We start from the raw sequence: 57671 nt of genomic DNA, 5'->3' as shown, positions 1-57671 counted from the left end.
TAGTGATAACTATGAAGGAGTCTGGAGAGTAGAAAAGCTTACAGCTAACTATGAAGTCGGAGTTGGAGTGGATCTTTATTTTGAATACTTTAAATTCTCACCTTCTATTAGAGGGGTATTCGGAATTAATGATGAGTTAATCAGAGATAAAAATGCACAAAGTCCATGGACAGGAAATATAGAATCAATGAAATCTAGAGGAATATTCGTCAACTTTACCTTTCATTAAAAACAGATATAAAAAAGGGAACTTACTTAAGTTCCCTTTTTTTATGCTATTAAAAATTATGTCTTCTAAATTCGCTTAGTACGATAGAGGCTGCCATGGCTACATTTAAACTTTCGGTCTGTTGTAAATTTCCATAACGCGGAATAGCTATTCTATCAGTCACTAAATCTTCTATGGCATTACTAATACCGTTAGCTTCATTTCCCATGATGATAATACCCTTATTCGCTACAGTCTTAGGATAGATATTCTCACCATCCATAAACGTTCCATAAATAGGTAGCTCTCCTCCTGCTCTTATTAATTCTGTTAAATCTCCATAAACAATATTTACACGGGCAATAGATCCCATCGTAGCTTGTACTACTTTAGGATTATAAACATCTACTGTCTCACTGGTACAAATAATATGCTTAATCCCGAACCAATCACATAATCGTATAATAGTCCCTAGATTACCTGGATCTCTAATATCATCTAAAGCAACGATAAGATCACTATAATCTACAGTCTCTTGTTCCGTACAATGAAATACAGCCAAACAATTAGAAGTAGTACTCAGAGCAGACATTTTCTTTAAATCGTCTTTACTAACAATAGAAACCTTTGACTGTGGAACATTAAAATGAAGCTCCTCAGTGCAATATATATGTTCTAAAACAAGAGAAGATTTAACTAATTCGCCTATCACCTTAACTCCTTCTGCAATAAAAAGTTGGTGTTCTTTTCTATATTTTTTCTGATGTAAACTCTTAATTAATTTGATTTGGTTTTTCGTAACCATAAAAAACTGTATTTTTGACTGAAAATTGACTATACTACTTTGAGCAGATTTTTACCAAAAATACTACTATTTCTATTAATGAGCATAAGTTTTTTTGCATGCTCTATCACTGAGCAGGTTCCAAACGACCGTGCTCTATTAATGGATAATACCATTCTCGAAAATGGTAAAAAAATATCTAAAGAAGAGGTTATAGCACAGCTATACCAACACCCGAACAGTACTTTTCCCATGACTAATATGAGGTTAAGACTATATCTGTATAACCTAGCGAAGCCAAATGCTGATTCGCTATATCAAGTATGGCTAAAAGAGAATCCTAGTAAAGAAAGAGTCATGGAAAGTGTTCTTTCTAAAAAACAAGTTGACCGCTTAGGGGAGTCTTTTATTATATCTGGGATTAATAACTTCCTTCTAAAAACAGGAGAAGCTCCTGCTTTATACGACAGTCTTAGAACAAATAAATCTAAGATTCGTTTAAAAAACTACTATTTCAACAAAGGTTTTTTTGATACAAAAATTACAACTCAACTAGATACTACTGGGGTAAAGAAAGTAAAAAACACATATAGCATTACTACAGGAGAGCCGTATGTTATAGATAGTATTAACGCTAATATCAGTACGAAAGCTTTAGAAGATTTATATATTAAGTCTCTATCTAAGTCTAAAATTAAGAGCAATACTGTATTCGATGTTAAAAACTTCGAAGAAGAGCGAAAAAGATTAGCGACAGACTTTAGAGATAATGGTGCGTATTACTTTCAAGAATTAAATATTCGCTATGAAGTAGATACTATCATCAATAAAAAAAACAGAGCGAATATAGAATTGATCATTGATCCCAGAACAGTAAAGTCAGGGGATTCATTAAAAGAAGTTCCGTTTAAAATATATACGATTAGTGACGTAAATATCTTCACAGATAATAGTTCTAAAAACAAAGAATACGTCTTAGATAGTATTCACTATAACAACTTTAATATTTATAGTTCTACAAAACTTCAGTATAAGCCAAAGGCTCTTACAGATGCTATATTTATCACGAAAGGAAGTACTTTTAGTGACTTCAGAAGGGTATTAACATCTCGTTCTATCAGTAATTTGCGTACTTTCAACTACCCTGTTATAGAATATATAGAAGATAAAAGAGATACTACTGGTCAGTCACTAATCAGTAATATCTATCTTACTTCTCGTAAAAAAATGACTTTCAATCCATCATTTGATGTTACTCACTCGAATATCCAAGATTTCGGTATAGGTGGTAGTATGGGGTTACTGTTCAGAAATGTCTTTAGAGGTGCTGAGATATTAGAAATAAACTTAAAAGGGTCATTAGGATCTTCTCGCCAAATGAGCAACCCTAATGATGTATTCTTCAATGTCACTGAATATGGTGGAGACATTAAATTAACCTTTCCTCGTTTATTATTCCCTTTAAATACAGATAGGTTAATCCCTAAGAGTATGTTACCTACGACTTCTATGAGTTTTGGTCATACAAAACAGAAAAACATAGGTCTTGATAAAAATAGCTTAACTGCTATAGTAAACTATACGTGGTTACCATCTAGAAGAAACAGCTTCAGTGTTGATTTAGCTAATATACAATACATTAGAAATACCAATCCGAGTAATTACTTCAGTGTTTATAAATCTTCTTATGACAGATTAAATGATTTATCTAAACACTATACGACTATTAACCCAGACTACTATGATCAAAATGGCAACCTAACGATAGCTGAGGGAGGAAGTAATCTATTTATAAAAGATGCTCTAGATTCAAGTAACCCTCTAGGTATCTCAGCTCAAGATCATCAAGAAATAAGAAGTATAGAAGAAAGACGTGTGCGTCTATCTGAAAACAACTTAATTATCGCAAGTAATATTACATTCACGAATACAACTAGAACTAATCTATTAGACAACAGCTTCTATACTCTAAAAGCTAAAGTAGAGTCTGCAGGTGGTCTTATGAACTTATTAATGCAAAATACAAGTTCTAAAATAGGTCCTACAGGGAAAAAGACAATAATGGATGTGGAGTTTTCTCAATATGTAAAAACAGAGGTAGACTTCGTTAAATACTTTGATCTAGGAAAAAAACGTGTTGTTGCAATGCGTGCTTTCGCTGGACTAGCAATTCCTTATAGTAATTCTAATTCTATTCCTTTCTCAAGAAGTTACTATTCTGGTGGATCAAATGATAACAGAGGATGGCAATCTTATCGATTAGGGCCTGGGCAAAGTGGCGGTATCAATGACTTCAACGAAGCGAATATGAAATTGTTCTTCAGTACTGAGTACCGTTTCAACATTGGTGGTAAGTGGTATGGAGCGCTTTTCGTAGATGCCTCAAATATTTGGAATGTATTTGACGATATTAAAGATAATACCTATACCTTTAACGGCGTTTCTTCATTAAAAGATATGGCAGTAGCATCGGGACTAGGATTGAGATATGATTTTAGTTTCTTTGTATTCAGGTTAGATATGGGATTCAAAACATATAATCCAGCACAAGATAAAGGACAAAAATGGTTCAAAGAGTTTAGCTTAAAAGAATCAGTCTTAAACGTTGGGATTAATTATCCATTCTAATTCAAATAATAATTAGTATTTTTGTACAAAATTTAAACACACAACTATGGCTCATAATATTAAACCAGGAGTTGCTTTTGGCGACCAAGTTCAAGAGATTTTTAGATATGCAAAAGAAAAAGGTTTTGCACTACCAGCAGTAAATGTAACTAGCTCAAGTACTATCAATGCGGTATTAGAGACTGCTGCTAAATTAAATTCTCCAGTGATTATTCAGTTTTCAAATGGAGGTGCTTCTTTTATGGCAGGAAAAGGATTGTCTAATGACAATCAAAAATCAGCTATCATAGGAGCTATTGCAGGAGCAAAACACGTGCATGCATTAGCAGAAGCTTATGGAGTAGCTGTTATTCTACATACAGACCACTGTGCAAAAAAACTATTACCTTGGATCGATGGATTATTAGATGCTGGTGAAGAACATATGAAACAATATGGTAAACCTCTATTTAGTTCACATATGATTGACCTATCAGAGGAGCCTATTAAAGAAAATATTGAGATTTCTAAACAATACTTAGAGCGTATGGACAAACTAGGTATGACGTTAGAAATAGAATTAGGAATCACTGGAGGAGAAGAAGATGGTGTAGATAATACAGATGTAGATTCATCAAGATTATACACTCAACCAGACGAAGTAGACTACGCTTATGAAGAGTTATCTAAAGTAAGCCCTAGATTTACTATCGCTGCTTCTTTCGGAAACGTACACGGTGTTTACAAACCAGGTAACGTAAAATTAACTCCTATCATTCTTAAAAATTCTCAAGAATATGTAGCGAAGAAACACAACTTAGGACACAATCCTGTTGATTTCGTATTCCATGGTGGATCAGGTTCTTCATTAGAAGAAATCAGAGAAGCTATCAGCTACGGTGTAATCAAGATGAATATCGATACAGATACACAATTTGCATACACAGAGGGAATCAGAGACTATATGTCTTCAAAAATAGACTATTTAAAAACTCAAATAGGTAACCCTGACGGTTCAGATATTCCAAATAAGAAATATTATGATCCAAGAGCATGGGTTAGACAAGGAGAATTAACTTTAATCGCTCGCTTAGAACAAGCTTTTGAAGATTTAAATAACGTAAATACGTTATAATTCCCCCCTTGCTTTCAAATTAGTATAAACAAAAGAAACATTTTATGGCTTGGTTTAAAAGGAAAGAAAAAGGTATTCAGACGCCAACAGAAGACAAAAAAGATATTCCAAAAGGATTATGGTATAAATCTCCGACTGGAAAGATAATTGATCAAGATCAGTTAGAACAAAATTTATGGGTGAGTCCAGAAGATGGATATCACGTTCGTATTGGTAGTAAAGAATATTTTGAAATTCTTTTTGACAACAACGACTACAAAGAAATAGCCAAAAGCCTTTCTTCAAAAGATATTTTAAAATTTGAAGATACTAAAAAGTATGTAGATCGTTTAAAAGAAGCAATGACTAAAACACAATTAAAAGATGCTGTTAAAGTCGCTGTTGGTCAATCAAAAGGAGAAAAATTAGTAGTTGCTGCAATGGACTTTGCTTTTATTGGAGGTTCTATGGGATCTGTAGTAGGAGAAAAAATCGCACGTGGTATAGACTACTCATTAAAAAATAAGATACCGTTCTTAATGATTTCAAAATCAGGAGGAGCTCGTATGATGGAAGCAGGTTTTTCATTAATGCAAATGGCAAAAACATCTGCTAAATTAGCAATGCTAAGCGATGCTAAAATTCCATATATTTCATTATGTACAGACCCTACAACAGGTGGTATATCAGCTTCTTTCGCTATGTTAGGTGATATCAATATAGCTGAACCAGGTGCATTAATCGGTTTCGCAGGTCCTCGAATTGTAAAAGATACAACAGGTAAAGATTTACCTGAAGGATTTCAAACTTCTGAATTTTTATTAGAACACGGATTCCTTGATTTCATTACACACAGAAGAGATCTGAAAAAGAATGTAAATCAATACTTAGATTTGATCTTAAATAGACCTATGAGATAATCTCTTAAGGTTAGAGCATAAAAAAAGGATACTAGTTATATAATTAGTATCCTTTTTTATTTCTAGTTATTATCCTCCCATTCTAATGGCTTCTACAGGATCTAACTTCGCAGCTGATCTAGCTGGTAAATATCCTGATAATACTCCAATAAAACCTGATAACATCAATCCTATAAAAATATTAGAAAGACTCAATACAAAAGTAAAGTCTAGTAAACTAGTCACTAATAGACCTATCCCCCACACCATCACAATACCAACTAGCCCTCCAATAAGCGCAAGTATCACCGCTTCAAACAAAAACTGAAATAAGATAAAATGGCTCTTAGCTCCAATCGCTTTTTGAATTCCGATAAGATGAGTACGTTCTTTCACTGATACAAACATAATATTAGCAATACCGAAACCACCTACCAATAAAGAAAAGCCACTAATAATCCACCCCACGACATTCATTTGCCCAATAATCTTCTCAATCATATCTAGCATTCCCCCAAACACATTAATAAAGAAATTATCATCCTCTCCTTCTTTCAATCCTCTATACAATCTTAATTTCGCTGCTATTTCATCTTCAAACTGCTTAATGTCTACATCTTTACTAGGTTTAAGAATCACTACTGTAGTAGATGCTAAACTATTATCACCAAACATCTGTCTCATTATATTCACAGGCATATAAACACTCTCATCTTGACTCCCTCCAACACTTATAGACCCTTGTTTCTCAATAACTCCTATAACTGTAAAACGCTTACCATAGAGCCGAACATACTGACCTACTGGATCAAAATCCTCAAATAGTGTATTAGCAACTTCATGGCCAATAACAACAACAGGTACTCCATTAGCTGCTTCTGATTCATTAAAAAAACGTCCATTAATTACTTTTACATTATCGAGAAACTGCATATCAGAAGAACTAGGTCTCATAATAACTTCAGCATAGTTCGCTCCAAACTTCATCTGTTCAGACTTAGTAAAATAATTAAACGATGCATACTCTACATTGGTTAGATTTCGTTTAAGATAATCGTACTCATCGTACTTCATCTTTGGAAACTGCTCATACTTCCATTTAGGTACTTCTGTTGGACCAAAAGAGCGATCAAAAACATAAATCATATTTCTATCAAAGCCGCTTAATTCAGTTCTAATATTCCTATCCATAGAATCTACCGCAGCCAATACGGCTATGATAGAAAAAATACCAATAGTAACCCCTAAAAAAGAAAGGGCTGTACGCAGTTTATTAATTCGCAACGCATTAATTGCAAAACCAAAACTAGTTGATAAAAGTCTTAAATACAATCTCATAAGGGAATTCCATTAACTTTTTAACCATTACACAACCTCGCTAATCTTATGAACAACTCAAAAAACAAGGAGATATTTTTCTAAATTAATCATTATTAGAAATAAAATAAAAAGAAAGCTAAAAAACTTCTACATTAAACTTTATAAATACATAGACAATAGTTACTTTTGCGCATTGACAAAAAACACAACATGAACACAACTAAAAAAATTCAATCAGCACTAATTTCAGTTTTTGATAAAAACGGATTAGAGCCAATCGTAAAAGAGTTACACAAGCACAATGTAACTATCTATTCAACTGGTGGTACAGAAACATTCATCAAAGAATTAAACATTCCTGTTGTACCTGTAGAAGATGTAACTTCTTATCCATCTATTCTAGGAGGACGAGTAAAAACATTACACCCAAAAATTTTCGGAGGTATTCTTAATAGACAAGATCACGAAGGAGATGTTGCTCAAATGAAAGAATACGAAATCCCACAAATTGATTTAGTCATTGTAGATTTATACCCTTTCGAAAATACTGTAGCATCTGGAGCACCTGAAGCTGATATTATTGAAAAAATAGATATCGGAGGTATTTCTTTAATCAGAGCTGCTGCTAAAAACTTTAAAGATACAGTAATCGTGGCTTCTGTTAACGAATACGAATTATTCTTACAGATGATTCAAGAGAATAATGGAGCAACTACTTTAGAAAACAGAAGATTATTAGCGACTAAGGCTTTCCATGTTTCTTCTCATTATGATGGAGCTATTTTTAACTATTTCAATACAGATGAAACAGTGCTTAAAATTAGCCAAGCTGATGGAAATGAACTTAGATATGGAGAGAACCCTCATCAAAAAGGTCACTTCTTCGGAAACTTTGATGCCCTTTTTGATAAGTTAAACGGAAAGGAATTATCTTACAATAACTTACTAGATGTAGACGCAGCTGTAAACTTAATGAATGAGTTTAAAAATGAAGCTCCTACATTCGCTATTTTAAAACACAATAACGCTTGTGGTGTAGCTCAAAGAAGCACAATGAAAGCAGCTTACCTAGATGCTTTAGCTGGAGATCCTACTTCTGCATTTGGAGGTGTTTTAATTGCAAACAACACTATTGATGTAGCAACTGCTGAAGAAATCAACAAATTATTCTGCGAAGTTGTAATCGCTCCAGCATACGACGAAGCTGCTATTGAGATTTTAAAAGAAAAGAAAAACAGAATTATTTTAGTAATAAAAGAAACTGAACTTCCTAAGAAACAAGTACGTACTTGCTTAAACGGAATTTTAGTTCAAGATAAAGACAATATTACAGACAATAAAGAGCTATTAACAAACGTTACAAAATTATCACCTTCTGACAGGGAGATAGAAGATTTGTTATTTGCTTCTAAAATCTGTAAACACACCAAGTCAAATACAATTGTATTAGTAAAAGATGGTCAACTGTGCTCTTCTGGTACAGGACAAACCTCTCGTGTAGATGCTTTACGTCAAGCAATCGAAAAAGCTAATTCATTTAATATAGAGCTTAAAGGTGCTGTTATGGCTAGTGATGCATTCTTCCCATTCCCTGACTGTGTAGAAATAGCTCACAACGCTGGAATTACAGCTGTAATCCAACCTGGAGGGTCTATCAAAGACAATCTAAGTATCAATTATTGTGATGAAAATAATATCGCGATGGTTTGTACAGGAATTCGTCATTTTAAACATTAATTTACTACTTTTGTAAAGCATTAAAATATTAACTATAAAAGCCTTTTAATTATATGGGATTTTTTGATTTTATGACTGAGGATATCGCTATAGACCTTGGAACAGCGAATACCCTAATCATCCATGGAGGAAAAGTTGTTGTAGACAACCCTTCTATTGTTGCCCGAGATAGGACCACGGGTAAAATTATTGCTGTCGGAAAAGAAGCAAGCTTGATGCAGGGAAAAACGCATGGTAATATCAAAACAATTCGCCCATTAAAAGACGGAGTTATTGCTGATTTCGATGCTTCAGAAAAAATGATAAGCCTCTTTATCAAGAGCATTCCTGCATTAAGAAAAAAAATGTTTACACCTGCATTACGTATGATCGTATGTATACCTTCTGGAATCACAGAAGTAGAAATGCGTGCTGTAAAAGAATCTTGTGAACGTGTGAATGGTAAAGAGGTTTACCTTATACATGAGCCTATGTCTGCTGCAATTGGTATTGGAGTAGATATTATGCAACCTAAAGGTAATATGATTGTAGATATCGGAGGTGGTACTACTGAAATTGCTGTAATTGCCTTAGGAGGTATTGTATGTGACAAATCTGTAAAAATTGCAGGTGATGTATTCACTAATGATATCATCTATTATATGCGTACACAACACAACTTATTCGTTGGAGAAAGTACAGCAGAAAAAATCAAAATTCAAATCGGAGCAGCTACTGAAGATTTAGAAACTCCTCCAGAAGATATGCTAGTTCAAGGGCGTGACCTATTAACTGGTAAACCAAAACAAGTAACTGTATCTTACAGAGAGATTGCTAAAGCTTTAGATAAATCTATCCAACGTGTAGAGGATGCTGTAATGGAAACATTATCTCAAACTCCACCAGAACTTGCTGCTGATATCTATAATACTGGTATTTATTTAGCAGGTGGAGGTTCTATGCTTAGAGGTTTAGACAAACGTATTTCTCAGAAAACTGACCTTCCTGTATATATTGCAGAAGATCCTTTAAGAGCAGTTGTAAGAGGTACTGGTCTAGCAATCAAGAACATTGACAAATACAAAAGTGTATTGATCAAATAAGAATAACTTATGCAGCAGATAATCAATTTCTTTATAAAAAACAGTACTAAGCTACTGTTTTTGCTGCTTTTAATCATATCATTCGGGCTAATAATACAAACGCATACTTTTCACCAAAGTTCGTTTATTAGCTCAGCGAATGGTGTGACTGGTTATGTCTATGAAAATGTAAACAATTTCAAGGAGTATATGCATCTAAAAACAGAGAATGACGCTCTAGTTTTAGAAAATGCACACCTAAAGTCCATCGCTTTTAACAATACTACGGCACAAGATTCTATAGAAATTAGAAACTTAATGCCAGAGGAAAGACAAGAGTACTCTATTATAGTCGCTAAAGTAATCCGTAATACCTTCAATACAAAAGAAAACTACCTTACTATAAAAGGTGGTTCTAAGCAAGGTATTGAAAAAGATATGGGAGTGATTAATAGTAATGGAGTGATCGGAGTTATAGAAAAAACATCTAAAAACTACTCTACTGTACAAAGCATCTTAAACGTAAAGTCTAAGATCAATGCTAAAATTAAAGGTACTAATCACTTCGGTCCTCTAGAATGGGATGGTAAAAACACTGGATATGTTAACTTATCTGACATACCAAGGCTAGCTGAGATTTACAAAGGAGATACTATTGTAACAGGAGGTATATCTACTATATTCCCTGAGAATATTCCTATTGGTGTAATCGAGAAAGCATATACTAATGAAACTTCAAATTACTTTACTATTTCTGTTCGCTTGTTTAATGACATGACGAACCTTGGTTATATATATGTAATTAAGAATAAAGATATTGAAGAAATTAACCAACTAGAAGCTGAAACAAAAAATGAATAGTGTTGCATTTTCAAATATTGCTCGTTTTATTGCGTTATTAATCGCACAGATTCTTATTTTCAATAATATAGATCTTTTTGGTTTTATAAACCCATTTCCATATATTCTTTTTATCATTTTATATCCAACAGACAACAATAAAGCTGTTTTTTACTTAACAAGCTTTTTTCTTGGTCTTATCGTAGATATGTTTGAGAACTCTGGTGGAATGCACGCAGCTGCTAGTTTAATTCTAGCCTTTGCTAGACCATCTATACTAAAGTTCTCCTTCGGGATCAGCTATCAATATCACAATTTAAATATCATCAAAAAAATCACTAAAGATATTTTTAAATCTCTAGAGGTTTTTGGTTATATTTCTATATCCGTTGTTATACATCACATTATTCTCTTTGGATTAGAATTCTTTAGATTTAATTTTATCTGGGAGATTCTTTTAAGAACTGTACTAACAACTATAACTACACTACTAGCGTGTATTTTGATATTATTTCTGATTAAACCATCGAAAAAATGAGAAAGCTTTTATTACCATTAATTATTATCGTAGTTACTATTGTAGTACTAGCTAGATTATTTTTTTTACAAATAGTAGATGACACTTATATTAAGAAGTCAGAAAATAACGCATTAAAAATTGTCTATGAATATCCTGAAAGAGGATATGTCTTTGACAGAAACAATAAATTACTTATAGCGAACCAACCTTCTTATGATATTATGGTTGTTCCTAGAGAAGTTAAGAATATTGATACATTAGCTCTATGTAGTTTATTGGATGTTACCTATGACCAATTCGTTTCTAAATTAGAAAAAGCAAAAGTATATAGTCCTAGACTACCTTCTATTTTCTTACCACAATTAAGCAAAGCAGAATACGCTGCTTTTCAAGAAAAAATAAGACACTTCAACGGATTCTATATTCAAAAAAGATCACTAAGAGACTACCAAGTATCAGCTGGGGCAAACCTATTCGGATACATACGTCAGGTGAATGAACAGAATATAAAATCTAATTCATATTATAAATCTGGAGATTTGATCGGTATACAAGGTATCGAACAAGAATATGAAGAAACACTTAGAGGTACTAAAGGGGTTAAATATATCCAGAGAGACCGTTTTAATAGAGAAATTGGTTCATTTAAAAATGGTATATACGACACTTTAGCTGTAAAAGGAGATGATATTATTCTAACAATAGACAGTGAATTACAGGCTTATGGAGAGCTATTAATGCAGAATAAAAGAGGAGGAATAGTTGCAATCGAACCTAAAACTGGTGAAATACTAGCTTTAGTTAATGCACCTAGTTATGACCCTGCTTTGCTAGTAGGTAGAGAGCGCTCTAAAAATTATACTGCACTATATAATGATTCACTAGCTAAACCATTATACAACCGTGTACTTTCTGGAGAATATTCTCCAGGATCACCATTCAAAATTCTTACTGGATTAATAGGTTTACAGGAAGGAGTAATTAATGAACATACTACTTTTGCTTGTAACAGAGGATTCTATTACGGTAAAGGCGCATGGATGGGGTGTCACGACTCTGGACATTGGAACTTAAACATTGCTATCGCAAAATCTTGTAATACATACTTTGCTAATACTTATAAAAGAGTAATAGAAAAATATAAATCTCCTGCTGAAGGAATCAATAAATGGAGTGAGCACTTACATTCATTTGGATTAGGTCAATTCTTAGGATATGATTTACCTGAAGGAAGAAAAGGACATATCCCTGATGCTGATTATTACAACAGATGGTATCCGAATGGAGGATGGAAAAGCACGACTACTATTTCTAATTCTATTGGCCAAGGAGAGGTTATAATGACCCCAATGCAATTAGCCAATGTAATGGCAGCTGTAGCAAATAAAGGTTATTACTATACTCCTCATATCATTAAGAATATAGAACACCACGATATAGATAAAAAATTCACTACTAAACATATCACAACAATAGATCAACGTCATTTCGAACCTATTATAAAAGGGATGAATGATGTGTTTAACATTGGTACCGGACGTTCTGTAAGAGTAGAAGGACTAGAAATGTGTGGTAAAACAGGTACTGTAGAAAACTTTACTAGAATAAATGGTAAGCGCTACCAATTAACTGACCACTCAGTATTCGTAGCATTCGCCCCTAAAGATGATCCTAAAATAGCTATTGCTGTATTTATTGAAAATGGTTATTGGGGAGGTAGATGGGCTGCTCCTATTACTAGCTTAATGGTTCAGAAATATCTTTTACCTGAAATAGTAAGAACTGACTTAGAGAAGAGAATGCTTGAAGGAAGTTTAAAAAATGAATACGACAAGGTACTTCATCTTTATGACAAGTCAGACAAGCCTAAAAAAACACACAGAATTAATATATAGCTTTAGATTACATTAAAAATGAAAAACGTTAGTGTTCAAAAAAATATAGATTGGATATCGATACTCCTGTATATGCTTTTAGTCATAGCTGGGTGGATTAATATCTATTCGGCTTCTCTACCTGCAGAAACCACATCTATTTTTGACTTAAGCCAAATCTATGGTAGACAGCTAATGTTTATTATTTTTTGTATTCCACTTATTATATTGATTGTATCTATAGACACTAAGTTCTATGAGAAGTATGCTATGGTATTTTATATCATTGGACTACTATCCATACTTGGTTTATTTGTATTTGGTAAATCTGTAAAAGGTCAAACGAACTGGTATCAGATAGCTGGTTTTGGTATACAGCCCTCAGAGTTTGTAAAGACAACTACTGCCCTACTACTTGCTAAATTCTTATCAGATAGCCAAGCACACCTAAGTTCGTTTAAAGAGCAAATTATAGCTTTAGTTATTATTGGTGTTCCTACCCTATTTATCTTAAAGCATGATACTGGTAGTGCCATGTTATTCGTTTCTCTTGTTTTTGTTTTGTATAGAGAAGGACTACCTAGCTGGTACCTATGGACTGGATTTATAACCATTATTCTCTTCGTAGCTGCACTTGTAGTAAAACCAGGTATCATTATAGCATCTATTGTTATAATAGCGGCATTACACTTCTATTTAAACAAGAAGATAACCCGTAATCCATTAATATATATTATACTGGTTGTAATCATGTCTGCTTTCGTATTCTCTGTAGATTACGTTTATGACAAAGTATTAGAACCACACCAAAAAGACAGAATCAATGTATTAATAGGAGAAGACGTTAACTTACAAGCTGAAGGATATAACCTTAATCAATCCAAAATCGCCATTGGATCAGGAGGCTGGACAGGGACAGGATTCTTAGAAGGGACGCAAACTAAAGGAGGTTTCGTTCCAGAACAACACACAGACTATATCTTCACTACAGTAGGAGAAGAATGGGGGTTTGCTGGAGCTTCTTTTGTAATCATTCTATTTGTCTGCCTATTTTTCAGATTAATACATTTAGCAGAAAGACAGAAAAAAATATTTAACCGTGTTTATGGTTATTGTGTTATCTGCTTTCTATTCATCCACTTTGCCTTTAATATTACAATGCTTATTGGACTATTCCCTACCATAGGTGTACCCCTACCATTCTTTTCGTATGGAGGATCTAGTTTAATGGCATTTACTGTTTTATTATTTATCTTTCTTAAGCTCGATGCTAACAGAATTAATGAATGGTAAACAATACTCACGAAACAAATTTTTAATACAATTCACACAAACAAAACAATGAAAAACAAAATGCTATGTGCTGCTGCATTATTTGTAGCAACAACATCTATGGTTAAAGCTCAAGAAATTAAAACCTCTGGTGTAAAAGAAATAACAACAGAACAAACTTCATTAGAGTCTCTAATTGACGAACAAAAAGTAGTTGAAGAAAACTTAAAACTTGAAGAAATTAAACTTCAAAATGAAAAGGATGCAGCTAAAAGGTTAGAACAAGAAAGAAAAATAGCTAAAGAGCAACAAAAAGAAGAATTAAGAGCACAGAAACAACTAGAAAAAGAGCATAAAGCTGAGCTAAAAAAACAAAAAGAAATAATCAAAAGCCAAAAAAGAGTTAGCAAACAAACCTTGAAACTTCAAAAAGCAGAAGATAAATACAACGCTAGAAATAGCAAATACGTACAAAAAAAGGCTTCTGGTAAACTTACTCCTATTGAAGATTTAAAGTTCAAAAAACAATTACTTGACTTACAAACGAATATCAAAACCCATGAATTAGAACTAAAAAAACTAACAATGGAGTTTAAGGCAATCAACAAATAATACATAAAGCTCACTTCTATGAAGTGGGCTTTTTATTTTCTTCCTATCCTCTCTTCAATCACCAACACAAAGACACACAAGCCCCCTTAAGAACGCTCTTTGGACACTTACACATAATTATTCAATGATTAAATACTTTCCTTAAAACGCTTTATTTTACCAGTGAGCATTATTTTGAAATGTACTTTACTTTTTAGATTAACTAAACTTTTTGCGTAGTCCCCAACTTTTGTCACTGATCCCTTTTGTCACTGATCCCTACTATTGACACTGATCCATTTTTACATCAGGGCAGAAAATAAAAAAGCCACTACTGATGAGTAGTGGTTTTTTCGTGGTGCCTCCAGGAATCGAACCAGGGACACATGGATTTTCAGTCCATTGCTCTACCAACTGAGCTAAGGCACCTTATTGTTTCGCTTAAGTTTAATTAGTGGTGCCTCCAGGAATCGAACCAGGGACACATGGATTTTCAGTCCATTGCTCTACCAACTGAGCTAAGGCACCTTTTTTTAAACTATAACAACTAAAAGCTAAATTAGTGGTGCCTCCAGGAATCGAACCAGGGACACATGGATTTTCAGTCCATTGCTCTACCAACTGAGCTAAGGCACCTTTTTTTAAACTATAACAACTAAAAGCTAAATTAGTGGTGCCTCCAGGAATCGAACCAGGGACACATGGATTTTCAGTCCATTGCTCTACCAACTGAGCTAAGGCACCAATTGGCTTTTAGTATTGAACAATCTTGTTCTGTTAAGCGGTTGCAAATATAGAACAGATTTTCGTTCTTCCAAAACTTTTTAGAAAAAAAATCATTTACTACCTTTGTCTCACACAAGAAACACACTATGATTCTAGCAATTGATATAGGTAACACGAGAACCAAATTAGCTATCTTTGAAAAAGATACGCTTTTAGAGACACAATTTTTCGATCTGAATTTATTAGAAAAAAAAATAAAAAATATTTTAAAAAAAAATCAGTCTAAACCTAAAGTTATACTCTCTTCGGTAGGAAAATTAGAATCTACGACTTACAATTGGTTACTAGAAAACACAGAAGTAATAGAAATTAGCCATAAAAGCCCCTTCCCTTTTATGAATAAATACGCAACCCCTACTACACTTGGTATAGATAGAATGGTACTCGCAGCAGGAGCAACTATACTATATCCAAACTCTAATCGTTTAGTTATTGATACAGGTACTTGTATAACCTACGAATTCATTAATGACAAAGACGAATATCTAGGTGGAGCTATCTCACCAGGTTTAAGTATGCGCTATAAAGCTTTAAATCATTATACCGCAAAGCTTCCATTATTAGAACCAACTGATATAGATTATTTAATCGGAAATCAAACCGATCAGTCTATTCACTCTGGCGTAATTAATGGGATAACCCTTGAAATAGATGGCATCATTAATCAATACAAATCCTTATATCCTGATTTAAAAATAATTTTAACTGGTGGAGATACACTTTTTTTGGTCAAAAGATTAAAAAATGTCATATTTGCTAATTCAAACTTTCTACTAGAGAGTCTGAACAATTTATATCAATACACAATTGAAAATGATAAAAAAAATCTTCTTTAGCCTGAGTTTATTATGCGGTACAGCTGCTCTAGCTCAACAAGGCAATGCGTCTCCTTACTCTTATTATGGCGTAGGTAATATTAATTACAACGGTACGAATGAATACAAAGCTATGGGGGGAACAAATGTTTACGCAGATAGTATTCATATAAATTTAAAAAACCCAGCTTCATTTGGAAAGCTTAAGCTTACTACTTTTTCATTAGGAGCGACAGGTACTTCTTATAATTTTAAAACTGATGCTGGTTCAGAAAACGCAAATAGACAAACGATAGACTACGTAGCTGTAGGATTACCTATTGCGAAGAACTTTGGTGTTGTGTTTGGGTTATTACCTTACTCTAATGTTGGTTATAAAATCAATGGAGAAAGAACAAATCCTCAAGGACAAAAGATTAACTCTAGATATGAAGGTGATGGTGGAGTAAACAGAGTATTCTTAGGAGCTGGATATGAAATCAACAAGAACTTTGCTGTTGGAGTTGATGCTGGATACCACTTTGGTCATACTAATAATGATTTGTATGAGAACATCACTGATATCGGAGATGGAACATCACTTCAGAATATTACTAGAGAATTGAGAAGATTAGACTACAAAGGATTCTCTTTTAATTTCTCAGCACAATATACCGGTAAATTTAAAGGGTACGATTGGCAAGCTAACGTAACTTATAGTCCTGAAACAAAATGGACAAATGACAACCTTACGAAACTACAAGTCTTAAAAGGAAATCAAATAGCTGATCAAAAAACTGTTATTGATGAATCTAGAAATATTACTAACCCACAAGCTCTTTCTATGGGACTAGGTTTTGGTAAAGAATTTAAGTGGTTCATTGGTGGTCAATATACATTTACACAAACAAGTAAATTAACTGACTCTTGGAATAAAACGAGTATCTCTAACTTTGAAAACTCTAATCGTTTCTCTCTTGGAGGATTCTATATCCCTAAGTATAACTCATTTAGTAGTTACCTAGATCGCGTTGTATATAGAGCAGGTTTCAGATATGAAAACACTGGGCTTATCTTAAATGACAAAGCTATCAACGATATGGCTGTTAATCTTGGTGTGGGTTTACCTATTGGAGAGCGTCGTAAATTCACTAACTTAAATATTGGTTTTGAATACGGTAGCAGAGGAACTAAAAATAATGGATTAGTTAAAGAGAACTATTTCAGTGTTTATGTAGGATTCTCATTAAATGACCTTTGGTTCCAAAAACGTCGTTTTGATTAATTTGTAGTACGCTAACAAATGAAATTACTTTCTAAATTCTTAAGCATACTATTCTTTTTCACAATCGCTGTAAGTTTATTTTCTTGTGAAAGCAACTTTAAAGAAATTCAAAAATTCAACAAAGTAAGTTTCTTTCCAGCCAGTGAAGTAGAAAATATGCGCGGTCAATACATAGATTCAGGGAGAGTCAAAGCTATTTTAGTAAGTCCAAAAATGCTCGATTACAGCAATGTCAAATATCCATTTACCGAATTTCCAGACGGAATTCACTTAACGATATATGACAAGGATAAAAATAAAAATACTGTAATAGCTGATTATGCTATCCGTTATACTAAGACAGACCTAATAGACCTACAAGGAAATGTTGTAATAACAACACATGATGGTAAGAAGCTTGTTTCTGATCAACTTTACTATGATCAAAAAAACGAATGGTTCTTTACAGAAGGCAAATACAGAGCCTCTACTGATAGCGAAAACTTCACTAGAGGAATAGGAATAGACTTTGACAGTAAAATGAGCAAGGTAAAAGCAACTAACAGTTACGCCGAAAGCGTAAAAAACAACGAATAAAATGAAAGCATTACGCATAATACCTTTCTTCTACTTATTTATCGCAGTACTATTTATATACGATGGTGTATCAAAAATAGTAGCTGGTGAGACAGGATCTTGGTTGAGTTTCTTGATAGCAGCAGTAGCGATATTCATGTTCTTCTTCCGAAGAAAATTCTTAAAAAAGATGGATGGGTATAACAAAAAATAATATACTAGTAAAGGCGAGATTATAAACATCTCGCCTTTCTTTTTTTATTAAACCTACACTAATATTCCTCTCTTATCTGCTCTATTTCAACAATAATTATAAAAAAACAAATTAATTATTCTGAAATCTAAATAAAAACTTAACGAAAGCACTAAAATAATAGCACTACCCCTTTTATTATTAAATAGATAATTGTATTTTCGCTCACTGAAAAAAATTACACATAATAAAAAAGCATGGCAGTTTTATCAAAAATTAGACAAAAATCCGCTCTGTTAATTGCCGTAATTGGTATTGCATTATTAGCATTCGTTATTGGCGACGTAGTAAGAAGCACGGGAGGTGGACTATCTAGAAACATTGGTAGTGTAGATGGTGAAGAAATTAATACCCAAGAATTCCTACATAAAGTAGCTCAAGCTGAGAAACAAGGGCAGATGAGTAATACTCAAGCAGGAGTAATGGTGTGGAACAGCGAAGTAAATAATATTTTACTTACTAACGAATTTGAAAAGTTAGGTTTAAGACTTGGTAAAGACCAATTAGTAAACGTTGTTAAAAACAACCCTACATTCGCTAACAATCCAGAATTCCAAAATGAAGTAGGACAATTCGACATCAACAAATTCAACCAATTTGTTGCTATGATGAAAGGTGCTGGTCAAGAGCAATGGAACCAATGGTTAGCTTATGAAAAAGAATTAGAGAAAGTTGGTTTAGAGCAAATGTATTTTTCATTAGTTCAAGGTGGTATTTATACTACTAATCTTGATGCTAAAGCTGCATACTCTAACGAGAATGACAAAGTTTCTTTTGACTATGTTACTGTTCCTTATTCTACTGTGAATAATGAAGAAGCTGCTGTTTCTAATACAGAGATATTAGATTACATGAAAAAACATGCTAACAGATTTAAATCTGAGCCTACTCGTGTATTACAATATGCTTTCCTTCCTAGTCAGCCATCTGCTGCTGATAAAGAAGCTGTAAAAGAAGTTATAGAAGGTTACTTAAAACCTACTGTACAATACAACGCTACAACTAAAAAGAATGATACTATTCCTGGTTTTAAAACAGTGAAAGATATCGAAACGTTTGTAAATACAAATTCAGATATCAAATTTGACAGTTTATACTACGCGAAGAAAGATCTTCCTTTAGAATACCAAGAAGAATTATTCAACTTACAACCTGGTCAAACTTTCGGTCCATACATTATGGGAGACTACTACTGTATCTCAAGAATGATTGATAAAAAAGCAGGTCAGAGAGTTGATGCTTCTCATATCCTAATCGGTTTTGCAGGTTCTGCAGCACCAGGTGCTACTAGAACTAAAGAAGAAGCTAAAGAAAAAGCTGAAGAAATCTTAGCTAAAGTAAAAGCTAATCCTTCTTCATTCGCTATGGAAGCGATGATGCAAACAGAAGATCCAGGTTCTAAAAACAACGGTGGTAAATACGAAGATATTCCAAGAGGACAAATGGTTAAACCTTTTGACAACTTTATCTTTAACAATGCTGCTGGAACTATCGGTTTAGTAGAAACTGACTTTGGATACCACATTATCCAAGTAAACGAAAAGAAAGAAGGTGCTAAATTAGCAACTGTAGCTCGTAAAATAGAAGTATCTGATGTAACTGCTGATGACTTATTCACTAAAGCTACTCAATTAGAACAAGATGCTCCTACAGCTAAAGACTTTATCGCTACTGCTGAAGGATTAGGTTTCAATGCTCAGAAAGAAGTAACTATTCGTCCATTCGAAGAATTCTTACCTGGAGTAGGTAACCAAAGAAGTATTATCTCTTGGGCTTTCAACAAAGAGACTAAAGAGAGTGCTATTAAGAGATTTGACAATGCTGACGGACATATCATCGTGAAAGTAACTTCTAAAAATGACACAGGTCTTGCACCAGTAGAAGAAGTGAAATCAATCGTTGAGCCAATCTTAATGAACGAGAAAAAAGCAGTTGTAATTAGAAAGAAAATGACTGGAAATACTATTCAAGAAGTATCTAACAGTTCTAAAGCTTCTATCGCATCTGTAACTGATGTGACTACAGGAGCTCCACTTATCACTAATATTGGTAATGAACCATTAGTAGTAGGAACAGCTTTTGCAACAGCAGTAAACAAAGATTCTAAGTTAATCGACGGTTTACAAGGTGTGTATATGATCCAAACTAAAAATGTAGCTAAAGCACCTGAATTACCTGCTGGTTACGCTAGTTATAAAGCTAGAGTAGAAAACAGCGTTAGAGGTATGGCACAAATGCAAGTACTGAAAGTATTAAAAGACAATGCTAAGATTAAAGATAATCGTGTAGGTGTTATCCAATAATACAAAAACATATCATAACTAAGCCATCTGTATATCAGATGGCTTTTTTTATGTCTATATGGTTTACTAATAAAAATACCTTATTTTTGCCTTACAAAATTTAAAACTAAACTTATGAAAGCATACGTATTTCCAGGTCAAGGAGCTCAATTCACAGGAATGGGGAAAGACTTATACGAAAACTCACCTATAGCTAAAGAGATGTTCGAGAAAGCAAATGAAATCCTTGGATTTAGAATTACAGATATCATGTTCGAAGGTACTGCTGAAGAACTAAAAGAAACTAAAGTAACTCAACCAGCAGTATTCTTACATTCAGTTGTATTAGCTAAAACATTAGAGAACTTTACACCTGAGATGGTAGCTGGACACTCACTAGGAGAATTTTCAGCATTAGTAGCTAATGGTACTTTAGCTTTTGAAGATGCACTTAAACTAGTTTCTCAAAGAGCGATGGCTATGCAAAAAGCATGTGAAATCACACCTTCTACTATGGCTGCTGTACTAGGTTTAGAAGATAGCATCGTAGAACAAGTATGTGCTGGTATAGATGGTGTAGTAGTAGCTGCTAACTATAACTGCCCTGGACAATTAGTAATCTCTGGTGAAACTACAGCTGTAGAAAAAGCGTGTGAAGCACTAAAAGAAGCTGGAGCGAAGAGAGCATTATTACTTCCTGTAGGTGGAGCATTCCACTCGCCTATGATGGAACCTGCTAGAGAAGAACTAGCTGCTGCTATCGAAGCAACTACTTTTAACACTCCTATCTGTCCAGTGTATCAAAACGTAACTGCTAGTGCAGTGAGCAATCCTGAAGAGATTAAGAAGAACCTTATCCTACAGTTAACTGCTCCTGTAAAATGGACTCAGTCTGTTGAACAAATGATCGCAGATGGAGCTTCTTTATTTACAGAAGTTGGACCAGGTAAAGTATTAGTTGGACTAATCAAAAAAATCAATAAAGAGGCAGAAACTCACTCTGCATAACACATTGGTAAAACATACAACAATTATATAATAACAAAAATCCTTGGTTGTACACTTCCAAGGATTTTTTTTTAAAACCTATATAGTGGATAAACTTTCAGCACAAGAATGGATCCTTATTTTCACTCTAGTGAGCCTTACTGCATTAGGCCCTTTAGCTATAGATATGTACCTTCCTGCATTCCCGAAGATAGCACACGATCTAAATACTGAGATCAATAGAGTTCAGATATCACTTTCTACATTCTTAGGAGGATTAGCAATCGGGCAACTCTTTTGGGGACCTATATCAGATAAGTATGGTAGTAAAAAACCAATCATACTATGTCTGTCTATTTTTATACTTTCATCTCTAGCTGTAGTATTTGTAAAAAACATCGAGGTCATGTGGCTATATCGTTTTTTACAGGCCTTCGGTAGTAGTGGAGGAGTAGTTATCGCAAGAGCCATTGTCAATAAAAGGTTTGATAAAGATCAGACACTTAAGATATTTAGTATACTAGCCGTGATCGGAGGAATAGCTCCCATCATCGCTCCTATATTAGGTAATATAGTCTTAAAGTATCTAGATTGGACTCACGTATTTACAACTATGGCCTTGTTTGCTACACTGAGTATCGGTATGACTGTATTCTGTCTAAAAGAAGACTATACTAATAGAATACCTACTCTAAATGTAGGAGGAATACTAACGAATTATCTTAAACTCTTTAAGAACAAACTGTTTATAAGATATACTATTATCGGAAGTATAGCCTATAGCTGTCTAATGATCTATATCTCTAACTCTCCTGTTCTAGTAATGGAAGTAGGAGGATTATCGAGTACACACTTTAGCTTTGTATTCATGGCTAACTCATGTGGTCTAATGTTAGGGTCGTTCTTAACCTCTTCAATTTTGAGAAAAAGACTCTCTCCTAAAAATATTATTAAGTTAGGAGCGAGTACACAGTTTATAGCTGCTTCACTACTATGGTTATTCATACAGTTAGATTTGAGCATATATATACAGTTAGTACCTCTTTTCTTCTTTGTGATGCCATTAGGACTACTATTCCCTACTACGACTACTTTAGCATTAGCACCCTATAAAGCAGAGTCAGGTATAGCGTCAGCTCTTTTTGGAGCTTCTCAACTAGCCTTTACCTTCATGACCTCTATCTTATTAAATAGTTTGAATAATGGCTCTATGAGTATCGTAGCACTCTCATTAGTAGCATGTGCACTTGTTTCGTTCACACTAATATCTACAACAAAAGAATAACATCAATACATAAAAAAAGCAGACCTTATCGGGTCTGCTTTTGTTTTATAGTACTATAAGACTATCCTAAGAATGCCTTAATCTCATCTGTTATAAACTTGATTTGCTCTTCGTCTAACTCAGTGTGCATAGGTAAAGAAAGAACCTCTTGTACCAACTGATTAGTCACTGGGAAATCAGCCTCATTATAACGAGGATCTAAATATGCTTTCTGATTGTGTAACGGAATTGGGTAATAGATAGCACATGGGATACCTTTACCTTGTAAGTGTGCTAATAATGCATTTCTATCAGCATTCACGATACGCAATGTATACTGGTGGAACACGTGGCTATTCTCATCTCCTACTACTACAGGAGTAACGATATTAGGATGATTAGCTAAAGCAGCAGAATACATCTGAGCAGCAGTACGTCTAGCTACATTATAAGCATCTAGATTAGGTAACTTAGCATTTAATACAGCAGCTTGGATACTATCTAGACGAGAGTTCACTCCTACTACATCGTGGTGGTAACGCTCATACATACCGTGATTCACTATTCCTCTTAACGTATGTGCTAATGCATCATCGTTAGTGAAGATAGCTCCACCATCACCATAACATCCTAAGTTTTTAGATGGGAAGAATGAAGTAGCAGCTACATGTCCGATAGCCCCTGTTTTTACCACTTTACCATCAGGATAAGTATAATCTGCTCCGATACCTTGTGCGTTATCTTCGATCACATATAAGTTATGTTTCTCAGCTAACTTCATGATAGCGTCCATATCAGCAGACTGTCCGAATAAGTGTACTGGTACGATAGCTTTAGTTTTAGGAGTAATCGCTTTTTCGATTGCTTCTATAGAAATATTGAATGTATCAGGACACACATCTACTAATACAGGAGTTAATTGTAATAAAGCGATTACCTCTACAGTAGCTGCAAAAGTAAAGTCAGCCGTGATTACTTCATCACCTGGTTTTAAACCTAATCCCATCATAGCGATCTGAAGAGCATCAGTTCCGTTAGCACATGGTATCACGTGTTTAACTCCTAAATATTGCTCTAAGTTTGCCTGAAATGCGTGTACTTGTGGTCCGTTGATAAAAGCAGAAGATTCTAATATTTCTTGAATCGATTGATTCACTTCTTCTTTAATTCCTTCATATTGACCTTTCAAGTCAACCATTTGAATTTTTTTCATTCTAATTGTCTTTTATATCTTTTGAACTATTCATATAATTACCAACAAGTTACCTATATAAATAGCACTTAATTTCGATATTAGTTATCACTACAAAAATAATAAATTCTTTGCGCCAAAGCTCAAACTTTATCAAAAGAAACGTAATTTCGCTCAATAAAGATTTACCTATGTTTTTCCTATATAATATACTGACCTATATTTCTATATTCTTCATCCGTATTATCGCTCTGTTCAACAAAAAGTTAGGCTTATTCGTTGCAGGGAGAAAACAATCTTTTCAAATCTTAAAAGACAATATACTTCCTACTGATAAAGTGTTCTGGATACATGTAGCTTCGTTAGGCGAATATGAACAGGGGCTTCCTGTCATGGAGCAGCTAAAACAGAAGTACCCTACGCATAAGATAGTGCTTACCTTCTTCTCTCCTTCTGGATATGAAGTGAAGAAAAACAATACTATCGCTGACGCCACATTATACTTACCTATGGACACACTAGCGAATGCTAAAAAGTTCTTAGCCTTGTGCCACCCAGAACAAGTATTCTTTGTGAAATATGAATATTGGCCTAATTATTTAAATCAATTGCGCCAACAGAACATTCCTACCTATTTAGTCTCAGGGATACTAAGACCAGATCAAGTGTTCTTTAAATGGTATGGAGGGTTCTACAGAACAGCATTAAAGGCATTTAGATACTTCTTTGTTCAGAATGAAGTATCTAAGACACTTCTAAATCAATTGCAGTATAACAATGTAGAGATAGTAGGTGATACGAGATTCGATAGAGTATCTCAGATATTAGAACAGGACAATAAATTGGCATTTCTAGAAGCCTTTACCTTAAATAAAATGGCGAAGACTATCGTCATTGGTAGTTCATGGCCAGAAGATGAAAAGATTCTAGCCAATTATATCAACAATACACAAGATAATTCTATCAAGTTTATCTTTGCGCCACATAATATCAAAAAGGATCAGATAGATAATCTCGTTCAAAACTTAAAGAAACCAACTGTGCTACACAGTGAGCATGAAGGAAAAGATTTAACACAATACAATGTCTATATTATAGATGCCTACTCTATATTGACTAAAGCTTATAGTTATGCAGATATTGCCTATATAGGAGGAGGTTTTGGAGCAGGTATTCATAATATCCTAGAAGCCGCGACCTATGGAGTGCCTGTTATTATTGGTCCAAATTATAAAAAGTTCCAAGAAGCTAAGGATTTGATAACATTTGGTAGCTGTATAGTAGTAAATTCACAATCAGAATTAGACCAAATCTTTGATGAATTATTATATAATGACGCTAAAAGAATCGAATTAGGTAAAACGAGCAATCATTTTATCCTTAAAAATAAGAATGCTACAGAAAAAATAATGAAGCATATACACTAAAAGTAAAAAGGTAAGTAATCAAAGTGGTTACTTACCTTTTTTATATGAATTAATAATTATACTAGTCGTGAACTTTTATATTAAAAGTCTACTCGCTCGGATTTTAATCCCGATGTACCAATATAAGACAAAATATTGATTACTGCAACACCACAATCACTAATTATGATTTTTTCAACACACTAATTCTCTTTTTTGCGTTCTCACACACCTTTTTTTCGCATTAGAAACCACTTTTTTGAAAAGATAACACCTAACACAAGACAGGGTACAGTCTCATACCAAAATAGTGCTATATAGACATAATTCCAGCAACACTTAGATACATCACTACACATTCTACTCCTTATATATACATAGTAGTATAGTTATCTTACCTATCCCTCTAAACACACCTCTCTATCTATAAGATAAGGTAACTCCACTCCTTACTTACATTCTATCACATAGGTGCTTACAATGAGTTTCAATAGGAATGAGTCCGTTCTGAGTCCGTAGTGAGTCCGTTTTTTGGGCAGTTTTAACGGAGTCAGTACAGACAGATTACTTTCTTAGTATACTAATATTACGAACCACTATACTCCAACAGTACTATCGCGTATTAACATATTTCGATTTTAGCGTTCCCATGTAATATTGTATCTTGCCAGCGAATTCAATTCTAACTAACACTTTTATGAATAAAAAGATTAAAAATCTATTTAAGGCACTTGTAGTATTGGTAGCTTTACCTATCTATGCACAACAAGGTGGGATGTGGATTCCTTCTCTGCTAAAGGGAATGAATGAAACAGAAATGAAAAGCCTTGGAATGAAGATGTCTATCGAAGATATCTACGATGTGAACCAATCTAGTATGAAAGATGCTGTCCCTCACTTCAATGGTGGGTGTACTTCTGAAGTTATCTCTTCACAAGGTCTTTTACTAACTAATCACCACTGTGGATATGGACAGATCCAAGCACACTCTTCTGTAGAGAATGATTACTTAGCTAACGGGTTCTGGGCTAAATCTATGGCTCAAGAGCTACCTAACGAAAACTTAGAAGTTACTTTCATCGTTCGCATAGAGGATGTGACTAAAGAAGTAATGGCTGGTGTAGTAGCTAAAGATTCTGAAATAGAAAAACAAGCTAAGATCCAAAAGAACATTACTACAACTGTAGCTAAATTCCCTAAAGAAAAATGGCAAGACAATAAGATTAAATCTTTTTATGAAGGAAATCAATATATCTTATTCGTAACAGAGACTTTTAAAGATGTACGTCTAGTAGGTGCCCCACCATCATCTATTGGTAAGTTTGGTTCTGATACAGATAACTGGGTATGGCCTCGTCACACAGGTGACTTCTCTCTATTCAGAATATACGCTGACAAAGACAATAAACCAGCTGCATACTCAAAAGATAATGTACCTTACCGTCCTAAGCACTTCTTCCCTATCTCACTTAGTGGTGTAGAAGAAGGTGACTTCACTATGGTATTTGGTTACCCAGGTAGAACACAAGAGTACTTACCATCTTATGCAGTAGAACAAATCGTAAATGATCTAAACCCTGTAAGAATCGGTATCCGTGATAAAGCACTTAAGATCACTGATGAGTTTATGCGTGCAGACCAAGCAATCAAGATTCAATATGCATCTAAATATGCTAGCACAGCTAACTATTGGAAAAAATGGATCGGAGAAAGCCAAGGTTTAAAAAAGACTAACGCTGTACAAGCTAAACAAGATTTCGAAAAAGACTTCATCGTAAGAGCTAAGAAAAATAAAAACACTAAAGCTTATGCTGATATCCCTGCTAAGTTCGAAAAACTTTATGGAGATATTAAACCTTATGCTATTAGCAAAGATTACTTCGCTGAAGTAGTACAACGCAATGCTGAACTTCTAGCTGCGGCTTGGAGAGTATATGCTTTAGAGACTTATGCGTCTAACGAACAAGCATTCAACAGCAGACGTGAGAACTTAATCAAAGGGCAAGACAAGTTCTACAAAAACTATAGCAAGGCAGTTGACGAAAAAGTATTCGAGGCTATCGTAGAAATGTATGCAAAAGATGCACCTAAACAATTCTTACCTAAAGAATTAAACGGAGCTAACATCTCAGCTATCACTAAAGATATCTATGCGAATAGTAAATTAACTACTTACGCAGGGTTACAAGAATTATTAAAAGGTAATGCTGATCAAGTAGTAAAGAATATCAACAACGATAAAGGATACGCATTTGCTAAAGCACTAATCGAAAACTATATTCAAAATGTATTACCTAAATACGAAGAATTAGAAAGAGAAATAGCAGCTTTACAACGTACGTTTATGAAAGCTCAGTTAGACTTATATCCTGATGCTAGAATATTCCCTGATGCTAATAGTACACTACGTGTTACTTATGGTAAAGTAGATGGGTACTTCCCTAAAGACGCTACGTACTACGAACCTGTAACTCATTTAGAAGGTATTATGGAGAAATATGTACCTGGTGACTATGAATTCGACGTACCTGCAAAATTAGTAGATCTATATAATAAGAAAGACTACGGACAGTATGCAGATAATGGTAAATTACCTGTGAACTTCATCGCTACTAACCATACAACTGGAGGAAACTCTGGAAGTCCAGCTATCGATGCAGAGGGTAATCTAATAGGGTTAAACTTTGACCGTGTTTGGGAAGGAACGATGAGTGATATTTACTATGATCCATCTATTTGTCGTAACATTATGGTAGATGCTAGATACATTTTATTCATTATAGATAAGTTTGCAGATGCAAAACATCTAATTGAGGAGATGAAATTAGTAGAACCTAAGAAAAACAAGTAATTAAAACATTGGTTTACAACAACTTATTGATTAAAAAAAAATATTCAAAAAAAGTTTTGCGAACCAAAAAATTCATATATTTGTCACGAATTAATAATTAACTTTTATAATTTAGTAAGATGAAAAAAATCGCATTAAGCATCGCTTTAGTAGCAATGATGGGAGTATCTTTCGTTTCTTGTAAAGAAACTGCAAAAGAACCAGCTGTAGAAGAAACAACAACTGAAGAAGTAGTAACTGAAGAAGCTCCAGCTACAGAAGAAGTAGTAACTGAAGAGGCTCCAGCTACAGAAGAAGCTCCAGCTACTGAGGAAGCTCCAGCTACAGAAGAAGCTGCTAAATAATTTTAGCAAAACTGTTCATAAAGAAGACCCTGCTAGGCAGGGTTTTTTTATATCCATACTTTTCTACCCCAATACTTACCTCAGCTTAAATACAATACTGTATTACAGCTAATTACAGTCAATCATTTTAAAACACTGACGACTAGATATAAAAAAAGCATCCATTAAAATGAATGCTTTGATATAGATTTTAATCTAGTAAATTATACTAATATACGTTGCATTGATAGCAGTTCTTCTAATAGTGTACGTTCATTAGATAATCGTGGTACCTTATGCTGTCCTCCAAGTTTATTGTTATTCTTTAGCCAATCATAGAATAGATTTTTACGAGCGCTATGTAATACTAATGGATTTAGAGTCATATTATTCGTACGCTTCGCCTCATAATCTGAGTTGAGAGCTTGTAGATTCTTATCTAGTACTTCACTAAACAATTGTAGATTATCTGGAGCTTTACTGAACTCTACTACCCATTCGTGAGCACCTTTCTCTTTTCCTTCCATAAATATAGGTGCTACCGTGTACTCAGCTACCTCAGCATTAAATTCAATACAGGTCTTTGCTAGTGCTCTGTCTGTATTCTCTATCATCAGCTCTTCACCGAATACATTGATAAAATGTTTAGTACGCCCTGTTATTTTAATACGGTAAGGTAATAGGCTAGTAAAGCGCACAGTATCTCCGATTAAGTATCTTACTAATCCTGCATTAGTAGTGATCACTAGTGCATAATTCTTACCTATCTCTACTTCTGATAATGGAATTATCTTTTGATTAGAAGTTCCGAAAGTATCCATCGGAATAAACTCATAGAATATTCCGTAATCTAACATTAATAATAGTTCATTACAGTCATTCTGATCTTGGATAGCAAAGAAACCTTCAGAAGCATTATAGATCTCATAATATCTAAATCGATCACTAGGTAGTAGCTTTTTATATTGATCCTTATAAGGCTCAAAACTAACTCCTCCATGGAAATAAACCTCAGCATTAGGCCATAGTTCTAATAAATCTCCCCTACCTGTCTCTTGTATAATGCGGTTTAATAACACCAACATCCACGAAGGTACTCCTGCAAAACTAGTTACATTCTCATTCCTTACTTCCTTAATAATTGCATTCATCTTACTCTCCCACTCAGACATCAGTGATGTCTTATTACTAGGAGTACTGCTTAGCTCTGCCCAAAAAGGCATATTATCAATTAAGATAGCCGATAGATCTCCAAAGAAAGTATTCTTGTCTTCATAAAGTTGTTTACTTCCTCCTAACCTTAAGCTCTTACCAGTAAATAACTGTGAATCTTCATTGTTATTTAAATATAAACACAGTAAGTCTTTTGCTGCTTTATAATGACAGTTCTCTAATGCTTCATTACTCACAGGTATAAACTTACTTTTTGCATTAGTAGTTCCACTTGACTTAGCAAACCAACGGATAGGCTCTGGCCAAAAGATATTATTCTCTCCTTGGCGAGCGCGTTCTATATAAGGTTCGAACTCCTCGTACTTAAATAAAGGCACTCTCTCTGCAAAATCCCCATAGCTCTTTATACTATCGTAGCCAAACTGCTTTCCTAAGATTGTCTTCTCATTTGTCTTCATTAAATTCAAAAACAAGTCATTTTGTACTTCATTTGGGTATTTCCTAAATAGATCTATCTGGTGAATTCTCTTCTTCAATATCCAAGAAGCGATAGAATTAATAATTGTGAATGCCATATCTTATTAATTAGTCAAGTATCTAATCTTTTCATTATGAAAAGTTAGTAATTACAGTGGTAAATGTTTTTTCGTACTTTTACAACTTACCCAAAAATAACAATTTTATCTATGCAATACGAAGGAGTTTTAAACAAAATGCAGACGGAATTTAACACCCCTATTGAATACTATTTAGTATTTAAAAGCAACTTCATCAATATAAATCAGATTCTTGACAGAAACATAAAGATTGAGTTTACAGGATATGAATGTTTAAACTGTGGACAGCACAAAAAAATATTTAGACAAGGCTTTTGTTATGAGTGTTTTTACTCTAGTGCACAAGTAGGTGATTGGATCATGAGACCTGAATTAAGTACAGCTCACCTAGGGATAGAAGATAGAGACCTAGAGTATGAAACAAAGGTACAGATACAGCCTCATATCGTATATCTAGCTGTAGCTAGTGATGTAAAAGTAGGGGTAACTAGAAAAACACAAGTACTTACTAGATGGATAGATCAGGGGGCTTCTAAAGCAATAGAAATAGTAGAAGTACCTAATAGATACTTAGCAGGAATCACTGAGGTAGCTCTAAAAGATATGTTTACAGACAAAACGAATTGGAGAAAGATGCTACAAAATGAAGTACTAGAAACAAACTTAGAAGAAATAAGAAATTCTCTAAAAGAGAAACTACCAGAAGAAGTAAGACCTTACTTTGATCAAACTGATTCTTCTATCTTTAATCTAGATTACCCTGTCATACAATTCCCAACAAAGATAAAAAGTCTTAACCTTGACAAGACTCCTTCTTATGAAGGTAAGTTAAAAGGTGTCAAAGGACAATATCTACTATTCGAAGATGGTACTGTATTTAATATCCGTACTTATGAAGGATATATGGTTAATATTGAAGTTATCTAATAACATATATATAAAAAACGAGCTCCTTAATGGAGCTCGTTTTTTATATACTATTCTGTTTCTTCAGTCTTTTTCTTTTTACCGAACAGCCCTTTTAAGCCTTCACTAATTTTGTTGACTGTTTCTTCAGTTTCATTTTTCTTTGTTGTATTCTCTTCACCTGAAGTATTATTTTCCTTCTTCCCTCCTAAGATATCTAGTAGTGCATCTTTACCTTTTCCTACTAATTGATTCTTTTGTTCTTCTAAGATTTCATTTGTAATATTCTTTACTACATCAGCCATATTAGCAGACACCTTTGGGTTGGTAAAGTCACCTGTTACCCCTACTTTCACAGGTATTGCATCAAACTTATTACTAGATTTAGGTCCTAAAGCAGTCAATGCATTAGCGACATCATTACCTAGTAATTTAGCTGGTACTTTAAAGTCCAAAGCATAATTAAGACTTTGATCAAAGCCATGTTCTCCTGATACAGTCACCGCTAAGTCTTTTGTTTTTATATCAAAAGGTTTAAACTGTACACGTCCATTATTAAAAACAATGTGCATCTTTTTATTACTCAAATCTAGATTCTTCAAATCAATGAAGTTCAACGCTCCGTCTAATGATGATAGTAGTTTAGAATTCTGAGCAGTAATAGTCGCATTCGCTAAATCACCTTTTATATCACCTGACATTGTATTTAAATCTGGTGATAAATCTGCTGCATTTAACTTTCCTTTCATCACTACAGCTGCATTTACTTTTCCTGACATCACATTAGCAATAGGTGCTACAGCTTTTAAAAACCCTAGATCATTAAAAGTCTGTTTGATATCTAAACTTTGTAGTCCTAAGTTCATATCAAAAGTTGGTACAGCTTCTTTTGTAGATACATTCCCTCCGAATGCTATTTTTCCACCAAAAAGATCTGTTGACATATTCTGAAGACGTGCAGCTTCATCTTTAATCACTAATGTTCCTTTTACATTCTTAAGTGTTAGATCATCGTATGCTACTGTCTTTGCATTTGCATTAATTGTACAATCTAAGAACCCTGGAATCTTTAATGGATCAGATGCTTTTGTTGTAGTTGATTTCTCATTCTTCTCTTCTACTTTCGCAGTGTCTTCTTTTAATAAATCAGCTAATACAAAATTATTAGAGTTTAAATTAAAGTTCCCTTTTAAGGTCTGCTTCTTAAATAAGAAACCATATAGATTATCTAATCTTCCGTCTGCATTTAGATCTGAAGTACCTGTTTTTATAGCAAGTTTATTTAGCGTAACATTACTTGTATTAAAAGTAAGAGCTGCCTCTTGTATCTGCATTGGCTTAGCCATCGCATCTGTACTAAAATTAAAGCCTGTCAAAGATACACTACCACTGTTTTTTATATTTTGATATTGTTCTTTCTCTACAGAGTTCATGTCAAAATTAGTGGCTACTTTCGCTTTTAATATCCCTGTCAGTGGTGTATCTAGTTTCACAGGATATGCTTTAGATACATTTGCTAAATTAATAATCCCATCAAAATTTGCATCTACTAACGCATTCTCACTAATGTTCTTAATCTTCGCTTTCGCGTTGAATATATCTTGATCTATCTTAAATGACAATTGGTTAATATCTACATATAAATCTTTCATTATCCCTGTCTCATTCATCACATTAACATCTAATAGAATATTCTGAACTGCTTTAGGTAGATCTGGATACTTAAAGGACGCATTCTTTGCATTCATGTGAATAGCTAGTGTAGGAATAGTTGTCTCTGTCATTTTACCTTTTACCTTTCCTTCTACTTTAAAATCACCTGATGTAGTCACCCCTTTTAGATTACCCGCATAAGCTTCTGGTATTAATCCTAAGAAGTTTTTAAAGTCTGAGTCAGGAGTAGCAAAACTCAAATCAAACTGCTGTCCATCTTCTAATAACTGAACTGAACCATCAAATGCTAAAGGCAACTGATTAATCAATGCTTTATTCTCTTTAAATGAATACAATTGCTTCGTCATATCCATTCCGATTAAAGCTTTCAGTGATAAGTTAACCTCATTCAGAAACTTAGTATCCTCCATTACAAACGAAACTTTTGCTTTAGATTCTGTATCTAAATCCAGTACATCATCTGATAGATTACCTGTCCCTTGGTGATAGAACTCATTAATAGTAAACATCATCTTACTACCTAAATCTTTATACGTTAAGTTTAGATTGTCTATCTTATAATGATTTAAAGCTAAAGAGAATGGATCCTTATCAGAAGAGTCTTCATCCTCTTCATCCTCTTTTTTTAATGCTATATCATAGTTAGCTACCCCTTGTTCATTCACTATCACGTTAACCTTAGCATTTTCTACTAAGATATCTTCTATACTCATCGGCTTATCCGCCCCATTGAATAACTCCATAATAGACATCTTTAGCCCTATCATTTTGGCAGACACTAACGTATCTCCATCGAATGGCGCCTTATTCACAACAGCCAAGTCCTTAATCACTACTGTTGCCTTAGGAAAGTTACGTATAAAGCTCAGGTCTACTTTCTCGAATGTCACCTTTGCATTTAAGTTGTCATTAATAGTTTTAAGTACTAAATCTTGTATTTTTCCCTTAAACAAAATAGGTGTTAGCATTAGTAAGATAAACAATCCCAACACTATACCTCCTGTCCATTTTAAAACCTTTTTATTCATAACTTTTCATTTTATTACAAAATAACAAAAAAAAAGAGTTATCCCTAGTCTAAAAGGATAACTCTTTATTCGATATTAATCAATTTATGTCTTCTTTAACGAAAGCATAAATTTGACTATAACATTATCTTATTACTACTCTATTTTTACTTCAAAAGGCAATATTGCTTGTACACCTCTCATATTGTTGAAATAGTTAAGTCTCTCTATCATTTCATAGTTAGCTTCACCTATCTTTTCTTTAATTAGCTCTTCTTCTGATTTAAATACAGAAGCACCTAGATACCCTCTAAGCATATCTTCGAACTTCATTTTATACTCTGGGTAGTTTACTACTTTATAATCGTCTATCTCTACCTTTTTAGCAGCATAAGCAATAGCTGTATCTAATCCTCCTAGTTCATCTACTAATTTATTTTCTAATGCATCTTTTCCAGTCCACACTCTACCTTGCGCTAATTCATTTACTTGTTCTACTGTCATCTTTCTTCCATCAGCTACTCTCTGAACGAATGTAGTGTAAACATCCTCTATACCTTCTGTCACCATCATTCTAAAGCCTGGATCAACATCTCTAAATGGACTATAGTTAGCCGCATTATCATGTGTCTTCACTTGTTCTGCATTTACTCCATACTTTGTAGCTAATGCTTTAAAGTTCGGAACCATACCGAATACCCCTATAGAACCTGTAATCGTTCCTGGATCTGCGAAGATTCTATCTGCATTACTAGAGATATAATACCCTCCTGATGCAGCTACATCTCCCATAGAAACAATCACTGGCTTCACTTTTTTAGTCAACTCTATCTCTCTCCAGATTAATTCAGAAGTCAGAGCACTACCACCAGGGCTATTTACTCTTAGTACGATAGCTTTTATCTTATCATCCTTTCTTGCTGCTTTTAGAGCACGGTTGATAGATCCTTCACCGATATAGCTTACGCTACCTTCACCATCTCTAATCTCCCCCTGTGCATAGATTACCGCAATACGATCTTTAGCTGTTTTTGCACTATTTTTTACAATCACATCTTTAACGTAATCTAAGATATCTACGCTATTATAATCTTTATCTCCTTCTACACCTAATTCATGTTTAATCGCTGCATGATACTCATCCTCATAAGCTACTTTATCCACTAATCCTGTTTTTAAAGCAAGTTTAGGTGTTCTAGCTCCTAGATTATTCGCTATACCGTTTAAGCTATCTACAGATATCTTTCTGCTCTTAGAGATATCGTTAACTAATGTTTCCCAAATAGACTTTAAGAACACTGTTGTCTGCTCTCTATTCGCCTCACTCATGTTTTCTTGTAAGAATGGTTCTACAGCACTTTTATATTTACCGTGTCTCATTACTTCCATTTGTACTCCTGTTTTGTCCTGTAATCCTTTTAAGTAAAGAATCTCTGTAGACAATCCCTTAAAGTCTAACCCACCTACTGGATTAATATAAATAGTATCTGCAATAGAGTTTAAATAATATTCTCCTTGTGAATACACATTAGCATAAGCCAATACGAACTTACCTGTTGCTTTAAACTCTTCTAGTTTATTTCTAATCTCACGTTTCTGTACTACTCCTAGCATAGAGTTATTATTCAGAATAGAGATTCCTTTAATACGATCATCTGTCTTCGCATACTCTATAGCCGCTAGTACGTCAGACACACCATCTTTTCCAGCTTCTCTAAAGCCGAATTCCTTCATATTATATTTACCTGCATAATCATATTTCACACCAGATAAATCTAAATTAATAACTGAACTGTCTTTTACTGTAACAGTATCAGAACTACTTCCCATAGCTACACCAATGATCATCAGTCCAAAAAACAATATTCCGAAGAATATAAACAGACCTACTATCGTAGCTAAAACATTTCTTAAAAACCTCATATTAAAAACAATTTATCTTATTAGTATTCAAATTATAAAAAAAGTTACAGATTATACCCGTAAATTTGCATTATTAACTGATACAAAAGTAACGATTATTCAATTTTCTTTTATTTACTTTGCCCCATGTTTACGCAAAATCAAATAGTATTATCAATAGGTTCTAATCAAGGAGATAAATTATCTAACATAGAGAAATCTATCGAACTGATTAACAAGCATATTGGTACAGTCATAAAAATATCACCTATTTACGAATTTCCTGCTTGGGGTTTTGAGAGCGATCCTTTCTTTAATTGTGCTGTATTATTACACAGTACGCTAAAAGCTGAAACGGTTATTCTAAAGGTACTCGAAATAGAACAAGTACTGGGTAGAATACGTCCACAGCATACAGTGGGGTATAGTGCTAGACTGATAGATATCGATATTATCTCTTTTAACCAAGAAGTATATAATACTGATAACCTATCTGTACCTCATCCCTTGATGCAAGACAGACAGTTCGTACTACAGCCATGTGCAGATCTAAACTTAGAATGGGCACACCCTATACTAAAGCAAAGTTTCAAAGAATTACTGAATAGCTGTAAAGATAAAACATCTTTTAAGATAGTAGGAGATATAAAAAGTCCTATTCTTCAATATGGCTTTACTCATGTAAACTTTATCGCCATAGAAGGAAATATAGGTGCTGGTAAGACTACCTTAACTAATCGTATATCAGAAGACTTTAATGCAAAGAATATTCTAGAAGGTTTTGCGGACAACCCTTTCTTACCTAAGTTTTATAAAGATGCTACTAGATATGCATTTCCATTAGAGATGTCATTCTTAGCAGACAGGTACTCACAGTTATCTGATGACTTAGCACAGTTTGACCTTTTTAAAGAGTTTATCATAGCTGATTATTATATCTACAAGTCTATCATCTTTGCTCAAATCACTTTAGAAGAAGACGAGTTCAAGCTGTATCAGCAGATATTTGAGATTATGTATAAAGAAACTCCTAAGCCTGATCTGTATGTCTACCTATATCAGAACACAGATCGCTTATTAGAGAATATACAGAAACGTGGTCGTTCTTACGAAAGTGAAATCCCAGGTACTTACTTAGATCAAGTGAACCAAGGCTATTTTAACTATATCAAGACAATGCCTGCAGACAAAGTATTGATTATTGATATATCAGACTTAGACTTCGTAGCTAATCAAGAAGACTATATCTACATCTTAGATAAGATTCAACATAAACTAGTGAAGCATGACGAATAAATTATTTATGACCATGCTAGGAGTCACTCCTCCAGGACGTCATATAGAACAGCATGATATCTACTTCGGCATAGGCACACAGATGAAAGACCTCATCCCACAGATAGTTGACTTTTGGCCAGAAGCAGGACCTAAACTACACGTAGATGCATGGAGAGAAGTAACATCTGTACAAGGTCATCACATAGAAGTAGTTTCTAGAGAAACACACCAACCTAGTGATCTAAAGTTATTCTTTATCAATCTAGGTGGATATAAACCAGGTATTTTTGACGAGTTTCACCAGACGTGTCTAGTAGTCGCTAATAGTCAGAAAGAAGCCATCCAGTATGTAAAGAGTACAGCCTTTTACGAAGAGTATAACCTACCTCCGAGAGGATATAGTCACGTAGATAATAAGTATGGTCTAGATGTAGATGATATCTATGAGATGGACGAAATCTTAAATGAAGATTTAAAACAGCAATACACTATCAAAATAACTCCTTCTATAGAACCTCTAACAGAAGATCACATAGAACTAGGATATATGAAGCTAAACAGTTTCTAACTATAAAGAACGTCCCATGATAGTATATCATGGGACGTTCTTTATTTACTTACTTTGAAGTATGACATAATCTAGTAACTCTCCTATTATAATCACTAATACTGAGAATGTAAGCATCCCTAAAACATAAGCAAAGAAAGCTTTCAAATAACTCTTTATACTTCTCACTTCAAAGAATTGTCCTATTCCCCAAGTACAATAGAGCACACCTACCACTCCTGCAATCGCCATTAAATTAACCTTTACTATCCCTTGTATAATAGCAAACACAGAAAATATCAACATAGACATTCCTGTCACAAAGCACAATAAAATCAATATCTCAAATAAATTAAAAGAGTGTTTTTTAAACAACACCTTAGCCCATACCGCTATAAACACTCCTATAATTATATTCATATACCCAGAATGAGTATCTCCCCAGAGAAATATACTATCTGCCACTCCGCCACCTCCTGAATGATGGTAAGAAACAAAACTCTCTATGTGAAAATAGTGAGCAATAAGGGAGTAAACAAGAGAAGCTATAATAATGAATATAATAGGCTTTACTAACTTACTTCTATCCTCAGTAATAAACTTCTGAACTGTAATACCTGGTTTTAACAATAGTTCTTTTATAGTATAGAATATACCTTTCTCAACGTGTAAAACGTGGCTTATCTCATGCAAAACATAGTGACTATCTATTCTCTTTAGCTTAATTGATTCTCCACAATCAGGACAATATCCTGTTGATAAATCTGTATGAGACGTTTTACAACTCATGATTCTCTGTATATTAAGTTCAGTTATCTTATATAGTCACTACATAGTGACTAAGGAAACAAATATAATAAAATCACTTAATTCTCAAATACAAAAAAAAGCCTTCAAAGAAATCTCTTTGAAGGCTTTCGCACTTGTATATTAAAAATTTACATCTATGAAGACATCATTAAGCTTTAGCAAACTGTACTTCAGCGAATAACTTAATATCCTCTCCTACTAACACTCCACCTGTTTCTAAACCAGCATTCCAAGTCAGTCCAAACTCTTTACGGTTAATCTTAGACTCTAGAGACAGTCCTATCTTAGTATTTCCCCATGGATCTACTAGTACTCCACTATATTCTGCATTAAATGCTACTTCTTTCGTCACTCCTTTTATTGTTAGCATACCAGTCACTACATAGAAGTTATCTGTTTTTTTCTGAATACTTGTAGAAGTAAACACGATATCTTGATAAAGCTCTGTTTCAAAGAAATCTGCACTTTTTAGGTGAGTATCTCTATCTGCATTATTTGTATCTATAGAAGCTACCTTTGCTGTAAATGATATTTCTGAAGTTTCGAATGCTGCATCTACATTCTTAATTGTCGATGTGAAGTCATTAAACTTACCTGATACATTCGTAAACATCATGTGTTTTACTTTGAATCCTATTTCTGAATGTGTAGGGTCGATATTCCAAACTGTATTTGTCATAATAATTCTATTTTTTAAGGTTATAACCACTGTCTTATCAGTAGCGTTTTGTATGAGACAAATGTATAACCATATACACCCTCATACACTTAACCTAAATTAAGAACGTATATAACTACATTTATTCTTCCTCGAACTGATCTTCTACAGATTGAAATATTTTATCTAATAAACGCGCTATTTGGATATGCTCTCCCGCTTCTAGACGAGAGACTACTAAGCTAATCGGAAAAATAACGACTTCTGTATCCTTATACTGTAAGGCGTACTCATAGCCTAGGTCACCTTCTACACCTACCCATTCAAAATCGATATAATAATAACGAAGTAACGCCCCGAATAACAATCCTAACTTACCTAGATATTCTTTATCCTTTAGATCAAAGCACTGCTCATCGAATAACCACTGCAGTATGTCCAACGCCTTACCAGAATCAAATACTGATTTTAACTCATATTGATTAGCTCCTAAGAGCTTACTTACACTAGACTCTATAAACTCGAGCTCTTCAGGAGTCAAGGCTTGACTACTATGGTCTTCGTTAAGGACTATCCCGACATATTCTATCATCTGCACTGTCTCTTCTAGATAGTCACTTGCTAACTCAGAATTTACATCTGACTGACTGATGAATAACTGAAGCTCAAAGCGTACATTGTTATACAATACAGAATACTCATAGATATATAAATCTTCTATCTCTAGCTCTGTCATATAATAGAACTTATCTCCTACTTCCTTTACCTCCTCTTCTATATGACTCGCTTCAGTAGTAAAGTCTTCTAACACCTGCTCGAAGTCAAAGTCCTCTCCTCCTACTGTCCTTATCTCATACACAGAGATATAAGGTAGATAACTCACTCCGTCTTTAGTCAAGATAAACCCTCCATAATCTGCTAACTCTACATCGTACTCATCAGGTATTACCAATACTAACTTCTCTACTCCTAAATCTATATATTGCATACGCTTCACTTATTATCCTTAGATAAATATACCTTTTTTATTGTAGTCAGAAAAGTTATATTATCATCTTATAAAAAAAGCTAACCATTACGTTAGCTTGTCTGTTTTAGTCTTCTCCTTTCAGTATTTTATAGCCGTTAGGGTACAGAATATTCACGATACCCTTAAACACCTGATCAGGTACCTGCTGCGCATTACTACTATAAGCGATAGATACTTCATCATCTGGATTATATACTAGCATCGTATGTGTCCCTAGTGTGTCTCCACCATGCCCGTAAAAGCTTACATTGTCATAGACTAAATACATTATACCTCTCCCAAATTTACCTTCTATTTTTTGAGGCAACATTGATTCTAAAGAGGCTGATGTAATTATTTTACCTTGAAATAAATTATAAATGAAGATATTCAACTCTTTAGTAGTCGTGGTCAAATCTCCCACCCCTATAATATTCATCGGGTTAATATCTACCATTTCTGCCCATTGCCCATGTTTGAATTGATATGGTTTATGCACATAGATAGGCATCGATTTAGCAGAATATGTACTTTCTAACCTCAATGGATTCACGATATACTGATTGACTAATAAATGATAAGGTTTATCAGTCACCTCTTCTATTATTTTAGTCAATAGATAATAAGCCGAATTAGAATATGCGCGATCTGTATCAGGAGCGAACTTCACTCCTTGCTCTTTTATCAAGTTTAATATCTCCTGCTCTGTCACTTTCTCTGTCACCCACACTTCTCCATTTTTGACTACATAGCTCCCTAGTCCACTACTGTGATCTAGCAGATTCTTAATCGTGATACGATCAGCATTAGGCATATCTGAATAGAAGTCAGATAACTTAGTGGTCAACTCTAATTTGCCCTCTTCGATTAACTTAAATATAATCACAGCAGTATAAAGCTTAGTTACCGATCCTATCTGATACATCTTATTCTCATCAGACGAGGTATCGGGTAAATTCTCTTGTCCAAAGTTTTTATGATAGACTTCTACTCCTTTTTTAAAAATAGAGAGACTGCCTGCTTCTGTATTATTCTTAGACAATTCGTTTAAATAGTGATCTAACTTATATCCCTGTATCTCTTGTCCAAATACAACAGAAGATAACATCATCACGAGCAATAATATCTTGGTGTTCATCCTAATCGTTTTAATGTATTATAATTAATCAGTAGCTATCGAGCTACGAATGTTACGGTTATATATAAATCAAAAGAAAGTCTATCTCTTGACTACTATTCTTATTAATAATTATACTCTAGTCGGGTATACCCTTTATCACTCTCTATAGCCACCTCTATATGCTGTACTACTTCCTCTATTAAGGCTATAACATCGATATCTACCTCATCTTCTATGCGCTTAGTAATCATCGTAATCGGAAAACATTGCAAGGCGTAGTCTTGATACTGTAACGCCATCTCTCTACCATACTGATCATGTACCACTATCCAATGAAAATCACTATATCTATACTGAAAACAAGCTCCGAACAAGATACCTAGTGCCTGATGATATTCATAATCATTTACGGCATACTCTCTTAGATTCAGTATCTCCTGTAACTTCTTTATAGCGTCACCACTCTCGTGATAAGCCTGAAGGTCTTCTGATGCTATCCCTAATACTTTAACTGACTCTGTCTCTAGACGTACTAGGTCATCATACTTAGGTTCTAGTAATGGAAACTGTAGAGAAGATAGACTATCTATACTTCTGATCATCTCTTCTATCTCTTTTAGATAGACAGCTACCTCATCACTATCTCTATCCTCCTTATTTGCAGTCAATGACCCTATGATAATATCATCACCATACATCACCTCAAATATGTGCATATACAGCTCCTCCTGATCCTCACTAGCATAACAGAAATAACTTTTTCCTTTATACGTCACAGCCTCTGTATTCTTCTGATGAGCTTTATCCTTAAAGTCTTGTAATAAGGCTTTCTGTGTCACTCCCTCAGCTCTCGTAAAAGAGATAACACTAAATCTAATCAGAGGCTCGTCATCATGCTCGCCTCTGTATAGTATCACAGTACTATCCCCATCATTACAACTATAATAATGACTCGGCCCTTTTATAATAGTCTGCCCACTTCCTATTTCGAATACCTTCATTATTTCTCTTTTATTTATCTCAAAGATATTATTTAGTCCATTACTATAACGTGATAATATCATTAAATTATACATATTACCCTGCCCTATTTTGATTATTTTGGTTACTTATGACCATGCTTTCTCTAGCTTATTATCATTCTTAAGTCAATGAAATTCAATATTTATAACGATGTTGTTCGGATACAGTTTTGCTATCCTTCGGTAAAAAAGTGTTTTTCCAAGCAAAACCAATGCTTCACCCAAGTACTACCCGAACGATTCTAGTTAAAAACAAAATAAACAACTATATATCAACCAATTAATATAAATCATATTCTCCATACAAGGGCAATAACTCCATGATCACTCATTATCTCCACTAGAGGGCATTATAGGTCAATAATTTCTGTTATATAGACATAAAAAAAAGCTACTTCGTATAGAAGTAGCTCTTCGCTATATAAATATTGATAAGATATTACATCTGTTGGAATAAGTCCCAGATTACAATCCCTGCACTCACAGAGATATTTAAAGAATGTTACGATATTACATCTGTTGGAATAAGTCCCAGATTACGATTCCTGCACTTACAGAGATATTTAAAGAATGTTTCGTACCTAGCTGTGGAATCTCGATCACTCCATCACTTAAGTTTACCACCTCTTGATTAACTCCTTTTACCTCATTACCGAATACTAATGCATATTTCGCTCCTTCTGTTACCTTAAAGTCATTTAGCATTACGCTATTCTCTACTTGTTCTACAGACTGTACAGATACTCCACTTTCTTTTAATGACTTCACTACTTCTACTACATCCTTAGCATATTCCCACTCTACAGTTTCGGTAGCCCCTAAAGCTGTTTTGTGTATTTCTTTATTTGGAGGGGTAGCGGTGATACCACATAGATATACTTTCTCAACTAAAAAAGCATCGCACGTTCTGAATACAGACCCAATATTATGTAAACTTCTTACATCATCTAAAACTACAATAATAGGTGTTTTCTCAGAAGCTTTAAACTCTTCTACATTTTTACGATCCAATTCGCTATTGGCTAATTTACGCATGACTTAAAAATTTTAGCAAAAATACTATTTATCAAATGGATTACTCTCATCTAGATTTTATTTTTAACTAATTATACATTAATCAATATAATTACACGCAATAAAAAAGCAATACTATTCAAACACAACACCTTCATTATTATAGTATTGAAACAAACATTACCTACTCTATTCCTACATTCTCCTTATACATTGGCTAACTTTGTTATAAACCAACAAAGCCACCACCACCATGACTAAGAAAGTACTAAACCATCTGGCTCTGCTCACCATATTAAACAATCTAGTATTTGTGGTGATATTTCAGGGCTCACTTATTGCTGACTTTGTTCAAAGTCCTAAATATGTACATCTGATCGAATTCGCTTGGATACTCTGTCTGACAGGACTCATTATCTTCCCTACGATTATCTGTACCTTACTAGAATCTAAACAAATCAGTGTTCAGAAATTCCCAATACTAGCCATCTTACTATCTATTATCTCTATTATATTTTTTGCATGTGCTAGTATTTCGTAATTTTTAACTTGAGACAGACCTAAATTGTCATAAGTCTCCTTTATCTTGTTTTTTACTATTTTTTAACATTATTTCATACTTTTCAGCTATATAAAAAACAGAAATAAGATATTATTGCAATATCGAATGAGAGTTCCTACCTTTGCACACTCAAAAAAAATCTATGGTAAGAACTCTCATAACTAGAATTATAACATCCCCAGTCATTATCTATACAACCAGATGCTTTATCGGGTTTTATATCGGATATCTACTATTCTTAAAATATCCTAACTATGAAATCCTGTGGACTTTAATCTCTATTATGCTAGTTATCTCACCAGAAGGTCAGAATTCTAAAAAGCTATCTGTAGAGCGATTTAAGTCAAATCTAGTAGGATCTGCTGTTGGTTTAGTTTGCTTAGAAATTCATCCAAGCCCTGATTTCTATATTAGTTTATTAGGTGTATTTCTAACGATCATGACCTGTTATCTATTCAAGATATTAAATATGGCTCGAGTAGCCTTAGTAGCTCTTATCATTATCCTTGTACAGCCGCATACTGCTAGCTCAGTAGAGGCTACTCCATTGTTTAGATGCTTAGCAGTGACCTTAGGGTGTGTGATAGGTCTGACGATAACAGTACTTACCTCTATGATCATACGCAGACTAAAAAGGTATTATGGAATACCACTCTCTTAGAAGTTCATTAAGCAAATAGCGTTTGTAAAATGTATCTGTTATATTTGTAATTTGAAACACAAAACTACATTATGACTGCTAAAGCGAAAGCACCTAAGGAAACTCCATTAATGAAACAATACAACGATATAAAAGCCAAGTATCCTGATGCTTGTCTATTATTTCGCGTAGGAGATTTTTACGAGACATTCGGTGAAGACGCTGTCAGAGCATCTAAAATATTAGGCATTACATTAACCAAACGAAGTGCAGGTACAGCTAGTGAAACAGAATTAGCAGGTTTTCCTCATCACTCGATTAATGTATACCTACCTAAGTTAGTCAAAGCTGGGCTAAGAGTAGCTATCTGTGACCAGCTAGAAGACCCTAAAACAACTAAAACTATTGTCAAAAGAGGAGTTACTGAGTTAGTAACACCTGGTGTTGCCTTAAATGATGAAGTGTTACATTCTAAATCTAACAACTTCTTATGTGCAATACACTTTGCTAAAAAGACAATCGGTATATCATTCTTAGATGTTTCTACAGGAGAGTTTTTGACCACTGAAGGAGATCAAGATTATATAGATAAACTACTACAGAACTTTGCCCCTAGTGAAATTCTAGTACAGAAAAGTAATAAGACACACTTCTTACAGAACTACGGGACTACTTATAATCTATTCTTACTAGATGACTGGGTATTCAAGACTGACTTTGCATTTGAGTCTTTGACTACTCATTTTAAAACTAATTCCCTAAAAGGTTTTGGAGTAGAAGATTTAGTAGAGGGAACGATAGCCTGTGGAGCGATACTATATTACTTATCAGAGACACAGCACACTAGACTAGAGCATATCTCTAATATACAGCGTATCGCTGAAGATGCATATGTGTGGATGGATCGTTTTACGATCAGAAACTTAGAGTTATACAACAGTGCTAACCTGAATGCGATAACCCTATTAGACGTGATAGATAAGACCTTATCTCCTATGGGAGGTCGTCTACTGAAGCGTTGGCTAGCGTTACCACTTAAGGACACTAAGAAGATTACGGATAGACATAATATCGTAGAGATACTAAAAGAGAACAATGAACTCTTAACACTCTTCCAAACCCAAATAAAGAAGATATCTGACTTAGAACGATTAATCTCTAAGATCGCTACTGGTAAGGTATCTCCTAGAGAGTTAATCTACCTGAATGATTCATTAGACGCTATTATTCCGATCAAGGAGACTGCCCAAAAAAGTAATAATGATTCTCTAAAACAAATGGGGAATACACTACATGGGTGTGAGCTACTAAGAGAAAAGATCAGAGCTACCATCAGTGAAGATGCTCCTGTAGCGATAGCAAAAGGAAATGCAATAGCACAAGGTGTACACCCAGAGTTAGACGAACTGCGCAAAATCTCTACTTCTGGTAAGGAACTGCTAGAGGCTATGGAGATCAGAGAAAGTGAGAAGACAGGTATTCCTTCGCTTAAAATATCGTTTAACAACGTATTCGGGTACTATATAGAAGTGCGTAATACACATAAAAATAAAGTGCCTGCAGAGTGGATTAGAAAGCAGACGCTAGTGAATGCAGAGCGTTATATCACGGAGGAGTTAAAAGAATACGAAACCAAGATACTAGGTGCAGAAGAGAAAATCTATAAGCTAGAGAACGAATTGTTCGAACAGTTCGTAGCTTGGTGTGCTCAATATATCAAACCTGTACAGCTAAATGCTAATCTTATCGCACAGCTAGACTGTCTGAGCTCTTTCGCACAGCAGGCTATTGAGAATAACTATGTAAGACCACTGATAGACGACTCTTATGAACTAGATATAAAAGATGGTCGTCACCCTGTGATCGAAAAACAGCTAGCGTACGACACACCTTATATCACAAATGATGTCTATCTAAACAATAAAGAACAACAGATCATCATGATCACTGGGCCTAATATGTCTGGTAAGTCTGCTATCCTTAGACAGACAGCACTTATTGTATTGTTAGCTCAGATGGGAAGCTTTGTCCCTGCTAGAGAAGTACGTATGGGACCAGTAGATAAGATATTCACACGTGTGGGAGCATCAGATAATATCTCGATGGGAGAATCTACCTTCATGGTAGAGATGAATGAGACAGCCTCTATTCTAAATAATATCTCTGATAGAAGTTTAGTCCTATTAGACGAGATCGGACGAGGTACTAGTACCTACGATGGTATCTCTATAGCTTGGGCTATCGCAGAGTACCTACACCAGCATCCTGGTAAGCCTAAGACATTATTCGCTACTCACTATCACGAGCTGAATGATATGTCTCAGAACTTCGATGGAATAAAGAACTATAACGTCTCAGTCAAAGAGCTAAAAGATAATGTGTTGTTCTTGAGAAAGCTTGTACCGGGAGGTAGTGCACACAGTTTTGGTATTCACGTAGCGAAGATGGCAGGTATGCCTACTACAGTTCTAAAACGCGCTGAAAAGATGCTAAAGCAACTAGAAAAAGGACATGCTAAAGATCAACAACCACTGAAAGCGGTAGAAAATGATCTACAACTAAGTTTCTTTAATCTAGATGATCCTCTGTTAGAAGAATTAAAAGAAGATATCCTTGCTATAGATGTCAATAATATCACGCCAATAGAAGCGATTATGAAGATAAATGAGTTAAAGAAAAAACTCAAATAATATAAACAAGGAAGCTCGAATGAGCTTCCTTTCACTTTTTAAACAAAAACCTTTGTAAAAAGGCATAAACACAGGCTTTGTAAATCAATGAGTTAATAAATATCTTTGTTTTTTACTCATTTTTTATTTGGATAAACAAAAAAACGTTCTATATTTGCACTCGCAATACAGAAGTAAAGCGAAGTTCTTAAAAAACATTATGCGAAAATAGCTCAGTTGGTAGAGCGCAACCTTGCCAAGGTTGAGGTCGCGGGTTCGAACCCCGTTTTTCGCTCTACATCATGCTCGAGTGGTGGAAGTGGTAGACACGCTGGACTTAAAATCCAGTGGGTAGTAATGCCCGTGCGGGTTCAAGTCCCGCCTCGAGTACAAAATCCCAAGTTAACGCTTGGGATTTTTTTTTGTCCCCTTTAGAAATGTCATCCCCTTAGATATTTCTGTAAAAGTAAATTTCTTTAATTTTGTTTCTTAATTGATATGAGTGCATTCGTAATTAGTTTAAAAGATAACGGAAAGTATAAGTACACTTTTGAACACAGAAGAGGTAAAACATTAATGACTAGTGTAGAGTATCCTAGTGTAGAAGCTATTCATTCTACTATAGAATTTCTAAGAACTAACTATGATTCTCTAAACTTCATTAAGTTTAAAACTCCATCAGGTAAGTCTTACTTCAGACTAGCAATAGATAAAAAGATCTATGCCAACAGTAGAAGATTTAATACCGAACTAAGATTTGAAAAGGCAATGGACGAGATCAAATCAAACTTTGCTAACGCTGAGATACTAGATTTATCTTTAGATATCTTTGGAAGTTTCCCTTCAGAAGATATATTTGACGCAGAGTAAGCATAATCTAGTTATTATAAAAAACTGATTTACAGGACTCCATAGAATCGTTTAAAAAAAATAAAAAAAGTCTTTTTATTTTATAGAAAAACCTTCTATATTTGCCCTCGCAATCACGAAAAAACGTGTGCAGTCAATGCCAATTGAGCTCGAGTGGTGGAAGTGGTAGACACGCTGGACTTAAAATCCAGTGGGTAGTAATGCCCGTGCGGGTTCAAGTCCCGCCTCGAGTACAGAGAATCCCAAGTTAACGCTTGGGATTTTTTTTTGTTTATAAAGTTATATTCGTCAACTAGATCATCTTATAACCTCCCTTCTACTAATATCAATCTAATAGTCGCTACTCTGCTTATGTGAAATATAGCTCAAGCAATATTTTAATGAAAAAGAACAAATTCTATATAATGCTTAAAATCAAAATAGGCATTGTACTAGTAAAAGGCATTAGTAAAGTACATGTATTCAAAACTCATTAAACTAACAATAAATGAGTTAGAAGAATGGAAAAACAAAACAGAATAATTCTCAGTAAAAAATACTCTATTTTTCTTGCACACTAAAAAACAATACTCTATTTTTGCACTCGCAATACAGAAATAGTATCGCAGTCTACAGAAGACGCTCGAGTGGTGGAAGTGGTAGACACGCTGGACTTAAAATCCAGTGGGTAGTAATGCCCGTGCGGGTTCAAGTCCCGCCTCGAGTACAGAGAATCCCAAGCTAACGCTTGGGATTTTTTATTTTATATACCCAGATCTCAATATCGACATCCGATAGAAAACGCAATACTACAATAGTGTTGATTTCATAGAGAGAACACTCTTTCGCCTTACTAATTCCAATACATCAGTAATCATGATTAGAATTCAATTCCTGTTTATTAAATTATTTTCAAAAAGAACACTTAATAACCACCTATTAATCAACAAATAAGAATATTCTAATCTTTTTTATTTATAAAAACATCTTTTATTAGTTGTATAGTAAAAAATAATATTCTACATTTGCACTCGCAATACAGAAGTAGTCTTGCAGTCTACAGAAGACGCTCGAGTGGTGGAAGTGGTAGACACGCTGGACTTAAAATCCAGTGGGTAGTAATGCCCGTGCGGGTTCAAGTCCCGCCTCGAGTACAAGAAAATCCTAAGTTAACGCTTAGGATTTTTTTTTGACCTTAACTAAAAAGCAGAAGAGTACTAGACGACTCTCCTACTTTTTTGAAAAAAAATATAAAACTAAAAGGGTGAAACACTTTTTGATTTTAAGTAAACCCATGTTTTACTTAAATAAGGTGTGAAGAGTACTAAGATGATAATCACTAATAAAAGTAAACTAAGTATCTCGAAGTAATCCATTGCATACCTCAACTCTATTTGTTTGCTAAGATCAGATAACATTATCTTTTCACTTGCTTTCTCAGCTATAGAACTGGGCATACCTCTACTTTTTAACTTCATAGTATTCTGAGTAAGCTTAGTCTCTAGTATAGGATTAGCGATATTCAAATAATCTAAGAAACGACTTAAATGACGATTAGAACTGTACAAACTATAATAATTCATAATCGCTATACTACATGTATAACCAAAGTAACGTACACCTAAACATACAGCTGCAGCAGAAGCACTAAGTGATACAGGCACTGAAGTAACACAATAAACTATAATAGGTACCATTAAAACTCCTACTCCTAAACCTTGACAAAACAAAAGAAGATAATAATCATCTGGATTAGCACTAGGGGCAAACTGCATATACATCCCCACGTGAAACAAAAACAGCGCAATAAATCCTAGACTCCATATAAAGCGCATAGGGCGACGATTAATCAACCAAACACATGCAAGTATCACTCCTGTCACAAGTCCTATTAAATTAAAGCTATTTAGATAAGAAAGATGCCTCGGGTCTAAATGAAGTGAGTTAATAAAATGTGTATTTGTAATCCCTGATGCAAAACGACAGATATAAAGAATAAACAATAAGAACAATCCTATCTTAAAGTTGCGATACTTCCATACATGCCAATTAATATAAGGTCTCTTCAAATGCTTTTGTCTCCATACAAAGAAGAATAAGGTAATCAAAATCGTCAATCCTATTAAACGAATATCGCGATCTTCAAACCAATAATACTGTTGCCCATAAATAGTAAGATATCCAAACAGTACTACCACTACTGAAAATAACACAAAGCTCTCCCAATCTAGACTATACAAAGGCAACTTACGCTGGAGCCGTACAAAGCGCATAGTCAGCATAATTAATATTAACCCTGGTATAAAAGAAAAAGAGGCAATTTTATACAAAAAGGAATAGTCGTACTGATCTACTAAATCTGAAGTAATTAATTGATTAAAGGGTGTTGCACAAATCAAAATACCGTAGAAGCACGAGAAGCTAATCTCCCTAGCTTTAGAACTATCTAAACGGACATATAATGTAGAAATAGATAGATTAACTGTACTAGCAAATAACATTCCTTGTAAAAAGCGAACAGGAAAAACAATGCATAGCGCTTGTACATTATACAGTACTATACAGCCTACTATCTGTAATACATTAAATAGAATAAAGTATTCTTTAGTCGCTAAATACGTAAAGAAACGTCGTTCTAAACTATAAAAAGAGACAAAACCTGCATACAATAGAGACACAGAAAACTGAATGTCTCGTGGATCACATCCAAAGTATCCTGCAGCTGCTGTAGCATTAGCAGCTGGCAGGAAAAACAAGACAATACTCGGCATTAAAAGTACAAAAAGAATGACGTGTATCATCCACTCTGGAATCCAATCAACGAATAACTGAGACGCTTCGTTATTTTGCATTAGATTGTTTTTTAGCTATAAAAACATTGACATTCATACCCGCTTTTAATAATTCTTCCGAATCAGCAGGTGATATTATTTCTATGCGTACAGGTATACGCTGTACAATCTTTACAAAGTTACCTGTGGCATTATCTGGTGGTAATAAAGAAAAACTAGAACCAGTAGCTGGAGCTATAGAAATAACCTTTCCTATAAACTGTCTATCAGGATAAGCATCTGCGACTACCTCTACCTGATGACCTATCTGTATATTGCGTATTTGTGTTTCTTTAAAATTAGCAATAATCCACTTCGGTGTTTCGTCATTAACGATATAGGTAAGCACCTGACCTACAGAAATCATCTGACCTAAGTCAATGCTCCTCTTCCCCATTCTCCCTCTATAAGGTGCAGTGATAACGGCATAACCTACAGTCAGATTCTTATACTTCTCAAGTTCTTGTAATCGAGTAATCTCTTTTAATAAAACTTGTTTCTGTGCTTCAATATCTGCTATACTAGCTGTAGCAGCTCGAGCGTGCTCTACACTAGTATTATAATCACTCTGTCCTATATTTAATTGTGCCTGCTTCTCCTCTAGCATTTGTGCAGTAGCTGCATCTTCTTCATAGAGTTTCTTATATCGCTGATAATCCAACTCCTGTTGATGATATTTAGATTCTCTCCCTTGGATTTGGCTCTTTGCAGCAGCAGCAGTTTGAGACAATGTATATTGACGAGCGTCTAATTCCTTTATCAATGCATACTGTTTCGCTATCTCAGCAGAAGTGGTTGCTTGATCATAAGTGTACTCTCGATTATCCACCACTAATAGGGTATCTCCTTTATTCACTATTTGATTCTCCTCAAAGCGCACTTCTGTTAAGAAACCTCCTACTCTAGAAATAACAGGATTAATGTATTCTTGTACTTGAGCATCATTGGTTTGTTCATATTTCCAATACATCCATAGTGTGTGAATTCCCCAAAGACTTCCTATCAAAATGATAATAGAAGCTAGATAGCGCGTAATACGTGTGATTAGGCGATCTGTAATTTTAATACGAGTTTTAATATCCATTATAATAAGCCTTTAGCGAATTGAAGAGTATAGTATTTATAAATGCTGTCTAACTTGGCAGCTTCTAGTTCAAATTGTGTTTGTAAATGTTGTACATCAGCATCTAATAAATCTGTAAGCAAAGAGATTTTATTAAAGTAAGTACTCTTAGTAATACGTGCATTCTCTGCCGCATGTTCTTTATTCTTTGTACACACCTCTATCTGTACCAATGATTCTTGATATCTTAAATATGCCTGTTGTACCTCTTCTTTTATTTGATCTTGTACATATTGATGTTGTAACTCCTCTTTCTCATGTTCTAAAGCACGACTGCGAACCTTGTGTACATTCTGATATAAATTAGAAATAGGAAATGATATCTGTACTCCGATAGTCCCTAAACTGTACCAACTAGGATTATACGGATACAAGAATATCTGTGGATTAGCCATAGTGAAGTTTCCTATTAAGCCAATACTAGGTTTAGTATTAGCTTTCACCTTTTTCTGTTCGATTTCACTTAATACCAAGCTCTCTTCTGACAGCAAGTGTTTAAACCCGTGTTCTAAGGCAATATCTAAAGCCTCATCATAAGATTCTAAGAATAGTTCTTCATTGAAGGAATCTTGTGGTTTAATAAAATCTGTATCCTTACGCCCTGTCAATATAACCAGCTTTTGGTTTTCTATAGAGAGATCATTTTGGAGTTGTACTAAGGTCATTTCTCTCTTCGAGATTTCCATAGTCACACGAAGCACATCACTCTTTAACACTACTCCATTCTTATATAAATGTTCTATTTCGATTAACTGCTCTTTATGTTCGGCAATATCTTGTGTAATCACTTTTTTAAAACGAGATAGTTTCGCTAAAGCCAAATAACTCTTGATTGCCTCTAACCGAACTTCTGATTTAGTCATATCTGCTTCAATATTCGCTTTAGCTTCTAAAGTTTTTCGCTCTACTATTTCTAGATTTTGTCTATTGCCACTATATAGATTTAAGTACATAGACACTCCTGTATTATAGAGCGTATGTATCACATCATGTTGTTCGGGTTTATTAAATATTCCATTTGTATAGACAGGGATATTACTTGCCTTTTCTGCTTTACCGAAGGCATTAAACACTGGATATCTACCGATGCGTGCATCATCCGTATTCTCTTTTCTAATCTGTAATTCTTTGGCTTGAATCAAGCTTCTTTTACTACCAAGATCTGTTTGTTCCCAAATCTCTTGAAGACTGAGTTGTATTGTATCCTTGTTGGAAATTGATAGAGTAGTACTCTGACAATACCCCATAGTAACACAGCTGGTGAGTACAGCTAATAAGTGGAAATCCCCAAGTTTCATACGTTGTTTTTAAAATCGGACAAAAGTAAAATGAGTACGATATATCTTGTATTTCTTAAATAGTCATTTTTTTATTCAAAACAGACAAAATCATTATATACTTTTGCGTTCATTAAAAAGAAGCACTACAATGAAGATCATCGATTCCTTAGAGTTTATCGATAGTATAGAAGAAGGCGTATTTATCAATCATGAGAAATCGACAAAAAGATATCCTTTACATCAACATCAAAAAGGACAACTCACATATGTAGAAGGAGGAATAACTTATGTGACTGTAGACAATGTCACTTATGTTGTACCAGCGAAGTACTTCTTTTGGATCCCTGAGGGAGTACCACATATATTGAGATTAAGTAACTCTGCTACTGTTCTTCACTCCTTGTATTTTTATACCTCTGATGATGATAAAGATCCTTTTTATACTACACTAGGGATATACGCCGCTTCAGATCTATTAATAGAGATGATAGCTTATACGGTGTGTTGGCATGATAAGATGGTCAATCAAGACACGCCTAATTTTGTATTTCTACAAGCTTTAAAAAATATTCTACCCACTTTTATCAATAAGAATATACAGTTACAACTTCCATTTAGTGATAATCCACGCATTACTAAGATAACAGACTATCTTGACAGTAGTTTTGGACTTCCATTAACGCTGACGGATATCAGCAACAAGTTTAATATGAGTGAACGCTCTGTATCACGCCTCTTCCAAGCTGAATTACAAATCTCCTTCTTACAATACTTAAAAGCATTGCGTATCGTGAAAGCCATAGAACTACTGATGAAGACTGAGCACTCTGTCAGCGAAATAGCCAATACAGTAGGATATGTTACGCTAGGAGCATTTAGCAATGCGTTCTGTGAGTTTACAGGAACACGTCCATTAGAGATGAGAAAGAATAAATAGTGGTTCTACTATACTGTGTTTTTACTTACTTTAGAGTATTCAATCCTTATGAATAGGTTAAAGCAGAAATAAAAATTAAATTCTTTAAATAAATACATTCCTTTTAATTTCGTTATTAATGAATAGAACAAGAGCGTTTCGCTTGCACTTCTTAGGGGATTGCTAGCACATTTCTAGGGGTTTCCTTGCCTAGAAGGTGCTTTTGTCGAAGGAATGTGCAAGAAACCCTCAAGCAATCCCCTAGCAGGTCCAAACAAAACTATCTTTAACTCATCAATAAACACTGATCAGAAATAGAATTTTAAGTACTTTATTTTAAATTCGGTAATGAGAGATTTTATTATTCCGTTGTTTAAAATGCTTTTATTTTCCTTCTTCTGTACTTACAAAAAGCCAATTATTAATCAAACTTAGGTGATTATGTATCGGAATAATCGGAATCTACAATAAAAAAGAGGTTAGACAGTCTTTAGTGATGTCTAACCTCTTTTTTATTTACACTTAGAGTAGATGTATTTATTTAGATGATATTGCGTGATTGGTCTTAAAGACTTACCAGAGATAGGATGCACCCCTGTTCCTGGGTTATTAAAATAATCATGTTTTCCCTCTCCAGTCTTGACAAACCATACCTTCGGTTTTCCTTTCCTAAAAAACTCGGTATCACAATCAACACTTATTTGTTTAAAGTTCTTCAGTATGCTTTTATCATACGGTACAGGCTCACTACTTACACCTGCAAAACTCTTTATTGTAGCCTCACCACAGTCATAAGCCACATATCTATCTCCTTCCCACTTCATACATTGATCATTTGATAACATACTACTCGCTAAACTACCAACACCTAATAAGCCTATTATAATCACTGTGACAATTAATAGATTGCGCTTAAATTTATTCTTCGCTGTAGTAGTAGGCAGAGATTCTGCAAATGATTGAACAGGTGGTATATGATCTTCAATAGTCTTCTCTTCAACTGCTTCTCTTTTCTCTTCAACAATAATTGAATCAGCTTGTTCATCAGCTACACTCCCCTCTTCTATCTCTACACTACTCTTTCTAAACTTGCCATACGGTCTAGGTTCATAATCATACATTAAGGCCACCATTTCTAGTACAGCATGGTTCTTAGATGTATCAGTTTTTTTGCCTAAAAAACTCTGAATAGGTTTAAACCATCCTAGTTCAAATCTATTAATACTCTTAACAATATCATTTAGCTCTGTGCTATCACCTCTAAAAAAATCTTTAAGAATTATTTTATCGTCAGGAGATAAATCTTCTTTACACAGTCCAATACAATAATTTCTCAATTGTGCAGGTGATGGAGATAACAGAACTGTGTACTGAGGTAAATCTTGAACTTTATTAATATGTTTTTTTAAACTATCTGTATAGTCATTAATCGTTAGTAAGGTCATAATTATAATTCAATGTAAAACGGAATTATCAGAATCATCGGAATCATCAGATTTACAACACATTGCACCCTAAAAGTCGCCTTTCCTTTGCTGTGTCGAAAATCAGATACGTGTTGTGATGTTTCAAAAGTACGAAACATTTATATGGGTTGTTTACTCGTGATACTAAAATAACAAGGAAGCCATTTTATGTCACTTAAACAACTCGCTTCCCTCAGCACGACATCTCTTTTTCAGGACTTAACTTTTTAATTACTAAACAATGAAAAAATCAGTAAAAGTAGCAATGCTATTAGGCGTAATCACATTATCAATGGTAAGCTGTGATAAAGATGATAACCAACTTCAAATGAAGAAAGAGGTTAAAGTGAATGGAGTGGATCAGGAGATGGATCATGACTGGGGACATCCACCTATTAAACCTCCTAAAACAAATAGTTTAAATATTGAACAAGAGGTAGATCATGACTGGGGACATCCACCTATTAAACCTCCTAAAACAAATAGTTTAAATATTGAACAAGAGGTAGATCATGACTGGGGACATCCACCTATTAAACCTCCTAAGATTCAATAATAATTTATTGAATAAATAGTACTAAATTCGAAGAATGAAAAGACAAATTCTTACTTTTTATTCTTCGAATATTGCTTTACTAGTAATAATTACATTACTCTTAACATCATGTTTTAAAAAAAACAATGATGTTAAGAGTAATGATAATATAACTTTAGGATACTATCATCAGCATCTTGGAGATAGTTTATATACTAAAAATCAATTAAATAATGCTTTCAAATCTTATTTAACATCCAACAATCATTTTAGTTTAGCAAAGAAAAAAGAAAGCATTACTTACAACAATCTACGCATAACTACAATATATTTAATTATTGGTGACCCAAATAGTGCTCAAGAATTAATTACTCAAGAACTATTTGATATCAAAAATAAAGACGAATCTTTTAAAACATATATTTATAATACATTAGGAATCTGTAATGCTGAATTAGAAGATTATTCAAACTCTATAAAATATTTTAATAACTCATTAAAATTCACCAATTCACCTGATTCTAAAAATATTATTTTAAACAATATCGCATCTAATTATATTAGTTTAAAAGAATACACTAAAGCAATTGATATTCTACAAGACATTCTTTCTTCTAATGTCTTTAAAGAAATGCCTCTAGAACAAGCAAGATGTTTGAACAACTTAGGAAAAGCCCTTTACTTACAAGACAAATCACAAGGATTAAAAGAATTAGAAGAAGCCTTAGCTATAAGACTAAACGATATCAATCAAAATGACATCTATAGAAGCTATATCAACCTAGCAGAATATTATACCTTAAATAAATATTATCACTCTGCACATGACTATGCCTTAAAGGCTTATGAAATCACTACAACTAATAAAAATAAAAAAGACAAACTACAAGCTCTTGAATACCTCATCAAGTCTAGTACAGACAGTCCCTCTAAGTATTATGCAGATTATATAGACCTTTCTAAAGAAATCGCTACGGAGACTCAACAAGCGAAGAATCAATTCGCTAAAATACGTTATGACTTTGAACAACATGAACAAGAGAACATTAAGCTAAAACTTGATTTACAACACAGTGAACTAGTATCTGCTAGAAGTAAAAATGCTCTTTATGTGAGTCTTCTTTGTTTATTGGCAGGTGGAGTGATTACATCTTTTATTTACAGAAGAATAAAACATCGTCATAGACTAGATAAGATTCAACAGTCTTACTTAACAGAAACTAAAATTGCTAAAAAGATACACGACGAATTAGCGAATGATGTATTCAATGCATTAACGTATACACAGAACTTTAATCTTGAAACTCCAGAAACAAAG

47 protein-coding genes and 9 tRNA genes (2 of these 56 running past the window's edge) are annotated in these 57671 nt (G+C 34.1%); 36 read left to right on the top strand and 20 right to left on the bottom strand.

Features of this window, described 5'->3' with window-relative positions; translation table 11 throughout:
* On the top strand, positions 1-229 hold the 3' portion of the coding sequence (gene porT, locus MPR_RS03130; RefSeq protein WP_041889033.1) for a type IX secretion/gliding motility protein PorT/SprT. 569 nt of this gene lie to the left of the window's left edge; 229 of the gene's 798 nt are visible here — the last part of the coding sequence; its start codon lies off the left edge, out of view; its stop codon occupies positions 227-229.
* 49 nt (positions 230-278) lie between these two features.
* Here the strand turns inward: porT and MPR_RS03125 are convergent, their stop codons facing one another.
* Positions 279-1013: a TrmH family RNA methyltransferase gene (locus MPR_RS03125; protein WP_041889030.1), complete on the bottom strand. Its 735-nt coding sequence runs from the start codon at positions 1011-1013 to the stop codon at positions 279-281.
* 78 nt (positions 1014-1091) lie between these two features.
* Between MPR_RS03125 and tamL the strand changes: the two genes are divergently transcribed.
* From tamL to accD, 3 genes are read left to right on the top strand one after another with little or no spacing between them, the layout of a single operon-like run.
* On the top strand, positions 1092-3620 hold the full coding sequence (tamL, locus tag MPR_RS03120) for a translocation and assembly module lipoprotein TamL (protein WP_041889027.1): 2529 nt from the start codon (positions 1092-1094) through the stop codon (positions 3618-3620).
* Between the two features lie 46 nt (positions 3621-3666).
* A complete protein-coding gene (fbaA, locus tag MPR_RS03115) occupies positions 3667-4734 on the top strand; it encodes a class II fructose-bisphosphate aldolase (RefSeq protein ID WP_041889024.1) in 1068 nt (355 codons plus the stop codon).
* Positions 4735-4778: 44 nt separating this feature from the next.
* Positions 4779-5633, top strand: a complete 855-nt coding sequence (gene accD, locus MPR_RS03110; protein ID WP_006257264.1) for an acetyl-CoA carboxylase, carboxyltransferase subunit beta — start codon at positions 4779-4781, stop codon at positions 5631-5633.
* 69 nt (positions 5634-5702) lie between these two features.
* Here accD and MPR_RS03105 read toward each other — a convergent pair whose 3' ends face one another.
* Positions 5703-6950 carry an ABC transporter permease gene (locus MPR_RS03105; RefSeq protein ID WP_041889022.1) on the bottom strand — a complete coding sequence of 416 codons (1248 nt, stop codon included), beginning with the start codon at positions 6948-6950 and terminating at the stop codon, positions 5703-5705.
* Between the two features lie 192 nt (positions 6951-7142).
* Between MPR_RS03105 and purH the strand changes: the two genes are divergently transcribed.
* From purH to MPR_RS03070, 7 genes are read left to right on the top strand one after another with little or no spacing between them, the layout of a single operon-like run.
* Positions 7143-8669, top strand: a complete 1527-nt coding sequence (gene purH, locus MPR_RS03100) for a bifunctional phosphoribosylaminoimidazolecarboxamide formyltransferase/IMP cyclohydrolase (protein WP_041889019.1) — start codon at positions 7143-7145, stop codon at positions 8667-8669.
* Between the two features lie 53 nt (positions 8670-8722).
* Positions 8723-9751: a rod shape-determining protein gene (locus MPR_RS03095; protein ID WP_006257267.1), complete on the top strand. Its 1029-nt coding sequence runs from the start codon at positions 8723-8725 to the stop codon at positions 9749-9751.
* 9 nt (positions 9752-9760) lie between these two features.
* Entirely contained in the window at positions 9761-10591 is an 831-nt protein-coding gene (gene mreC, locus MPR_RS03090) for a rod shape-determining protein MreC (protein WP_041889016.1), read from the top strand.
* Positions 10584-11108 (top strand): hypothetical protein, encoded by a 525-nt coding sequence (locus MPR_RS03085; RefSeq protein ID WP_006257269.1) that lies wholly within the window; start codon positions 10584-10586, stop codon positions 11106-11108. Before mreC ends, MPR_RS03085 begins: the two co-directional genes overlap by 8 nt.
* Positions 11105-12985 carry a penicillin-binding protein 2 gene (gene mrdA / locus MPR_RS03080; protein ID WP_041889013.1) on the top strand — a complete coding sequence of 627 codons (1881 nt, stop codon included), beginning with the start codon at positions 11105-11107 and terminating at the stop codon, positions 12983-12985. The genes MPR_RS03085 and mrdA overlap by 4 nt, the downstream gene beginning before the upstream one ends.
* Before the next feature lie 18 nt (positions 12986-13003).
* Positions 13004-14257 (top strand): rod shape-determining protein RodA, encoded by a 1254-nt coding sequence (gene rodA / locus MPR_RS03075; protein WP_041889010.1) that lies wholly within the window; start codon positions 13004-13006, stop codon positions 14255-14257.
* Between the two features lie 48 nt (positions 14258-14305).
* Complete coding sequence (locus tag MPR_RS03070; RefSeq protein WP_235280519.1) at positions 14306-14848, top strand: hypothetical protein; 543 nt, start codon at positions 14306-14308, stop codon at positions 14846-14848.
* A 335-nt stretch (positions 14849-15183) separates the two neighbouring features.
* Here MPR_RS03070 and MPR_RS03065 read toward each other — a convergent pair.
* The 4 genes from MPR_RS03065 to MPR_RS03050 form a co-directional block, all read right to left on the bottom strand.
* Positions 15184-15256 (bottom strand) — tRNA-Phe (locus tag MPR_RS03065).
* A 26-nt stretch (positions 15257-15282) separates the two neighbouring features.
* Positions 15283-15355 (bottom strand) — tRNA-Phe (locus tag MPR_RS03060).
* A gap of 35 nt (positions 15356-15390) precedes the next feature.
* Positions 15391-15463: transfer RNA gene (locus MPR_RS03055), tRNA-Phe, on the bottom strand.
* A 35-nt stretch (positions 15464-15498) separates the two neighbouring features.
* A tRNA-Phe gene (locus MPR_RS03050) sits at positions 15499-15571 on the bottom strand.
* 128 nt (positions 15572-15699) lie between these two features.
* On the opposite strand from MPR_RS03050, the gene MPR_RS03045 reads away from it, so the two are divergent.
* From MPR_RS03045 to MPR_RS03015, 7 genes are all read left to right on the top strand, one after another.
* Positions 15700-16449, top strand: a complete 750-nt coding sequence (locus tag MPR_RS03045; protein ID WP_041889007.1) for a type III pantothenate kinase — start codon at positions 15700-15702, stop codon at positions 16447-16449.
* Positions 16427-17692, top strand: a complete 1266-nt coding sequence (gene bamG, locus MPR_RS03040; RefSeq protein WP_041889005.1) for a BamG family beta-barrel-assembly machinery protein — start codon at positions 16427-16429, stop codon at positions 17690-17692. Before MPR_RS03045 ends, bamG begins: the two co-directional genes overlap by 23 nt.
* 18 nt (positions 17693-17710) lie before the next feature.
* A complete protein-coding gene (gene lptC / locus MPR_RS03035) occupies positions 17711-18268 on the top strand; it encodes an LPS export ABC transporter periplasmic protein LptC (protein WP_041889002.1) in 558 nt (185 codons plus the stop codon).
* Between the two features lies 1 nt (position 18269).
* Positions 18270-18461, top strand: coding sequence for a hypothetical protein (locus MPR_RS03030; RefSeq protein WP_041888999.1), 192 nt, complete (start codon positions 18270-18272; stop codon positions 18459-18461).
* A gap of 236 nt (positions 18462-18697) precedes the next feature.
* The gene (locus MPR_RS03025) at positions 18698-20803 is read left to right on the top strand and encodes a peptidylprolyl isomerase (RefSeq protein ID WP_041888997.1); all 2106 of its coding nucleotides are present in this window, start codon (positions 18698-18700) and stop codon (positions 20801-20803) included.
* Positions 20804-20917: 114 nt separating this feature from the next.
* A complete protein-coding gene (gene fabD / locus MPR_RS03020) occupies positions 20918-21790 on the top strand; it encodes an ACP S-malonyltransferase (RefSeq protein WP_006257278.1) in 873 nt (290 codons plus the stop codon).
* 85 nt (positions 21791-21875) lie between these two features.
* Entirely contained in the window at positions 21876-23054 is a 1179-nt protein-coding gene (locus MPR_RS03015) for a multidrug effflux MFS transporter (protein WP_041888994.1), read from the top strand.
* A 61-nt stretch (positions 23055-23115) separates the two neighbouring features.
* On the opposite strand, the gene MPR_RS03010 is transcribed toward MPR_RS03015, so the two are convergent.
* Positions 23116-24246 carry a DegT/DnrJ/EryC1/StrS family aminotransferase gene (locus MPR_RS03010; protein WP_006257280.1) on the bottom strand — a complete coding sequence of 377 codons (1131 nt, stop codon included), beginning with the start codon at positions 24244-24246 and terminating at the stop codon, positions 23116-23118.
* 170 nt (positions 24247-24416) lie between these two features.
* On the opposite strand from MPR_RS03010, the gene MPR_RS03005 reads away from it, so the two are divergent.
* From MPR_RS03005 to MPR_RS02995, 3 genes are all read left to right on the top strand, one after another.
* Positions 24417-25652 carry a 3-deoxy-D-manno-octulosonic acid transferase gene (locus MPR_RS03005; RefSeq protein ID WP_052472628.1) on the top strand — a complete coding sequence of 412 codons (1236 nt, stop codon included), beginning with the start codon at positions 24417-24419 and terminating at the stop codon, positions 25650-25652.
* 676 nt (positions 25653-26328) lie between these two features.
* Complete coding sequence (locus MPR_RS03000) at positions 26329-28482, top strand: S46 family peptidase (protein WP_041888988.1); 2154 nt, start codon at positions 26329-26331, stop codon at positions 28480-28482.
* A 119-nt stretch (positions 28483-28601) separates the two neighbouring features.
* A complete protein-coding gene (locus tag MPR_RS02995) occupies positions 28602-28826 on the top strand; it encodes a hypothetical protein (RefSeq protein ID WP_025125340.1) in 225 nt (74 codons plus the stop codon).
* Between the two features lie 203 nt (positions 28827-29029).
* Here the strand turns inward: MPR_RS02995 and MPR_RS02990 are convergent, their stop codons facing one another.
* Positions 29030-30553, bottom strand: a complete 1524-nt coding sequence (locus MPR_RS02990) for a GH3 auxin-responsive promoter family protein (RefSeq protein ID WP_016650193.1) — start codon at positions 30551-30553, stop codon at positions 29030-29032.
* A 111-nt stretch (positions 30554-30664) separates the two neighbouring features.
* On the opposite strand from MPR_RS02990, the gene MPR_RS02985 reads away from it, so the two are divergent.
* The gene (locus MPR_RS02985) at positions 30665-31462 is read left to right on the top strand and encodes a DUF2797 domain-containing protein (protein WP_041888987.1); all 798 of its coding nucleotides are present in this window, start codon (positions 30665-30667) and stop codon (positions 31460-31462) included.
* 50 nt (positions 31463-31512) lie between these two features.
* Here MPR_RS02985 and MPR_RS02980 read toward each other — a convergent pair whose 3' ends face one another.
* Positions 31513-34143, bottom strand: coding sequence for an AsmA-like C-terminal region-containing protein (locus MPR_RS02980; protein ID WP_041888984.1), 2631 nt, complete (start codon positions 34141-34143; stop codon positions 31513-31515).
* Positions 34144-34278: 135 nt separating this feature from the next.
* Positions 34279-36045, bottom strand: a complete 1767-nt coding sequence (gene sppA, locus MPR_RS02975; protein WP_041888982.1) for a signal peptide peptidase SppA — start codon at positions 36043-36045, stop codon at positions 34279-34281.
* Positions 36046-36171: 126 nt separating this feature from the next.
* Between sppA and folK the strand changes: the two genes are divergently transcribed.
* Both folK and MPR_RS02965 read left to right on the top strand, forming a co-directional pair.
* Positions 36172-37320, top strand: coding sequence for a 2-amino-4-hydroxy-6-hydroxymethyldihydropteridine diphosphokinase (folK, locus tag MPR_RS02970; protein WP_041888980.1), 1149 nt, complete (start codon positions 36172-36174; stop codon positions 37318-37320).
* Positions 37310-37870, top strand: coding sequence for a DUF1543 domain-containing protein (locus tag MPR_RS02965; protein WP_041888977.1), 561 nt, complete (start codon positions 37310-37312; stop codon positions 37868-37870). Before folK ends, MPR_RS02965 begins: the two co-directional genes overlap by 11 nt.
* A 45-nt stretch (positions 37871-37915) precedes the next feature.
* Here MPR_RS02965 and MPR_RS02960 read toward each other — a convergent pair whose 3' ends face one another.
* From MPR_RS02960 to MPR_RS02935, 6 genes are all read right to left on the bottom strand, one after another.
* Entirely contained in the window at positions 37916-38638 is a 723-nt protein-coding gene (locus MPR_RS02960) for a DUF3667 domain-containing protein (protein ID WP_025125345.1), read from the bottom strand.
* A gap of 169 nt (positions 38639-38807) precedes the next feature.
* Complete coding sequence (locus MPR_RS02955) at positions 38808-39338, bottom strand: YceI family protein (RefSeq protein WP_025125346.1); 531 nt, start codon at positions 39336-39338, stop codon at positions 38808-38810.
* A 121-nt stretch (positions 39339-39459) separates the two neighbouring features.
* Positions 39460-40305: a DUF3806 domain-containing protein gene (locus MPR_RS02950; RefSeq protein ID WP_041888973.1), complete on the bottom strand. Its 846-nt coding sequence runs from the start codon at positions 40303-40305 to the stop codon at positions 39460-39462.
* A gap of 106 nt (positions 40306-40411) precedes the next feature.
* On the bottom strand, positions 40412-41464 hold the full coding sequence (locus MPR_RS02945) for a serine hydrolase domain-containing protein (RefSeq protein ID WP_041888970.1): 1053 nt from the start codon (positions 41462-41464) through the stop codon (positions 40412-40414).
* A gap of 104 nt (positions 41465-41568) precedes the next feature.
* Positions 41569-42510 carry a DUF3806 domain-containing protein gene (locus tag MPR_RS02940; RefSeq protein ID WP_041888968.1) on the bottom strand — a complete coding sequence of 314 codons (942 nt, stop codon included), beginning with the start codon at positions 42508-42510 and terminating at the stop codon, positions 41569-41571.
* Between the two features lie 468 nt (positions 42511-42978).
* Entirely contained in the window at positions 42979-43503 is a 525-nt protein-coding gene (locus MPR_RS02935) for an RNA methyltransferase (RefSeq protein WP_006257295.1), read from the bottom strand.
* 232 nt (positions 43504-43735) lie between these two features.
* Between MPR_RS02935 and MPR_RS02930 the strand changes: the two genes are divergently transcribed.
* The 9 genes from MPR_RS02930 (at position 43736) to MPR_RS02890 (ending at position 49356) form a co-directional block, all read left to right on the top strand.
* Positions 43736-44023 carry a hypothetical protein gene (locus tag MPR_RS02930; RefSeq protein WP_041888965.1) on the top strand — a complete coding sequence of 96 codons (288 nt, stop codon included), beginning with the start codon at positions 43736-43738 and terminating at the stop codon, positions 44021-44023.
* A gap of 163 nt (positions 44024-44186) precedes the next feature.
* Entirely contained in the window at positions 44187-44705 is a 519-nt protein-coding gene (locus MPR_RS02925; RefSeq protein WP_006257297.1) for an FUSC family protein, read from the top strand.
* A 71-nt stretch (positions 44706-44776) separates the two neighbouring features.
* Positions 44777-47374 carry a DNA mismatch repair protein MutS gene (gene mutS / locus MPR_RS02920; protein ID WP_041888962.1) on the top strand — a complete coding sequence of 866 codons (2598 nt, stop codon included), beginning with the start codon at positions 44777-44779 and terminating at the stop codon, positions 47372-47374.
* Positions 47375-47575: 201 nt separating this feature from the next.
* Positions 47576-47648 (top strand) — tRNA-Gly (locus tag MPR_RS02915).
* Positions 47649-47657: 9 nt separating this feature from the next.
* Positions 47658-47743: transfer RNA gene (locus MPR_RS02910), tRNA-Leu, on the top strand.
* Positions 47744-47851: 108 nt separating this feature from the next.
* Entirely contained in the window at positions 47852-48223 is a 372-nt protein-coding gene (locus tag MPR_RS02905) for a hypothetical protein (protein ID WP_041888959.1), read from the top strand.
* A gap of 147 nt (positions 48224-48370) precedes the next feature.
* Positions 48371-48456, top strand: a tRNA-Leu gene (locus MPR_RS02900).
* A gap of 387 nt (positions 48457-48843) precedes the next feature.
* Positions 48844-48929: transfer RNA gene (locus MPR_RS02895), tRNA-Leu, on the top strand.
* A gap of 341 nt (positions 48930-49270) precedes the next feature.
* A tRNA-Leu gene (locus MPR_RS02890) sits at positions 49271-49356 on the top strand.
* A 102-nt stretch (positions 49357-49458) separates the two neighbouring features.
* Here the strand turns inward: MPR_RS02890 and MPR_RS02885 are convergent.
* The 3 genes from MPR_RS02885 to MPR_RS02875 are packed head-to-tail and all read right to left on the bottom strand — an operon-like array spanning position 49459 to position 53454.
* Positions 49459-51054 carry an efflux MFS transporter permease gene (locus MPR_RS02885; protein WP_041888957.1) on the bottom strand — a complete coding sequence of 532 codons (1596 nt, stop codon included), beginning with the start codon at positions 51052-51054 and terminating at the stop codon, positions 49459-49461.
* Entirely contained in the window at positions 51044-52117 is a 1074-nt protein-coding gene (locus tag MPR_RS02880; RefSeq protein ID WP_041888954.1) for an HlyD family secretion protein, read from the bottom strand. Before MPR_RS02880 ends, MPR_RS02885 begins: the two co-directional genes overlap by 11 nt.
* The gene (locus MPR_RS02875; RefSeq protein WP_041888951.1) at positions 52117-53454 is read right to left on the bottom strand and encodes a TolC family protein; all 1338 of its coding nucleotides are present in this window, start codon (positions 53452-53454) and stop codon (positions 52117-52119) included. Before MPR_RS02875 ends, MPR_RS02880 begins: the two co-directional genes overlap by 1 nt.
* Positions 53455-53584: 130 nt before the next feature.
* Between MPR_RS02875 and MPR_RS02870 the strand changes: the two genes are divergently transcribed.
* A complete protein-coding gene (locus tag MPR_RS02870; RefSeq protein WP_006266334.1) occupies positions 53585-54373 on the top strand; it encodes a helix-turn-helix domain-containing protein in 789 nt (262 codons plus the stop codon).
* A 491-nt stretch (positions 54374-54864) separates the two neighbouring features.
* On the opposite strand, the gene MPR_RS02865 is transcribed toward MPR_RS02870, so the two are convergent.
* Entirely contained in the window at positions 54865-55797 is a 933-nt protein-coding gene (locus MPR_RS02865) for a hypothetical protein (protein ID WP_041888948.1), read from the bottom strand.
* Positions 55798-56059: 262 nt separating this feature from the next.
* On the opposite strand from MPR_RS02865, the gene MPR_RS02860 reads away from it, so the two are divergent.
* Positions 56060-56374 carry a hypothetical protein gene (locus tag MPR_RS02860; RefSeq protein WP_041888945.1) on the top strand — a complete coding sequence of 105 codons (315 nt, stop codon included), beginning with the start codon at positions 56060-56062 and terminating at the stop codon, positions 56372-56374.
* 34 nt (positions 56375-56408) lie between these two features.
* Positions 56409-57671 carry the 5' portion of a tetratricopeptide repeat-containing sensor histidine kinase gene (locus MPR_RS02855; RefSeq protein ID WP_041888942.1) on the top strand. Its footprint extends 477 nt past the window's final position, so 1263 of the gene's 1740 nt are visible here — the first part of the coding sequence; the start codon lies at positions 56409-56411; its stop codon lies beyond the right edge, outside the window.

This window comes from Myroides profundi (assembly GCF_000833025.1).
Taxonomy (GTDB): domain Bacteria; phylum Bacteroidota; class Bacteroidia; order Flavobacteriales; family Flavobacteriaceae; genus Flavobacterium; species Flavobacterium profundi_A.
This window is presented reverse-complemented; position numbering and strand designations above follow the sequence as displayed.

What these genes read in the sequence shown, in the direction of transcription:
- MPR_RS02865 (WP_041888948.1), bottom strand. Translation starts at nt 55,797, where the DNA reads ATGACCTTACTAACGATTAATGACTATACAGATAGTTTAAAAAAACAT.
- MPR_RS02945 (WP_041888970.1), bottom strand. Translation starts at nt 41,464, where the DNA reads ATGAACACCAAGATATTATTGCTCGTGATGATGTTATCTTCTGTTGTA.
- MPR_RS02940 (WP_041888968.1), bottom strand. Translation starts at nt 42,510, where the DNA reads ATGATATTATCACGTTATAGTAATGGACTAAATAATATCTTTGAGATA.
- folK (WP_041888980.1), top strand. Translation starts at nt 36,172, where the DNA reads ATGTTTACGCAAAATCAAATAGTATTATCAATAGGTTCTAATCAAGGA.
- MPR_RS03085 (WP_006257269.1), top strand. Translation starts at nt 10,584, where the DNA reads ATGAATAGTGTTGCATTTTCAAATATTGCTCGTTTTATTGCGTTATTA.
- MPR_RS03070 (WP_235280519.1), top strand. Translation starts at nt 14,306, where the DNA reads ATGAAAAACAAAATGCTATGTGCTGCTGCATTATTTGTAGCAACAACA.
- sppA (WP_041888982.1), bottom strand. Translation starts at nt 36,045, where the DNA reads ATGAGGTTTTTAAGAAATGTTTTAGCTACGATAGTAGGTCTGTTTATA.
- mutS (WP_041888962.1), top strand. Translation starts at nt 44,777, where the DNA reads ATGACTGCTAAAGCGAAAGCACCTAAGGAAACTCCATTAATGAAACAA.
- purH (WP_041889019.1), top strand. Translation starts at nt 7,143, where the DNA reads ATGAACACAACTAAAAAAATTCAATCAGCACTAATTTCAGTTTTTGAT.
- MPR_RS03010 (WP_006257280.1), bottom strand. Translation starts at nt 24,246, where the DNA reads ATGAAAAAAATTCAAATGGTTGACTTGAAAGGTCAATATGAAGGAATT.
- MPR_RS02990 (WP_016650193.1), bottom strand. Translation starts at nt 30,553, where the DNA reads ATGGCATTCACAATTATTAATTCTATCGCTTCTTGGATATTGAAGAAG.
- MPR_RS02985 (WP_041888987.1), top strand. Translation starts at nt 30,665, where the DNA reads ATGCAATACGAAGGAGTTTTAAACAAAATGCAGACGGAATTTAACACC.
- MPR_RS02935 (WP_006257295.1), bottom strand. Translation starts at nt 43,503, where the DNA reads ATGCGTAAATTAGCCAATAGCGAATTGGATCGTAAAAATGTAGAAGAG.
- MPR_RS02995 (WP_025125340.1), top strand. Translation starts at nt 28,602, where the DNA reads ATGAAAAAAATCGCATTAAGCATCGCTTTAGTAGCAATGATGGGAGTA.
- MPR_RS02960 (WP_025125345.1), bottom strand. Translation starts at nt 38,638, where the DNA reads ATGAGTTGTAAAACGTCTCATACAGATTTATCAACAGGATATTGTCCT.
- MPR_RS03125 (WP_041889030.1), bottom strand. Translation starts at nt 1,013, where the DNA reads ATGGTTACGAAAAACCAAATCAAATTAATTAAGAGTTTACATCAGAAA.
- MPR_RS02875 (WP_041888951.1), bottom strand. Translation starts at nt 53,454, where the DNA reads ATGAAACTTGGGGATTTCCACTTATTAGCTGTACTCACCAGCTGTGTT.
- MPR_RS03000 (WP_041888988.1), top strand. Translation starts at nt 26,329, where the DNA reads ATGAATAAAAAGATTAAAAATCTATTTAAGGCACTTGTAGTATTGGTA.
- mrdA (WP_041889013.1), top strand. Translation starts at nt 11,105, where the DNA reads ATGAGAAAGCTTTTATTACCATTAATTATTATCGTAGTTACTATTGTA.
- MPR_RS02955 (WP_025125346.1), bottom strand. Translation starts at nt 39,338, where the DNA reads ATGACAAATACAGTTTGGAATATCGACCCTACACATTCAGAAATAGGA.
- MPR_RS03105 (WP_041889022.1), bottom strand. Translation starts at nt 6,950, where the DNA reads ATGAGATTGTATTTAAGACTTTTATCAACTAGTTTTGGTTTTGCAATT.
- bamG (WP_041889005.1), top strand. Translation starts at nt 16,427, where the DNA reads ATGATAAAAAAAATCTTCTTTAGCCTGAGTTTATTATGCGGTACAGCT.
- MPR_RS02905 (WP_041888959.1), top strand. Translation starts at nt 47,852, where the DNA reads ATGAGTGCATTCGTAATTAGTTTAAAAGATAACGGAAAGTATAAGTAC.
- fabD (WP_006257278.1), top strand. Translation starts at nt 20,918, where the DNA reads ATGAAAGCATACGTATTTCCAGGTCAAGGAGCTCAATTCACAGGAATG.
- MPR_RS03095 (WP_006257267.1), top strand. Translation starts at nt 8,723, where the DNA reads ATGGGATTTTTTGATTTTATGACTGAGGATATCGCTATAGACCTTGGA.
- MPR_RS03025 (WP_041888997.1), top strand. Translation starts at nt 18,698, where the DNA reads ATGGCAGTTTTATCAAAAATTAGACAAAAATCCGCTCTGTTAATTGCC.
- MPR_RS03030 (WP_041888999.1), top strand. Translation starts at nt 18,270, where the DNA reads ATGAAAGCATTACGCATAATACCTTTCTTCTACTTATTTATCGCAGTA.
- MPR_RS03045 (WP_041889007.1), top strand. Translation starts at nt 15,700, where the DNA reads ATGATTCTAGCAATTGATATAGGTAACACGAGAACCAAATTAGCTATC.
- fbaA (WP_041889024.1), top strand. Translation starts at nt 3,667, where the DNA reads ATGGCTCATAATATTAAACCAGGAGTTGCTTTTGGCGACCAAGTTCAA.
- MPR_RS02870 (WP_006266334.1), top strand. Translation starts at nt 53,585, where the DNA reads ATGAAGATCATCGATTCCTTAGAGTTTATCGATAGTATAGAAGAAGGC.
- MPR_RS02860 (WP_041888945.1), top strand. Translation starts at nt 56,060, where the DNA reads ATGAAAAAATCAGTAAAAGTAGCAATGCTATTAGGCGTAATCACATTA.
- MPR_RS03005 (WP_052472628.1), top strand. Translation starts at nt 24,417, where the DNA reads ATGTTTTTCCTATATAATATACTGACCTATATTTCTATATTCTTCATC.
- accD (WP_006257264.1), top strand. Translation starts at nt 4,779, where the DNA reads ATGGCTTGGTTTAAAAGGAAAGAAAAAGGTATTCAGACGCCAACAGAA.
- tamL (WP_041889027.1), top strand. Translation starts at nt 1,092, where the DNA reads ATGAGCATAAGTTTTTTTGCATGCTCTATCACTGAGCAGGTTCCAAAC.
- mreC (WP_041889016.1), top strand. Translation starts at nt 9,761, where the DNA reads ATGCAGCAGATAATCAATTTCTTTATAAAAAACAGTACTAAGCTACTG.
- lptC (WP_041889002.1), top strand. Translation starts at nt 17,711, where the DNA reads ATGAAATTACTTTCTAAATTCTTAAGCATACTATTCTTTTTCACAATC.
- MPR_RS02950 (WP_041888973.1), bottom strand. Translation starts at nt 40,305, where the DNA reads ATGCAATATATAGATTTAGGAGTAGAGAAGTTAGTATTGGTAATACCT.
- MPR_RS02965 (WP_041888977.1), top strand. Translation starts at nt 37,310, where the DNA reads ATGACGAATAAATTATTTATGACCATGCTAGGAGTCACTCCTCCAGGA.
- MPR_RS02885 (WP_041888957.1), bottom strand. Translation starts at nt 51,054, where the DNA reads ATGCAAAATAACGAAGCGTCTCAGTTATTCGTTGATTGGATTCCAGAG.
- MPR_RS02925 (WP_006257297.1), top strand. Translation starts at nt 44,187, where the DNA reads ATGGTAAGAACTCTCATAACTAGAATTATAACATCCCCAGTCATTATC.
- rodA (WP_041889010.1), top strand. Translation starts at nt 13,004, where the DNA reads ATGAAAAACGTTAGTGTTCAAAAAAATATAGATTGGATATCGATACTC.
- MPR_RS02880 (WP_041888954.1), bottom strand. Translation starts at nt 52,117, where the DNA reads ATGGATATTAAAACTCGTATTAAAATTACAGATCGCCTAATCACACGT.
- MPR_RS02980 (WP_041888984.1), bottom strand. Translation starts at nt 34,143, where the DNA reads ATGAATAAAAAGGTTTTAAAATGGACAGGAGGTATAGTGTTGGGATTG.
- MPR_RS02930 (WP_041888965.1), top strand. Translation starts at nt 43,736, where the DNA reads ATGACTAAGAAAGTACTAAACCATCTGGCTCTGCTCACCATATTAAAC.